50 protein-coding genes and 1 pseudogene (2 of these 51 cut by a window edge) are annotated in these 57,671 nt (G+C 69.2%); 27 read left to right on the forward strand and 24 right to left on the reverse strand.

Annotated features, from left to right (window positions below; genetic code table 11):
* Together NI2_RS15275 and NI2_RS15280 are read left to right on the forward strand one after the other, a co-directional pair.
* Nucleotides 1–966 carry the 3' portion of an acyl-CoA dehydrogenase family protein gene (locus tag NI2_RS15275; protein ID WP_067491316.1) on the forward strand. Its footprint begins 207 nt before the window's first position, so 966 of the gene's 1,173 nt are visible here — the last part of the coding sequence; its start codon lies beyond the left edge, outside the window; its stop codon occupies nt 964–966.
* Nucleotides 967–975: 9 nt separating this feature from the next.
* Nucleotides 976–2,103: an acyl-CoA dehydrogenase family protein gene (locus NI2_RS15280; RefSeq protein WP_067491318.1), complete on the forward strand. Its 1,128-nt coding sequence runs from the start codon at nt 976–978 to the stop codon at nt 2,101–2,103.
* 76 nt (nt 2,104–2,179) lie between these two features.
* On the opposite strand, the gene NI2_RS15285 is transcribed toward NI2_RS15280, so the two are convergent.
* Entirely contained in the window at nt 2,180–2,764 is a 585-nt protein-coding gene (locus NI2_RS15285) for a hypothetical protein (RefSeq protein WP_133733830.1), read from the reverse strand.
* A 255-nt stretch (nt 2,765–3,019) separates the two neighbouring features.
* Here NI2_RS15285 and NI2_RS33820 point away from each other — a divergent pair, with 255 nt between their 5' ends.
* Both NI2_RS33820 and NI2_RS15295 read left to right on the forward strand, forming a co-directional pair.
* Entirely contained in the window at nt 3,020–3,307 is a 288-nt protein-coding gene (locus tag NI2_RS33820; protein WP_067491322.1) for a hypothetical protein, read from the forward strand.
* Between the two features lie 53 nt (nt 3,308–3,360).
* Nucleotides 3,361–4,179: a GNAT family N-acetyltransferase gene (locus NI2_RS15295; protein WP_133733829.1), complete on the forward strand. Its 819-nt coding sequence runs from the start codon at nt 3,361–3,363 to the stop codon at nt 4,177–4,179.
* Here the strand turns inward: NI2_RS15295 and NI2_RS15300 are convergent.
* From NI2_RS15300 to NI2_RS15310, 3 genes are all read right to left on the reverse strand, one after another.
* Nucleotides 4,169–5,248, reverse strand: coding sequence for a serine/threonine-protein kinase (locus NI2_RS15300; RefSeq protein ID WP_084476460.1), 1,080 nt, complete (start codon nt 5,246–5,248; stop codon nt 4,169–4,171). The genes NI2_RS15295 and NI2_RS15300 overlap by 11 nt on opposite strands.
* Complete coding sequence (locus tag NI2_RS15305) at nt 5,248–7,032, reverse strand: serine/threonine-protein kinase (protein WP_067491326.1); 1,785 nt, start codon at nt 7,030–7,032, stop codon at nt 5,248–5,250. Before NI2_RS15305 ends, NI2_RS15300 begins: the two co-directional genes overlap by 1 nt.
* A 118-nt stretch (nt 7,033–7,150) precedes the next feature.
* On the reverse strand, nt 7,151–8,254 hold the full coding sequence (locus NI2_RS15310; protein WP_084476442.1) for a serine/threonine-protein kinase: 1,104 nt from the start codon (nt 8,252–8,254) through the stop codon (nt 7,151–7,153).
* Nucleotides 8,255–8,371: 117 nt separating this feature from the next.
* Here NI2_RS15310 and NI2_RS15315 point away from each other — a divergent pair, with 117 nt between their 5' ends.
* The 6 genes and pseudogenes from NI2_RS15315 (at nt 8,372) to NI2_RS15340 (ending at nt 15,476) form a co-directional block, all read left to right on the forward strand.
* On the forward strand, nt 8,372–9,142 hold the full coding sequence (locus tag NI2_RS15315; RefSeq protein WP_067491328.1) for a deoxyribonuclease IV: 771 nt from the start codon (nt 8,372–8,374) through the stop codon (nt 9,140–9,142).
* A 31-nt stretch (nt 9,143–9,173) separates the two neighbouring features.
* Nucleotides 9,174–9,689: pseudogene (locus NI2_RS15320) on the forward strand (TauD/TfdA dioxygenase family protein); the annotation flags it as partial.
* A 134-nt stretch (nt 9,690–9,823) separates the two neighbouring features.
* A complete protein-coding gene (locus tag NI2_RS15325; RefSeq protein ID WP_067491332.1) occupies nt 9,824–11,041 on the forward strand; it encodes a CaiB/BaiF CoA transferase family protein in 1,218 nt (405 codons plus the stop codon).
* A gap of 163 nt (nt 11,042–11,204) precedes the next feature.
* Entirely contained in the window at nt 11,205–12,116 is a 912-nt protein-coding gene (locus tag NI2_RS15330; protein WP_067491334.1) for a hydroxymethylglutaryl-CoA lyase-like TIM-barrel protein, read from the forward strand.
* 55 nt (nt 12,117–12,171) lie between these two features.
* Nucleotides 12,172–12,948, forward strand: coding sequence for an ABC transporter ATP-binding protein (locus tag NI2_RS15335; protein WP_243749737.1), 777 nt, complete (start codon nt 12,172–12,174; stop codon nt 12,946–12,948).
* 8 nt (nt 12,949–12,956) lie between these two features.
* Complete coding sequence (locus NI2_RS15340; protein ID WP_067491668.1) at nt 12,957–15,476, forward strand: ABC transporter permease; 2,520 nt, start codon at nt 12,957–12,959, stop codon at nt 15,474–15,476.
* A 204-nt stretch (nt 15,477–15,680) separates the two neighbouring features.
* Here the strand turns inward: NI2_RS15340 and NI2_RS33825 are convergent, their stop codons facing one another.
* The 5 genes from NI2_RS33825 to NI2_RS15365 form a co-directional block, all read right to left on the reverse strand.
* Nucleotides 15,681–17,960, reverse strand: coding sequence for an ADP-ribosylglycohydrolase family protein (locus NI2_RS33825; protein ID WP_067491338.1), 2,280 nt, complete (start codon nt 17,958–17,960; stop codon nt 15,681–15,683).
* 68 nt (nt 17,961–18,028) lie between these two features.
* On the reverse strand, nt 18,029–19,192 hold the full coding sequence (locus NI2_RS15350) for a VWA domain-containing protein (protein ID WP_067491339.1): 1,164 nt from the start codon (nt 19,190–19,192) through the stop codon (nt 18,029–18,031).
* Between the two features lie 82 nt (nt 19,193–19,274).
* A complete protein-coding gene (locus tag NI2_RS15355) occupies nt 19,275–21,749 on the reverse strand; it encodes a DUF5682 family protein (RefSeq protein WP_084476444.1) in 2,475 nt (824 codons plus the stop codon).
* Between the two features lie 49 nt (nt 21,750–21,798).
* Nucleotides 21,799–22,899, reverse strand: coding sequence for an ATP-binding protein (locus tag NI2_RS15360; protein ID WP_067491341.1), 1,101 nt, complete (start codon nt 22,897–22,899; stop codon nt 21,799–21,801).
* Complete coding sequence (locus NI2_RS15365) at nt 22,896–25,853, reverse strand: SWIM zinc finger family protein (RefSeq protein ID WP_067491342.1); 2,958 nt, start codon at nt 25,851–25,853, stop codon at nt 22,896–22,898. The genes NI2_RS15360 and NI2_RS15365 overlap by 4 nt, the downstream gene beginning before the upstream one ends.
* Nucleotides 25,854–26,245: 392 nt before the next feature.
* On the opposite strand from NI2_RS15365, the gene NI2_RS15370 reads away from it, so the two are divergent.
* The 4 genes from NI2_RS15370 to NI2_RS15385 all read left to right on the forward strand — a co-directional run bounded on the left by NI2_RS15370 (nt 26,246) and on the right by NI2_RS15385 (nt 30,067).
* Nucleotides 26,246–28,723: an AAA family ATPase gene (locus NI2_RS15370; RefSeq protein ID WP_067491343.1), complete on the forward strand. Its 2,478-nt coding sequence runs from the start codon at nt 26,246–26,248 to the stop codon at nt 28,721–28,723.
* Between the two features lie 184 nt (nt 28,724–28,907).
* A complete protein-coding gene (locus NI2_RS15375; RefSeq protein WP_243749735.1) occupies nt 28,908–29,336 on the forward strand; it encodes a hypothetical protein in 429 nt (142 codons plus the stop codon).
* 47 nt (nt 29,337–29,383) lie between these two features.
* The gene (locus NI2_RS15380; RefSeq protein WP_067491344.1) at nt 29,384–29,773 is read left to right on the forward strand and encodes a YchJ family protein; all 390 of its coding nucleotides are present in this window, start codon (nt 29,384–29,386) and stop codon (nt 29,771–29,773) included.
* Between the two features lie 18 nt (nt 29,774–29,791).
* Nucleotides 29,792–30,067: an Rdx family protein gene (locus tag NI2_RS15385; RefSeq protein WP_067491346.1), complete on the forward strand. Its 276-nt coding sequence runs from the start codon at nt 29,792–29,794 to the stop codon at nt 30,065–30,067.
* Here NI2_RS15385 and NI2_RS15390 read toward each other — a convergent pair whose 3' ends face one another.
* The gene (locus tag NI2_RS15390) at nt 30,068–30,283 is read right to left on the reverse strand and encodes an FmdB family zinc ribbon protein (protein WP_067491348.1); all 216 of its coding nucleotides are present in this window, start codon (nt 30,281–30,283) and stop codon (nt 30,068–30,070) included.
* A 334-nt stretch (nt 30,284–30,617) separates the two neighbouring features.
* Here NI2_RS15390 and NI2_RS15395 point away from each other — a divergent pair, with 334 nt between their 5' ends.
* The gene (locus tag NI2_RS15395; RefSeq protein WP_067491350.1) at nt 30,618–32,195 is read left to right on the forward strand and encodes a carboxylesterase/lipase family protein; all 1,578 of its coding nucleotides are present in this window, start codon (nt 30,618–30,620) and stop codon (nt 32,193–32,195) included.
* A gap of 6 nt (nt 32,196–32,201) precedes the next feature.
* Here the strand turns inward: NI2_RS15395 and manB are convergent, their stop codons facing one another.
* From manB to rfbD, 3 genes are read right to left on the reverse strand one after another with little or no spacing between them, the layout of a single operon-like run.
* Nucleotides 32,202–33,281: a mannose-1-phosphate guanylyltransferase gene (gene manB / locus NI2_RS15400; RefSeq protein WP_067491352.1), complete on the reverse strand. Its 1,080-nt coding sequence runs from the start codon at nt 33,279–33,281 to the stop codon at nt 32,202–32,204.
* A gap of 34 nt (nt 33,282–33,315) precedes the next feature.
* The gene (locus NI2_RS15405; protein ID WP_067491354.1) at nt 33,316–34,212 is read right to left on the reverse strand and encodes a glycosyltransferase family 2 protein; all 897 of its coding nucleotides are present in this window, start codon (nt 34,210–34,212) and stop codon (nt 33,316–33,318) included.
* An 11-nt stretch (nt 34,213–34,223) separates the two neighbouring features.
* Entirely contained in the window at nt 34,224–35,081 is an 858-nt protein-coding gene (gene rfbD / locus NI2_RS15410) for a dTDP-4-dehydrorhamnose reductase (RefSeq protein ID WP_084476445.1), read from the reverse strand.
* A gap of 192 nt (nt 35,082–35,273) precedes the next feature.
* Here rfbD and NI2_RS15415 point away from each other — a divergent pair, with 192 nt between their 5' ends.
* The 3 genes from NI2_RS15415 to NI2_RS15425 all read left to right on the forward strand — a co-directional run bounded on the left by NI2_RS15415 (nt 35,274) and on the right by NI2_RS15425 (nt 38,844).
* Nucleotides 35,274–36,686 carry an LCP family protein gene (locus NI2_RS15415; RefSeq protein WP_166655751.1) on the forward strand — a complete coding sequence of 471 codons (1,413 nt, stop codon included), beginning with the start codon at nt 35,274–35,276 and terminating at the stop codon, nt 36,684–36,686.
* Nucleotides 36,687–36,689: 3 nt separating this feature from the next.
* On the forward strand, nt 36,690–37,403 hold the full coding sequence (locus NI2_RS15420) for a TIGR03089 family protein (RefSeq protein WP_067491356.1): 714 nt from the start codon (nt 36,690–36,692) through the stop codon (nt 37,401–37,403).
* Between the two features lie 115 nt (nt 37,404–37,518).
* The gene (locus NI2_RS15425; protein ID WP_067491358.1) at nt 37,519–38,844 is read left to right on the forward strand and encodes a cytochrome P450; all 1,326 of its coding nucleotides are present in this window, start codon (nt 37,519–37,521) and stop codon (nt 38,842–38,844) included.
* A 1-nt stretch (nt 38,845) separates the two neighbouring features.
* Here the strand turns inward: NI2_RS15425 and NI2_RS15430 are convergent, their stop codons facing one another.
* A complete protein-coding gene (locus NI2_RS15430) occupies nt 38,846–39,544 on the reverse strand; it encodes a response regulator (RefSeq protein ID WP_067491360.1) in 699 nt (232 codons plus the stop codon).
* Nucleotides 39,541–41,094: an ATP-binding protein gene (locus NI2_RS15435; RefSeq protein ID WP_067491362.1), complete on the reverse strand. Its 1,554-nt coding sequence runs from the start codon at nt 41,092–41,094 to the stop codon at nt 39,541–39,543. Before NI2_RS15435 ends, NI2_RS15430 begins: the two co-directional genes overlap by 4 nt.
* A 94-nt stretch (nt 41,095–41,188) precedes the next feature.
* On the opposite strand from NI2_RS15435, the gene NI2_RS15440 reads away from it, so the two are divergent.
* Nucleotides 41,189–42,562, forward strand: a complete 1,374-nt coding sequence (locus NI2_RS15440) for a cation:dicarboxylate symporter family transporter (RefSeq protein ID WP_067491678.1) — start codon at nt 41,189–41,191, stop codon at nt 42,560–42,562.
* Between the two features lie 50 nt (nt 42,563–42,612).
* On the opposite strand, the gene NI2_RS15445 is transcribed toward NI2_RS15440, so the two are convergent.
* Nucleotides 42,613–42,828, reverse strand: a complete 216-nt coding sequence (locus NI2_RS15445; RefSeq protein ID WP_067491680.1) for a DUF4287 domain-containing protein — start codon at nt 42,826–42,828, stop codon at nt 42,613–42,615.
* A 195-nt stretch (nt 42,829–43,023) separates the two neighbouring features.
* Between NI2_RS15445 and NI2_RS15450 the strand changes: the two genes are divergently transcribed.
* Nucleotides 43,024–44,493, forward strand: coding sequence for a phytoene desaturase family protein (locus NI2_RS15450; protein ID WP_067491364.1), 1,470 nt, complete (start codon nt 43,024–43,026; stop codon nt 44,491–44,493).
* Here the strand turns inward: NI2_RS15450 and NI2_RS15455 are convergent.
* The 8 genes from NI2_RS15455 to NI2_RS33830 form a co-directional block, all read right to left on the reverse strand.
* Nucleotides 44,484–45,431 (reverse strand): cation diffusion facilitator family transporter, encoded by a 948-nt coding sequence (locus NI2_RS15455; protein WP_067491366.1) that lies wholly within the window; start codon nt 45,429–45,431, stop codon nt 44,484–44,486. The two genes, NI2_RS15450 and NI2_RS15455, sit on opposite strands and share 10 nt — an antisense overlap.
* A 54-nt stretch (nt 45,432–45,485) precedes the next feature.
* Nucleotides 45,486–46,403 (reverse strand): cation diffusion facilitator family transporter, encoded by a 918-nt coding sequence (locus NI2_RS15460; RefSeq protein WP_067491368.1) that lies wholly within the window; start codon nt 46,401–46,403, stop codon nt 45,486–45,488.
* An 82-nt stretch (nt 46,404–46,485) separates the two neighbouring features.
* Entirely contained in the window at nt 46,486–47,706 is a 1,221-nt protein-coding gene (manA, locus tag NI2_RS15465; RefSeq protein ID WP_067491370.1) for a mannose-6-phosphate isomerase, class I, read from the reverse strand.
* Nucleotides 47,706–48,926, reverse strand: a complete 1,221-nt coding sequence (locus tag NI2_RS15470; RefSeq protein WP_067491682.1) for an amino acid adenylation domain-containing protein — start codon at nt 48,924–48,926, stop codon at nt 47,706–47,708. The genes manA and NI2_RS15470 overlap by 1 nt, the downstream gene beginning before the upstream one ends.
* 169 nt (nt 48,927–49,095) lie before the next feature.
* Entirely contained in the window at nt 49,096–50,475 is a 1,380-nt protein-coding gene (locus NI2_RS15475) for a phosphomannomutase/phosphoglucomutase (protein ID WP_067491373.1), read from the reverse strand.
* Nucleotides 50,476–50,836: 361 nt separating this feature from the next.
* On the reverse strand, nt 50,837–51,211 hold the full coding sequence (locus tag NI2_RS15480) for a DUF3499 domain-containing protein (protein ID WP_067491375.1): 375 nt from the start codon (nt 51,209–51,211) through the stop codon (nt 50,837–50,839).
* A gap of 85 nt (nt 51,212–51,296) precedes the next feature.
* Nucleotides 51,297–51,779 carry a metallopeptidase family protein gene (locus NI2_RS15485; protein ID WP_201449895.1) on the reverse strand — a complete coding sequence of 161 codons (483 nt, stop codon included), beginning with the start codon at nt 51,777–51,779 and terminating at the stop codon, nt 51,297–51,299.
* A gap of 114 nt (nt 51,780–51,893) precedes the next feature.
* Nucleotides 51,894–52,127 (reverse strand): WhiB family transcriptional regulator, encoded by a 234-nt coding sequence (locus tag NI2_RS33830; protein WP_133733920.1) that lies wholly within the window; start codon nt 52,125–52,127, stop codon nt 51,894–51,896.
* Nucleotides 52,128–52,642: 515 nt separating this feature from the next.
* Between NI2_RS33830 and cofD the strand changes: the two genes are divergently transcribed.
* From cofD to NI2_RS15520, 7 genes are all read left to right on the forward strand, one after another.
* On the forward strand, nt 52,643–53,611 hold the full coding sequence (gene cofD / locus NI2_RS15495) for a 2-phospho-L-lactate transferase (protein ID WP_084476462.1): 969 nt from the start codon (nt 52,643–52,645) through the stop codon (nt 53,609–53,611).
* Nucleotides 53,608–54,954 carry a coenzyme F420-0:L-glutamate ligase gene (locus tag NI2_RS15500; protein WP_067491377.1) on the forward strand — a complete coding sequence of 449 codons (1,347 nt, stop codon included), beginning with the start codon at nt 53,608–53,610 and terminating at the stop codon, nt 54,952–54,954. The genes cofD and NI2_RS15500 overlap by 4 nt, the downstream gene beginning before the upstream one ends.
* 172 nt (nt 54,955–55,126) lie before the next feature.
* Nucleotides 55,127–55,648, forward strand: a complete 522-nt coding sequence (locus NI2_RS15505; RefSeq protein ID WP_067491379.1) for an NUDIX hydrolase — start codon at nt 55,127–55,129, stop codon at nt 55,646–55,648.
* A gap of 189 nt (nt 55,649–55,837) precedes the next feature.
* Complete coding sequence (locus NI2_RS15510; protein WP_067491688.1) at nt 55,838–57,070, forward strand: alkane 1-monooxygenase; 1,233 nt, start codon at nt 55,838–55,840, stop codon at nt 57,068–57,070.
* Nucleotides 57,067–57,240, forward strand: coding sequence for a rubredoxin (locus NI2_RS33125; protein WP_084456705.1), 174 nt, complete (start codon nt 57,067–57,069; stop codon nt 57,238–57,240). Before NI2_RS15510 ends, NI2_RS33125 begins: the two co-directional genes overlap by 4 nt.
* Complete coding sequence (locus tag NI2_RS15515) at nt 57,237–57,419, forward strand: rubredoxin (protein ID WP_067491380.1); 183 nt, start codon at nt 57,237–57,239, stop codon at nt 57,417–57,419. Before NI2_RS33125 ends, NI2_RS15515 begins: the two co-directional genes overlap by 4 nt.
* A gap of 77 nt (nt 57,420–57,496) precedes the next feature.
* Nucleotides 57,497–57,671, forward strand: the beginning of a protein-coding gene (locus NI2_RS15520) for a TetR/AcrR family transcriptional regulator (RefSeq protein WP_084476463.1). Its footprint extends 374 nt past the window's final position; 175 of the gene's 549 nt are visible here — the first part of the coding sequence; it begins with the start codon at nt 57,497–57,499; the stop codon falls past the right edge of the window.

Here is a 57,671-nt window from a genome sequence, read left to right on the forward strand (position 1 = left end):
ACGCCGATGCAGCGTCACCTGTGGCTCGACGAGATGCAGCTGGCCTCGGTGCCCGAACCGCTCACCTTCAACGCCTCCATGGTCGGCCCGGTGATCGCCCAGTTCGGTTCCCAGGAGCTCAAGCAGCGTTTCCTGCCGCCCACCGCCGCCCTCGACATCTGGTGGTGCCAGGGCTTTTCCGAGCCCGACGCCGGTTCCGACCTGGCTTCGCTGCGCACCACCGCCGTCCGCGACGGTGACTCCTACATCGTCAACGGGCAGAAGATCTGGACCACGCTCGGCCAGTACGCCGACTGGATATTCTGCCTCGTGCGCACCGATCCGTCGGCACCCAAGAAACAGGCGGGCATCTCCTTCCTGCTCTTCGACGTGAAGTCGCCCGGTGTCACCATGCGTCCGATCAAACTGATCGACGGCAGCTACGAGGTGAACGAGGTGTTCTTCGAGGACGTCCGGGTGCCCGCCGATCAGCTGGTCGGCGAGGAGAATCAGGGCTGGACCTACGCCAAGTTCCTGCTCGGCAACGAACGCACCTCCATCACCGGCGTCGGCAAGACCAAGGTCAAGATCGGACTGGCCAAAGACCACGCGCGCTCGATCCGCACCGGCCACGGCACCCTGATCGAGGACCCGGTGTTCGCCGCGCGCATCGCCGAACTCGAGAACGAACTGCTCGCCCTGGAACTCACCCAGCTGCGGGTGGTGTCCAATTCGGCCGACGGCAAACCCAACCCGGCCTCCTCGGTGCTGAAATTGCGCGGCACCGAACTGCAGCAGGCGGCCACCGAACTGCTGCTCGACATCGCGGGCGCCGACGCCCTTCCCGTCGACGCCGACGACATCGCCTCACCCGCCTGGGCCCAGCACACCGGCCCCGGCTACCTGAACTACCGCAAGGTGACCATCTACGGAGGCTCGAGCGAGGTCCAGCGCTCGATCATTTCCTCCACGATCCTCGGATTGTGAGGCGCTGACATGGATCTGGCACTGACCGAAGAACAGACGATGCTGCGTGACACCGTGCGCGAACTGCTGCACCGGTTCTACGACAGCGAGGCCCTCACCAAGGCGGGTGACACGGATCCCGGCTGGAGCCGCACGGTCTGGAAGCAACTCGCCGACCTCGGCGTCCTCGGCCTGACCATCCCCGAGGAGGACGGCGGCGTGGGCGCGGGTCCCGTCGAGGCGATGCTCGTGCAGGAGGAACTGGGCCGTGCGCTTGCCCCCGAACCGGTGCTCGACGCCGTGGTCGTTCCGGCCGAGCTGATCCGGCTCACCGGCAGTGCCGACCAGCGCCACCGGCTGCTGCCCGCGCTCGCCGAGGGTACCCTCCTGCTCGCCTTCGCCCATGCCGAACCGGGACAGCGCTGGCCGTCCACCGAGGTCACCACAACCGCCGAGCAGCAGGGTGATTCGTACACCCTGACCGGTGTGAAGAATCCGGTCCCGCGCGGCGATTGCGCCGATCAGCTGATCGTCAGCGCGGTACTTCCCGGCGGCGGTGTCGGCCTGTTCCTCGTCGACCCCACCGGCTCCGGCGTGCAGCGCCGCACCTACCGCACCTTCGACGGCCGCCGCGGCGCCCAATTCGATTTCGCCTCGGCGCCGGGCGAATTGCTCGGTGACACGGTCGACGCGGCCGAACAGATCGCGCTCGCCCAGGGCTACGCCCAAGCGGCACTGTGCGCGGAATCGGTGGGCGCCATGCAGGTAGCACTCACCTCGACCACCGACTACCTGAAGTCGCGCAAGCAGTTCGGCGTAACCCTGTCGAAGTTCCAGACCCTCACCCAGCGCGCCGCCGACTGCTACGTCTCACTGGAACTGGCCCGCAGCATGAACCTCTACATCACCGCCGCCCTCGCCGACGGCTCCAACGACCCGATCGTCGCTTCCCGTGCCCGCTTGCAGATCGGCAAATCCGCCGCCCACATCGGCCGCGAGGCCATCCAGATGCACGGCGGAATCGGCGTCACCGCCGAATACCCGGTGAGCCACTACGTCGCCCGCCTCACCGCGATCGGCCAGACTCTCGGCGGAGAACTGGAACACCGGCGGGTGCTCGCTGATCGCGTCGGCAGTTACGACTTGCCGGAGTTGTAGAAGACCACTGATGGTGCGTGCCCCGTGGGCGCGCACCATTTCTTGTCCGGGAACCCTCTGAGCGTGGCGTTTCCGGTCAGCCGTCGGCCTGGGTGGTTGTCGGTGGGGCCGTGGTGGGTTCGGGGGTGCGGGTGGTGTTGTCGTGGGCGTTGGTGGTGGGGAAGTCGGAGTCTTCGAACTCGCCCTCGTAGGTCGGGCGGGTGCGTGGCGGGCTCACCGTGCGGGTGGGGGCTGTGGTGCGCGGCGGGCGGGTGGTGGTCGGCGTCGAATCCTCGGTGGTGGTCTCGGGGGACTCGGTGGTCGTTTCCGGCGGGCGGGATTCGGTTGTCGCCTCGGTGGGGTGACCCTCGCTCGTCGGTTCGTCCGGCGCGGAGGTCTCCGAAGGGGAGGTCTCGGTGGAGCTGAGGCTGAACGGCTTTCGCGGCGACATGTACGGGGCGATACGCCAGGTCGGTGACGGCGGGATCGAGACGCGGACCGTGGTGGAGGTCGGGTCGTCGGCGACCTGGCTCGGTGCCGCGGCCAGCCCGGCCTGCAGCGGTGGCGGCGTCACGTAGACGTCCTGCTGTCCGACGCCGCACGCACCGATCACGATCAGTCCGAGCGACACCGCGCCAACAGCGATTGCCGGACCTACGAGCTTGGCCCTGCTGTCTTCCATCGCCTTGTACTCCTCGTCGGCTTCGGGTCGCCTCACAGTAGTGCAGCCCGGGAAAATCGGCTCATTGTAAACATGAATGATTCAGATATCGGATTGGTCTCGTAGGCGTGTCGTGGTGACGTGTCGCGGGCTTTCGTAGCGAGAGGGTCGTAGCGTGTGTGAGCAAAGTTACGCATGAGACGCCCGGACCGAAACCCCTGACGCGCGAGGTTTGCGCGACGCAAGAATCAGATCGGCGTCATCGAGGAGAGTCTGATGGGAGCTTATTCGACACCCCGGCTGGAAACGGCCGAGGCGAACCCCGATCCGGCCACCGAGGCCCCCGAGATCCCCGACACCGCAACCTCGCCGGGCAACGGCGCGTTCGCTGTCGTGGCCCGGGTACTCGGCTGGTTGTTCTTCGTCGGCGGACTCGTCGGCGCCGGCCTCGGCATCGCCGGGCTGCACGTGGAGATCACCGTGGCGGGCCTGATCCTGGCCTGCACCGCGGGCCTGATCCTGCTCAAGCTGCGCGCCGATCAGGAGCCGCGCGAAACCGCCTGAGCCACTGCACGATCCGATTCCACCACCGACGGGTAGGCGCTACCGTCGATGTGGTGCGAATCGATATCACCGGTGACGCCGCCCGGTTCCTGCCCGAGGCCGAGAACTTCCTGCGCCGTGATGCCCTGCGCAACACGGTGATCGCGAGCAGCGTCGTCAACCAGATCAACGGCAACTTCTCGGGCACCCGATTCGTGGCGGTGCGCGACGAGGACGTCGTCGGGCTCGCCCAGTGCACCGACGACGGCCGCGTCTACCTGGGCGACCTGCCCGCCACGAGCATCCCGGCCGTGGTCGACACCCTCGTCGAGCACATCGAGAACCTGCGCAGCGTCGAGGGTTCCAGCGCCGAAGTCGACGCATTCCTAGCCCACTGGTCGGCGGCACACCGCGGCACGCACCGCCTGGACTACACCACGCGGCTCTACCGGCTCGAAACACTGCACGTGCCCGAGGTTCCCGGCGTCGCCCGGCAGGCCACCGCGAACGACGTGGAGCTGTGTCTGGCATGGTTCGCCGACTTCGACCGCGAGATCGGTGCCGTGCGTGCCCTCGACGAAGAACGGGCGCTGCGGCTGATCGGACGCGGGTGGTGGTGGCTGTGGGAGGTCGACGGCGCCCCGCGCAGCTTCGTCGCCCGGCAGACCGGGGTGTTCGGCTGGGCGCGGATCGGACCCGTCTATACCCCCACCGCGTGGCGCGGCAACGGGTACGCCAGTGCGCTCACCGCGGCGGTGTCGGCGGCGATCCGGGCCGAAGGCGCCGACGTGTGCCTGTTCACCGATCTGGACAACCCCACCTCGAACAAGATCTACGAGGGAATCGGATTCCGGCCCGTGCGTGACTTCCTGAACTACGAGCTCAGCCGCTGAGCGCGGCGACGATCACCCAGCCGACGGCGACGAAGAGCGCGATCAGCGACAGCCAACCCATAACCGAGCCCTGCCAGCGTGAGGTCCGCTTCGGGCCGAGATAGGCCTCCGCGACGGACTTCTCCGGCTTCTTCCTCGGCGCCTGCCGAGGCGCGGCTTGCCACTGCTGTGGTGGGGGACAGCTGGGCCGATACGCCGCCGGCGCGGGCGCCTGGTGCACCGGAAAACGCGGAGCGGCAACGGGAGCGGTGAGCGCTTGGGCGGCGGCAGCGGCGAACTCCGCGCAGGTGGCGTACCGGTGTTCGCGGCGCTTGGCCATCGCGCGCGCGAGCACCGCGTCCATCGCCGGTGACAGATCGGGACGCAAGGCGCTCGCACGCGGCGGCGGCTGTTGCAGATGACCCTGGATCACCGACACCGGGTTCGGCGCGTCGAACGGGGTGGCCCCGGTGAGCAGCCGGAACAGGGTGCAGGCCAGTGAATACTGGTCGGCGCGACCGTCGAGCGCGACGCCGGTGAGCTGCTCGGGTGAGGCGAAAGCCAGGGTGGCGGTGAAGCTTCCGGTCTGGGTGAGCTTCGCGGCATTGTCGTCGTGCAGGCGGGCGATGCCGAAATCGGTGAGATACACCCGCTCGGCGCCGTGCACCGATTCGATCAGGATGTTGGCCGGTTTCACATCGCGGTGCAGCACGCCACGGCTGTGCGCGAAGTCCAGCGCCGCAGCGGTTTCGGTGACGATGTGCACCGCCCGCGCCGGGTCGACCGGATCGGGCAGCGACGCGGCGTCGGCACCGTCGATGTAGCGCATCGAGATCCACAGCTGGTCGTCCTCGACACCCCGGTCGTACACGGTGACGATATTCGGATGCTCGAGCTGGGCGACCAGGTCGGCTTCACGTTCGAACCTGGCCCGGATCTCCTTGTCGAAGAACAACTCCCGGTTCAGCAACTTCATCGCGGTGCGCCGGGGCAGGCGCGGATGCCTGGCCAGATACACCGAACCCATGCCACCACGGCCGAGCAGCCGCTCGATGGTGTACCCGGCGAAGACGTCCGTCGTCTCCCGCATCAGTTCAGCGGGGCCGAACGCCACCAGCGCAGCACGTCCTCGGGCTCGCCGTAACTGTCGGTGAACATCAGGAACTGGGCACGATCCGGGTCGCCGGTGAACACGGTGATGATCTTGTTCCCGTTGTCGGAGTACTTGTAGTTGGTGTACTGCTTGCCGCCGTTGGTGTCGGTCGACTTGGTGTTGGCGGGCAGGCCGTCGATCACCGCCTGCACGTCGGCGGCCGAGTTGTACACGTAGAAGCGGTAGAACGGGTCGTTGTCCTGCTCGTCACCGCCGCCGTAGCAGCGCCACTGCCACGCCCACGAACCGAACTGGGGATCGCCGTCGTTGTCCGTCGGGGTGTAGCTGGGATCGGTCTCCCAGCAGGTGGCGCCGTTGTAGCCGGTCTCGCTGTCGGCATCGGGCGGAACCATCCGGCTGAACTCGGCGCTGATCGCGGCGGCGTCGGGGGTGACGTGCTTGGCCGCGGTGGTCGAGGTCGTCGACGTGGTCGCCGTGGTGCTCGAATCGCCGCCGCTCGCCGCGACACCGATGCCGATCAGCAGGGCCAGCACCAGCACGACGGCGATCACGATGCCGACGATCAGCCCGGTGTTGGACTTCGACGGCGGCCGCTGCGGGTACTGGGTGTAGTTGCCACCCGTGGGCTGACGCGGCGCCGCGAACTGCGGGTGCGACTGCTGGCTGTAGGCGCCGCCGGTGTGTGGCGCGGGTGTCTGGTTGCGCATCGGCGGCGCGGTCATCGGGCCCTGGGTGTGCGCGGTACCCATCGGACCGGCCGTCATCGCGTTGCCGGTCATCCCGGCGCCCGTCATCGGGCCCTGTGCCGCAAGGGGATACGGCGAACCGGTCTGCGGGATCGCGCCGCCCGTGGTGGGTCGGGGGCCGCCGGTGATCGGCATCCCCGGTCCCGTGCTCGGTCGGGCGAGCGGCAGCGCGGGTGAGCTCGGATTGTTCAGCGCGGCGATCGCGGCGGCGGCGAAATCCGAACACGTGGCGAACCGGTCGTCGGGCCGCTTGGACATCGCCTTGGCCAGCACGCCGTCGAGCGCGGGCGGCAGACCAGGACGCACACTGCTCAGCGGCGGCGGCGGTTGCTGTAGATGACCCTGGATCACCGCGGCCGGGTTGGTCGCCGCGAACGGGCCGGACCCGGTGAAAAGCCAGAACAGGGTGCAGGCCAGCGAATACTGGTCGGAACGGTGATCGAGGGAGGCGCCGGTGAGCTGCTCGGGGGAGGCGTAGGCGAGGGTGGCGGTGAAGGTGCCGGTCTGGGTGAGATGACCGGTGTCGTCACGCAGTCGGGCGATACCGAAGTCGGTGAGATACACGCGTTCGCCACGGCCCGCGCCCGAGCGGGCGAGCAGGATGTTCGCCGGCTTCACGTCGCGGTGCAGCACACCCATGCCGTGCGCGTAGTCCAGCGCGTCGGCGGTCTCCTTCACGATCTGCAGCGCGCGCGCCGGGGGCAGCGACTGCGGTTCCACCGAGGCGGCATCGATACCGTCGATGTACTGCATGGAGATCCAGAGCTGCTCGTCGTCGAGGCCCCGGTCGTACACGGTGACGATGTTCGGGTGATCGAGGCGCGCGACCAGGTCGGCCTCGCGTTCGAAACGCGCACGCACTTCCTGGTCGAAGAACATCTCGCGGTTGAGCAGCTTCAGCGCGGTGAGCCTCGGTAGGCGTGGGTGCTTGGCGAGGTAGACCGAACCCATGCCACCGCGGCCGAGCTGCCGTTCGATGACATAACCGGCGAAGACATCTCCATTGGCCAGCATGTCTGCTCCACTTCCCGCCGTGCGCCGGGACCCACCAGCGCACGCGCGTACCGAAAATCATCGAAACCATAGCAGTCGGTGACCACACCGACGGGGCCCGCGAACAGCGGGCACACGATCACGGTGGGCGCCGGTGCTGCGGCGGCACGATGTAACCGGGATGGTTACGGCCACCGGGGAAGTCGATGGTTCCCGGCCGGGTGGCCGGTCGCCGCGGCGGGATCGGATTCCCACCCGTCGACGGGCGCTGGGTATGCGGCTGCGCGACGTGCGGATACGGCTGCGCGGGTGTCGACGGTCGCGGCGCCGGATAGGGCCGCGGGTTTTCCCTCGCGCGCAGCACCACACCGCTCGAGGTGTACTGGGGCTGGTGATGCCACGGGCCCGGCACGGCGAACAGCGCCGCCCTGGCCGCGTCGGCGAACTCGGTGCAACTGGCGTACCGGGCCGCCGGGTGCTTGGCGGTCGCCCTGGCCAGCACCGCGTCCAGCGTCGACGGCAGGTCGGGGCGCAGACTGCGCAGCGGCGGGACCGGGGTGCTCATGTGCGCCTGGATCACCGCCGCCGGGCTCGGCCCGGGGAACGGCACCGAGCCGGTGAGCATCCAGAACAGCGTGCAGGCCAGCGAGTACTGGTCGGCGCGATGGTCCATCGGGCCACCGGCCAGATGTTCGGGCGCGGCGTAGGCGAGGGTGGCGGTGATGGAGCCCGCCGAGGACAGGGTGGTCTCGCTGTCGCGCACCGCCGCGATGCCGAAGTCGGTGAGAACCACCCGCTCCGGACGGCCGATGGGCGGTTTGGCGAGCAGGATGTTCGCCGGTTTCACGTCGCGGTGCAGGACCCCGCTCGCGTGCGCGAAGTCGAGCGCGGTGGCGGTCTCGGCGGCGATCTGCACGGCGCGGCCGGGCGTCAGCACGTTCACATCGGCGGTCGCCACATCGGTACCCGCGACGAACTGCATGGAGATCCACAGCTGGTCGTCGTCGGTGCCGCGGTCGTAGACGTTGACGATATTGGGGTGCTCGAGCTGGGCGACCAGGTCGGCCTCGCGTTCGAACCGGCGGCGGATCTCCTCGTCGGCGGACAGATCGCGGCTGAGCAGCTTCAACGCGGTGAGGCGTGGCAGACGCGGATGCCGGGCCAGATACACCACGCCCATGCCACCGTGGCCGAGCACACGCCGGATCGTGTAGCCGGCGAACACGTCGCCTTTGACCAACACGCGAAGTCACCCCCTCCAGGGCAGAGCACCCGTCGAAATTCTACCGATGTATCTCCTGCCGCCTCCCACATGCAACATCTTCCGACCTTGTCGGTGCCGCGGATTAGGGTGTCAGCTATGCGCATTGGAGCACACGTTCGCGACGAGGGCGATCCGATCGGGTTCGGCGAGAAGCTCGGCGCCGAGGTCATCCAGATGTTCGTAGTCGATCCGCAGAGCTGGGACAAACCGCAGCCGCATCCGAAGGCGGCCGAGATCCTGGCCAGCCCGATCGACGTGGTCGTGCACTCGTCCTATCAGATCAATGTGGCCAGCCTGAACAACCGGCTGCGGATGCCCTCGCGCAACGCGGTCGCCCAGCAGGCGAAGGCAGCCGCCGAACTCGGCGCGTTCGGCCTGGTCGTGCACGGCGGGCACGTGCGCTCCGACGCCGAGATCGACACCGGAATCGACAACTGGCGCAAGCTGTTCGAACGCCAGCAGGACAAAGGTGGCTTCGCCGTGCCGATCCTGATCGAGAACACCGCGGGCGGCAACCACGCGATGGCACGGCACTTCGACTCGATCGCCCGGCTGTGGGACGCCGTCGGCGACTACGGTGCCGGATTCTGTCTCGACACCTGTCACGCCTGGGCCGGTGGTGAGGAACTCGTCGGGGTGGTCGAGCGGATCAAGGCCATCACCGGTCGGATCGACCTGGTGCACCTGAACTCCTCGCGTGACGAATTCGACTCCGGCGCCGACCGGCACGCCAACTTCGCCGACGGCACCATCGACCCGCAGCTGCTCGCCGAGGTCTGCCGCACCGCAGGCGCCCCCGTCATCCTCGAAACTCCCGTCGACGGTGTCGCCGACGACCTGGCCTACCTGCGGGAAACCCTGGGCTGAGGACGTTTCGGATCAACCGGAGAGAAAACCTGTCTGTTCGAGTGGGTTCGCGGTGTGCTCCATCGACTCCGAGAACGGGCGCGCCAATTCGTGGCATACCGACGTGACGTTCGTCGACCGGATCCCGAAGGCGTCGATCCTGCGGGCGGAGTATCTGCCCACCTACGGCGGTTCGACGGCCTGGGCGTCGACGGTGGCCGCCTACAACTCGCTGCCCGAGCCGCTGAAGCTGCTCGCCGACAACTCGCGTGCGGTGCACACCACTGTGTACGACTACGCGGCGAAGAATGTGGAGCCGATCCGGCCGAAGTCCGAGCAGTACTGGGCCGACGGCGACGTCGCCATCTGGGACAACCGCGCCACCCAGCACTACGCGATCGACGACTACGACGACCAGCCGCGCCGCCTCATCCGGATCACCCTGGCCGGCGACATTCCGGTCGGCGTCGACGGACAGCCCAGCAAGCCGCTGCAAGGCAACGCCGAGCACTACTCGATCATCGACACCGCCGCCGACCTGACCCACCTGAGCGAAAGTCTCGCCTGATCACGCAAGCACGTGGGTAACTCACCGGGCACGGGCCAACTCACCACGCGCCCCAAAGCTTGCCGCGTCCCCAGCCTCCCCGCACCTGAGTCTGGCCAGAGTCGCGGGGAGGCGGATGGGCTAGAGTCGGCGGGGTGGCGGATAAGTGTATTCGGCCGTTGGACGGTGTTCGGGTCCTGGAACTCGGCAACTACGTGGCCGCTCCCACCGCCGGTCGTATCCTCGGTGATTTCGGTGCCGAGGTCATCAAGGTCGAACGGCCCGGCTCCGGCGACGAACTGCGGAATTGGCGGCTCTACGGCGGCGACACCTCCATGCTGTACCGCACGGTGAACCGCAACAAGAAGTCGATCGTGCTCGACCTGCGCACCCAGGCGGGCCGCGACGTCGTGCTCGACCTGCTCGCGCACTGCGATGTGCTGCTCGAGAACTTCCGTCCCGGAATGCTGGAGAAGTGGGGGCTCGGGCCCGACGTGCTCGAGCAGGTGAATCCGAACCTGGTCATCACCCGGATCTCGGCCTACGGGCAGACCGGTCCGATGGCGTCGCGGCCGGGTTTCGCCGCCGTGGCCGAGGCCGTGGGTGGGCTGCGTGAACTCGTCGGCGATCCCGATCGGCCGCCGGTGCGCGTCGGGGTGTCCATCGGTGACTCGATCGCGGGCATCTACGCCGCGTTCGGCACCGTCATGGCCCTGTTCCAGCGCGAACGCATCGGCCGGGTGCCCCAGGCCGAGCGCATCATCGACGTGGCGCTCAACGAGTCGATCCTGTCGGTGATGGAGTCGCTGGTGCCCGACCATCTGGCCTACGGCATCAATCGGGAACGGGTCGGCGGCCGCATGGAAGGCATCGCTCCGAGCAATGCCTACCCCACCAGCGACGGCTTCAGCATCATCATCGGTGGCAACGGCGATGCCATCTTCCAGCGATACATGCAGGTCATCGACCGTCTCGACCTGGCCGCCGACCCGGAGCTGGCCGACAACGCGGGCCGCTGGCGCAATCGCGAGCGCCTCGACGCGGCCATCGCCGAATGGACGGTGCGCCACACCAGGGACGAGGCGCTGAAATTGCTCGACGCCGCGGCCATACCGTGCGGTCCCATCTACACCGCGGCCGATATCGTGGCCGACGAGCAGTATCGAGCAAGAAACATGATCCAGTCGTTCCCGGTCGAGGTGGGCGAGCCCGAACCCAAACAGGTGGGTTTCACCGGCATCGTCCCCGTGATCGGGGGTGAGTCGCTGCCGATCCGCAATGTCGGCCCCGACCTCGGCGAGCACACCAGGGAGGTGCTCGGTGGGCTGCTGGGGATGACCGACGATCAGATCGACGCGCTGGAGGCATCGTGACCAGACGAGTACACGGTCGGCGCCGCCCGCCGGCGCGCAGCAAGTGGGAACCGCGCGGGCCGGGCCATGTGCGTCCGACGGTGCACCCGACTCCGGCCAGTGTCGGTGACAAACCGTGCGGCGGGGTGATGTGCGTGCCGGCGCAGGAACCGGAGCACCGGCGATGACCGCGCTGCTGCGCGATGTCACCCTGCGTGACGGGTTGCAGCTCACCGGCAAGGTGCTGCCGGTGGAGTACAAGATCGACGTGGTGCGCCGATTGCTGGCCGCCGGTGTGCCCGCGCTCGAGATCGGTTCGATGGCCCGCCCCGATCTGGTCGCGCCGATGGCCAACTCGCTCGAGCTGATCGCCGCCCTCACCCCCGACGAGCTGGCGAAATGCTGGGTGTGGGTGGCCACGCCACGGCATGTGGAGAAGGCAGCCGAGGCGGGGGCACGCAACTTCCAATACTGCTTCTCGGTGTCGGACGCCCACAACAAGGCCAATATCGGGCGCGACACCGAGACCTCGGTGGCCGCCATGCCCGACGCGATCCGGCTGGCGCACGAGGCGAACGGCTCGATCCAGCTGTGCCTGGCCACCAGCTTCACCTGCCCGTTCGACGGACCTGTCGATCCCGAACGGGTGTTGGGCATCGCCCGCGACCCACGCACCGAAGGCGCCACCGACATCGTCCTCGCCGACACCCTCGGCCAGGCCGCACCCGGCGAAGTGAGCGCGCTGGTCGGAGCCGTACGCGACACCACCCCGCCGCGGCGCATCGTCTTCCACGGGCACGACACCTGGGGCATGGGCGTGGCCAACACCCTCGCCGCGATCGAGGCGGGCGCGGGGATGGTCGACGGCGCCCTCGGCGGCCTCGGCGGGTGCCCGTTCGCACCGGGCGCCAGCGGCAACACCGCGACCGAGGACATGCTGTTCGCCACCCGCCCGTCCTGGTTCGGTCCCGAGAAGCTGGCGCGGCTGGTCGGGCTGACCGAGGAGTTGCTCGGCGAACTGGGCGAACCCAACCGCTCGCGCACCGCCGAGGGCGCGCGGTCGAAAGCCGACGCCTTCGAGTGGGTCATCCGGTAGGTATCGGGGGGATCCCGGATGGCGCCGGTGACGGTCGGCCGCCAGACTGGACACCATGACTTCACACCCCATGGGGACCGAGGCCGTCGAGTCGGCGGCCGCTACCGAGATCGCCGCCGCAGCACAGGACCTGGTGAAGCTGTACGGCTCGGGAGATACCCAGGTCAAGGCGCTCGACGGGGTATCGGCCGACTTCGCGCGCGGCGAGTTCACGGCCATCATGGGACCGTCCGGTTCGGGCAAATCGACCCTCATGCACTGCCTGGCCGGCCTCGACAGCGCCAGCGCGGGCGAGGTCCGCATCGGTGACACCGCGCTCACCGGTCTGTCCGACAAACAGATGACCGCGCTGCGCCGCGACCGCATCGGATTCGTCTTCCAGGCGTTCAACCTGGTTCCCACGCTCACCGCGCTGGAGAACATCACCCTCCCGCTCGACATCGCCGGCCGCAAGGCCGACCAGGACTGGCTCGACACCGTGGTGAAGCGGCTCGGGCTCGCCGACCGGCTCACCCATCGGCCGAGCGAACTGTCCGGCGGTCAGCAGCAGCGCGTGGCGTGTGCCCGCGCCCTGGTCGGCAAGCCGGAGATCATCTTCGGTGACGAACCGACCGGCAACCTGGACTCGCACTCCTCCGGAGAGGTGCTCTCGATCCTGCGCGCCTCGGTCGACGAGTTCGGCCAGACCGTCGTGATCGTCACCCACGACCCGCGCGCGGCCGCCTACGCCGACCGGGTGGTGTTCCTCGCCGACGGCCGCATCGTCGACGAGCTGCGCGATCCGACGCAGGACTCGATCCTCGACCGGATGAAGGCGCTGGAGACCAAATGAACAACCCCATGCGCAAGGTCGCCTTGCGTAATCTCGCCGCGCACAAGGTGCGGTTGGCTTTGACGGTGCTGTCGGTGGTGCTGGGCACCGCGTTCATCTCCGGGTCGTTCGTGTTCACCGACACCCTGCAGCGCACCTTCGACGGGATCTTCGCGGGCCAGGCCCAGGGCGTCGACGTGCGCGTCGGCCCGAAGGACCAGCAGTCGCTCGGCGTGCCGAACAATATCGTCGCCGCGCTGGCCAAGGCCGACGGTGTCGAACGCGTCGCCCCGGCGGTGAACGGCCCGGTCGTGCTCCTGCAACCCGACGGCAAGAAGGCCGTCCAGACCGGTGGCGCACCGAGTTTCGGTCTGTCGTATCTGCCGCCGGAACAGGCCGTCGAGGAACCGGAGAAGTTCGTCGCGGGCGCGCCGCCGTCGCAGACGGGCGAGATCGCGCTCAACACCGGCGGTGCCGAGAAGGCCGGGTTGAAGGTCGGCGACAAGACCAAGGTGCTCGTCCCGTCGAAGGGCGACCCGTTCGAGGTGACGCTCACCGGCATCTACGAGATGCCGGGCGCCGAGGGCGGCGGGGTGGTCGCGGTGATGTTCACCGAACCGCAGGGCCGCAAGCTGTTCACCGACGGCAACTACGTGGCCTACGCCGATATTCGTGCCGCACCGGGTGTTTCGGCCGACGACCTGCGCGATCGGCTCGCCGTCGGCCTGCCGACCCTGAAGGTGCAGAACTCCGACGAGGTCCGCGAGGACATGAAGAAGGAGATCTCCGAGGCGCTCACCTTCATCAACTACTTCCTGCTGGCGTTCGGTGCGATCGCGCTGATCGTCGGCACGTTCATCATCTACAACACCTTCTCGATGATCGTCGCGCAGCGGTTGCGTGAGCTCGCGTTGCTGCGCGCGATCGGGGCGAGCCGTCAGCAGGTGGGCCGGTCCGTGGTCGCCGAGGCCGTGGTGATCGGGCTGATCGGCAGTGCGATCGGCTTGGCGGCGGGTATCGCGCTGGCGTTCGGGTTGTCGGCGTTGCTCAATGCCTTCGATCTCGGTCTGCCGACCGGTTCGCTGACGGTGTTGCCGCGCACCGCGATCGTCGCCCTGCTCGTCGGGTTGGTGGTGACCGTGGCCAGCGCGTACGCGCCCGCCCGCCGTGCCGCGAAGGTGCCGCCGGTGGAGGCCATGCGATCCGAATTCGCCAGCGCTGGTGAGTCGTTGCGAGTGCGTACCGTCATCGGCGCGGTGCTCGCCGTGGCGGGCGGTGTGCTGGTGTATCTCGGTGCGCAGGGTACGGGCAAGAGCGCGGCGATCACCGTCGGAGTCGGTGCGCTCGGCTTGATCCTGGCCGTACTGCTCGCCGCGCCCGCGCTGTCGCGGCCCGTGGTGGTGGTGCTCGGGGTGCTGACGCGGCCGTTCGGGCCGATGGGCCGGATGGCACGCAACAACGCGGTGCGCAATCCGCGCCGCACCGCCGCCACCGCCTTCGCACTGACGCTGGGTCTGATGCTGGTCTCGGCCATCGGCATCCTCGGTGCGTCGGCGAAAACCAGCGTGGACGTGCTGATCGACAAGGGCGTGAAGGCCGAATACGTCCTGGCGGGTCCGCCGATGATCGGTGCGGCGATCGGCGCGGTCGACGCGGTGCGCCAGCAGGTTCCGCAGGTCAGTGATGTCACCGGCATCCGCGCGGTCGGGTTCCGGCTCGGTGACGAACGGGTCGGGGCGACCACACTCGACGGACCGATCGACCCGGTGATGGACATCGAGATGCGCGAAGGCTCCAGCACCATCACGGAGAAGGGCATGCTGGTCGGCGAAACCGAAGCGGCCGACCGTGGTTGGGAGCTCGGCGAGAAGGTGACCATCACGAGCCTCGACAACGCCGAGATCGACTTGACCGTCGGCGGCATCTACGCCGACTCGCCGCTGCTGGGCACGATGGTCGTCGACCCGGGCCTCTACGAGCAGTTGATGCCGCAGAAGTTGCGCACCAACCTGATCGTGCTGGTCAAGGCGCAGCCTGGTGCCGATCTCACCGCCATGCGGGCCAACCTGGAGAAGGCCACCGAACCGTTCGCCGTGGTGCAGGTACAGGACCACGAACAGTTCAAGGGCGCACAAGGGCAGCAGATCAATACGCTGCTCGCCATCCTCTACGGTCTGCTCGCCTTGGCGGTGGTGATCGCGGTGCTCGGCATCATCAACACTCTCGCCCTGTCTGTGGTGGAACGTCGCCGGGAGATCGGCATGCTCCGCGCCGTCGGCACCCAGCGTTCGCAGATACGCCGCACGATCTACCTGGAATCCATGTTGATCGCGATCTTCGGCGCCATCGTGGGACTGCTTCTCGGCGTTGCCCTCGGCGTCGGATTCCTGCGCACCTTGCGCGACATGGGCATCGATCAGATCGATATCCCGTGGTCGCAGTTGGTGGCGATGTTGATCGCCTCGGGTGTGGTCGGTGTGCTGGCGGCGGTGTGGCCGGGTGTGCGGGCCGCGCGGACGCCACCGCTGGCGGCTATCGCGGATCTGTAGGAGCAGCAAGCATTTTCGGGCCTTCGGAGACACTTTCCGGAGGCCCGAATGCTGTGGCTGTGCGCGTCCGGCTGCGGGGTACCGGCTCAGTGGCAGACAGGTCGGCGACGCATGCTGGTCTGCACTCCGAGCGGCTGCTGGGGCCCGACCACCGCGTCCAGGCCGAGCCGACGCCGGTGCCGTGTCGTCCGCGATCGCCGGCGGTCAGGCCGGGTAGGTGGTGGACCAGTCGCGGGTGGGCTGGCCGTGTTCGTCTCGTGGTGGGGTGAGGCCGAATTCGGTGCAGTAGTCGGTGGCCAGGCGTTCGAGGACCGGCCGGGCGTCGACCGTGCGCGACCAGCGATGCGGCAGGGCGCCGCGGCCGTAGCGCGCGCCGAGCAGACTGCCCGCGATCGAGCCGGTGGCGTCGCTGTCGCCGGAGTGGTTCACCGACAGCAGCAGCCCGGTGCGGACGATCACGTGTCCGGGTCCGCCGACCGTCTCCGCCGCCAGCATCGCGTACACAGCGATCGCGAGAGCCTCGGGGCCGATCCAGCCCTCGCCCAAGGTCTCGAGGTCTTCGGGCCTCGGCACGCGCGCGGGCCGTGCGGTGCGGGCGGCCAGGGTGATCGCCGCGTCGAGGGCGGCCGTGGTCTCCTCGTGGTGCGGGTAGGTCGCGAGTTCGGCCAGTGCCCGGTCCAGCGCGGTCTTGGTGCCGATTCCCCGGCTCATCTGGTAGACCAGCGCGGCCAGCACGCCCGCGGGCAGCCACCCACTGGGGTGTCCGTGCGTGAGAGCGGCTGTGTCGCAGCCCAATTCGAAGATGGCGGTGAGGGCGGCACCGGAACGGTCGGCGGCGTAACCGAACCCGCACGGAGCGGATCGCATCAGCGCGCCGCTGCCCTTGGAATTGTTGATCGGCCGGTCGCGGGTGCCCAGCGGGTTCGTCGGCTCCCGCCGCTCGGCCACCGCACGCAGCGAGGTGTACACCGAGTTCGCGACGCCGCGCTGTTCGACCAGCTCGCGATGACCGGCCAAAGAACTGTGCAGGGCGGTCGGTTGCTCGGGCAGTTCACCCACCTGCCCGCGCAACCACACGAGCATCCCCTGCTGCAGCAGACCGAGCGTGGCACCCCCGATGCCCTTCGCCCGCGCGCGCACCGAACCCCGGATGAGGGCCTCCACGGTGAACGCGGTCAGCTGCGTCTCCTCGGAGATCCGAAGCTGGTCGGCCTCGTCGGTCACCCCGAGGTAGCCGTACTCGTCGCGGATCCTGCGCAGGGACATGGTCTCGATCGGCGCACCGAGTGCGTCCCCGATCGCGCCACCGATCAGGCAGCCGTGCACGGCGTTCAGCCATTCCGCCGGGCCCTGCGACCGAGCGGTACCGGTGCGCTGCGCGTTGCCGCTGTCCGAGTGCGGTTTTTGCTGGGCGGGGGATGCGTGCGATCGCGATGGCGAACCATCGGCGGTGCCGGGGTGGATCACCGGGATACCTGCCGACGCGGTTGGGTTCGCGGTGGGTGTGGCCGTTCCGGTGGCGGGGCGAGCGGCGGCGCCGTGGTGGACAGGCCGGCTGACGGCGGTGGGGTCGCTGCGGCGGTGTGTCTGCGGGTGGTCACCGGTGTGCGGCCGCACTGCCGGTTGCTGACCCGTGTGCGGGGGTCGGCGGAGTGCTTCGGTGAGCGCGGTCGCGAAGGCGGTGCAGGTGGGGAAGCGGTGGGCCGGGTTCTTCGCGAGGGCTTTGGCCAGGACCGCGTCGACGGCGGCGGGGAGGCTGGTACGCCGCGAGCTCGCCGACGGGGGTGAGGCGTTGAGGTGGCCGAGCATGACGGTGGCGGGGTTGGGCGCGTCGTAGGGGCCGGCGCCGGTGAGCAGCCGGAAAACGGTGCAGGCAAGGGAGTATTGGTCGCCGCGTCCGTCGAGTGGTTCGCTGCTGAGCTGCTCCGGGGAGGCGTAGGCGATGGTGGCGGTGAACTGGCCGGTGCGGGTCAGGCCGCCGGTATCGTCGAGGAGCTTGGCGATGCCGAAATCGGTGAGCACCACCCGTTCGTCGAATCCCGCGCCGACGCCCGCCGTGCGCGAGAGCAGGATATTGGCGGGCTTCACGTCCCGGTGCAGCACACCCTGGCGGTGCGCGTAGTCCAGCGCGCCCGCCGTCTGGGTGACGATCTGGGTGATGCGGTCGGTCCCGAACTCCGCCGCCGGTACCGCCGCCGCGTCTGTTCCGTCGACGAACTGCATGGCGATCCAGCATCGTTCGTCCTCGACGCCACGGTCGTAGACGGTGATGATGTTCGGGTGATCGAGCTGGGCGATCACATCGGCTTCACGCTCGAACCTGGCCCGGATCTCGGTGTCGGCGAACAACTCCCGATGCATGAGCTTGAGCGCGGTGAGGCGTGGCAGCCTGCGGTCCTTCGCCGCGTACACCGAGCCCATCCCGCCGCGCCCCAGCTCTCGTTCGATGACGAAACCGGCGAAAACCGCCCCGCGCCGCACCATCGCTCACCCCGTTCACCGAATCCGATCGTTGGCAGCCTAATCGGTCGCGTGCGCTCGCCGAGTCGTTGTCACACCGCCGGTGCGTGGGTGTGCGCCCACCGGGTGATGTCGCCGCGGTCGAGCGCGGTGGCGAGCAGGTCGGGGAATTTGTCCGGTGTACAGGCGAAAGCCGGGATGCCGAGCGCCGCGAGCGCCGCCGCGTTGTCGTGATCGTAGGCAGGCGCGCCTTCGTCGGAGAGCGCGAGCAGCACCACCACCTGCACGCCCGATTCCTTCATCGCATTGCACCGGCGCAGCATCTCCTCACGCACACCGCCCTCGTAGAGGTCGGAGATGAGCACGAACAGGCTGTCGGTGGGCCGGGTGATGAGCGATTGAGAGTAGGCGATGGCGCGATTGATGTCGGTGCCACCGCCGAGCTGGGTGCCGAACAGCACGTCGACCGGGTCGCTGAGTTGCTCGGTGAGATCCACGACCTCGGTGTCGAACACCACCAACGAGGTCTTCAGCGACCGCATCGACGCCAGCACCGCGCCGAACACCGAGGCGTAGACCACGCTGGCCGCCATCGACCCCGATTGGTCGATCGCGAGCACCACGTCGCGCTGGATCGCCTGCGACTTGCGGCCGTACCCGACCAGTCGCTCGGGCACAATGGTTCGGTGTTCGGGCAGGTAGTTCGCCAGGTTCTTGCGGATGGTCCGATCGAAGTCGATATCGCGCAGTTTCGGGCGGTGGGTGCGCGCGGCCCGGTTGACCGCGCCCGACACGGCCGCCACCGTCTTGGCCGCGATGCGTCGCTCGATCTCGCGCACGACCTTCTCCACCACCATGCGGGCGGTCGCCTTGGTGGTCTCGGGCATCACCCGGTTGAGACCGAGCAAGGTACCGACCAGGTGCACATCGGGTTCGACCGATTCCAGCAGTTCCGGTTCCAGCAACAGCTGGGTGAGGTTGAGGCGCTGCACCGCGTCGCGTTGCATCACCTCGACCACGGTGGCGGGAAAGTAGGTGCGGATGTCACCGAGCCAGCGCGCCACCCGGGGCGCCGAACCGCCCAGCCCGCCGGACCTTTTCGCCGACGTGCCGGCCTCACCGGTGTTGTACAAAGCGCTCAGTGCCTGATCCATGGCCTGATCCGCCCCCGACCCCAGTCCGCCGAGTTGTTCCTCGGCGGCCGAGCCGAGCACGAGACGCCAACGGCGCGCATGCGTTTCGTCGTTACCGGTCATGGTTGACGCTCCTGATGATCGAGCCGGGTTCGTCGGACAGGTGAGGACTCGCGCCTCGAGACGCGATGGGCGAAGACTGCGCTCATCCGGCGGCGCCGAGAATGCTCGCGGCGGCGCGTAGGGCCAGCTGTCCGCGCGCCGGGTCGACGGCCGTAGCGTTCGCGGTGGCGGCCGGTGCTGGACCGGTGTCGCGCAGGGCCTGGCCGATGGCGCGGCGTTCGCCCGATTCGAAGGAACCGAAGGTGCGGCGCAGCAGGGGCAGGGTGGCGACGAACTGGTCTTCGGGGAGCTCGCGCAGCCAGTCGTCGATGCGGCGCAACAGGTCTCGGTCGTGGACGAGCAGGAGTCCACGGCCGCCGAGGAACCCGTCGATCCAGGCAGCCTTGGCCGCGGGGGTGTTGCCCACCGACAAGGCCGCCGAGAGCCGGCGTGCCGAATCGGCGTCGTCGATGCGTTCGGCATCGCACAGCAGCCGAACGGCGCGTCCGCCGATGGCGCCGTGCACGTCGTCGCGGTCGGCGATGCGGTGCAGGGTGGCCAGCCACTCGGTGGTCGAGCGGGTGTCGTCGCGGGTGCTGACGGCGGTGTGGGCGGCATCGATCTGACGGCGCAGCGCCTCGGCGGCGTCGGTGTCCAAGCCGGTCACCGCACCGGGGAGACCGGCGCAGATGCGCACGAGCAGGCCGTCGGCCACGTGCTCGAGCGCCTTGGTGTCGGTGCCGCGCACGTCGCCGTAGCGCAGGGTGCGGGTCAGGCCGGGCAGGGCGCCGAGCAGGTGGGTGACGTCGTGGTCGAGGGCAGCTGCCGCCTCCAGGCGGGCGATCAGACCGTCGGTGGCGCCGCCGAGGTCGGCGAGCAGCGCCGTCTCGAGCGCGTCGGCGAGTTCGGTGACCGACACACCGTCGCGGCTCGCGGTGTCGAGGATCTTGGCTTCCGCCGCCGTGCGCAGGGTGGTACCCCACACGGCGGCTTCCACGATGCGCACCTCGAACTCGGGTTCCCAACGCAGCGACCAGGTTTCGCGAAAAGTGCCGGTGCTGCGCACCTCACCGACCGTCGGAGTGCCCCACTCGATGCCGAGCAGCCGCAGCCGGTGCAGCAGGTGCGAGCGTTCGACGTCGCGTTCCTTGCGTAGATCGAGGTCGACCGTGCGGATGAGGGCTTCCTGCTTGAGCCGAAGGGTTTTGATGCGCGCCCGCAGATCGGCGGCCAGCGGGACGGTCGGCGTGTTCTCCGGCACCGCACCGAGCGTTTCGCCGACGACGAGCTCGTCGACGACCAGCCGCAGCATGGTCTCGTCCCCGCCGCACATCACCGATCGCACGGCCTCGGTGACCTCCGACAACCCCGCCAGCGGCCTGCCACGCAGGGCGGCGAGCGTGTCGGCCAGGCGAACCGACTCGATGATGTGCGCGCTCGACACCGGCAGATCGTGTGCGCGCAGCACCCCCGCCACCTTCGTCAACCACCGCGCCACCGGCCGCTCGGTCTCGGTGAACAGGTGGTGATACCAGCCGGGTGAGGTGACCCCGGCCCCGTACCCCGAGCCCGATGCCAACCGGGAGTGCGTCCAGGGCACCCACGTCAGAGCGGCTTTCGTCTTCGGGAGTCCCTTCAGCAGACGCATATCCGGCGCCGCCGGACCCAGCGGCCCCACCAGTGCGGGTGCGTGCCACGCCCCGCATACCACCGCAACCCGACGAGCCCCGCCCTTGAGCACCTGCCGCATCGTCTGGCGCATGTATGCCTCGCGCCGCAAGGTGTGCTCGTCGACCACCAGCGGCCCGGCCCCCACCGCTTCGGGCAGCAGGTGCTCGAGCCCCGCACTCTCCACCGACTCCCTGTCCGACGACGTCAGCGGATCGGTCGATGTCGCCAGGTCGTCCGCTTCGGTGCGGGTCGCGGGCTGGTCCGAGCTGATCGGCGTGGCGGGTTCGGCTGTGCCAGCCGGTGCATCCGGGTCTGCCGAGCGGGCCGGTGCCTGGGGTGCGGCCGAGTTCGTGCTGGTCGGGGTGTCTTCGCGCAGGGCCGCCATGGCTTCGATGATGGCGTCGAAAGCAGCGGTGTCGGGGACGGATTCGACGACCGCGTCCCACCAGCGTTCGGCGTCGTCGAAGCCTGCGGCCGAAGCGAGGGCCGCCAGGGGGTCGGTGCGGTCGACGCGGGTGTCGTCCTCGATGGCGAGGACATTGGTGGCAGGCAGATCACAGAAGCGGACCAGGACACCGTTGTCGACGCCGTAGCGCATGGCCTGCCACTCCGGGGAGAACACCGCGAAGGGCCAGAAGGCGGCTCGGGCGGGGGAATCCGGGACGTAGGCCAGCAGGGCGACCGGTGGGCTCATCGTGTCGGCGGCGACGAAACCGACCAGCGGATCGGCGTCGGCGGGCCCCTCGATGAGAATCGTGTCCGGCCGGAACTCCTCGAGGGCCTGCGCCAGCGACCGTGCCGACCCCGGCCCGTGATGACGGATACCGAACACCCGCGTCACGGGTTCACCGGTCGCCGGCTCGTCCCGCGCCTGATCCGGCCGGGTACCGCCTGTTTGTTCGCTCATCGAAAACCCCATGTGTGCTGTGTGATCCGTCCTCCCCGTCGCGCGAGTGTCAGCCGGCGATGTCGCGGCAGGCGCGGTAGAAATCGGCCCAGTCGGGGCGTTCACGGACGACGGCCTCGAGGTATTCGGTCCAGATCACCGCATCGGCGACCGGGTCCTTGACGACCGAACCGAGTACGGCGCCGGCGATGTCGGAGGCGCGAAGCACACCGTCACCGAAGTGGGCCGAGAGGGCGAGACCGTTGGTGATCACCGAGATCGCCTCGGCGGTGGACAGCGTGCCCGACGGCGACTTCAGCTTCGTTCGCCCGTCGGCGGTGATGCCCGATCGCAGCTCACGGAACACCCGGACCACGCGCCGCACCTCCTCGGCGGCAGCCGGGACCGTCGGCAACTCCAGTGCGGCACCGAGCTGCTCGACCCGGCGGCTGACGATCGCGACCTCGGAATCCTCGTCGGCGGGCAGCGGAAGCACGACGGTGTTGAAGCGGCGGCGCAGCGCCGAGGACAGATCGTTGACACCCCGGTCGCGGTCGTTGGCGGTGGCGATCACATTGAAACCCTTGGCCGCCTGCACCTCCGCACCGAGCTCGGGGACGGGCAGCGTCTTCTCGGACAGGATGGTGATGAGCGCGTCCTGCACATCCGAGGGAATGCGGGTCAGTTCCTCGATCCGGGCGATCGCGCCGGTGCGCATGGCCGTCATCACCGGCGACGCCACCAGCGCCGCATCGCTCGGCCCCTCGGCGAGCAGCCGCGCGTAGTTCCAGCCGTATCGGATGGCTTCTTCCGCCGTCCCCGAGGTGCCCTGCACCAGCAGGGTCGACTCACCACTGATGGCCGCCGAAAGATGCTCCGACACCCAGGTTTTCGCGGTGCCGGGCACACCGAGCAACAGCAGCGCGCGGTCGGTGGCCAGCGTCGCCACGGCCACCTCCATCAGCCTGCGGGGACCGACGTACTTGGGTGTGATGACCGTGCCGTCGGCCAGCGTGCCGCCGAGCACATAGGTGACCACTGCCCACGGCGACAACTTCCACGACGGCGGACGCGGCCGGTCGTCGACGCGCGCCAGCGCGGTGAGCTCGTCGGCGAAGGCCTGCTCGGCGTGCGGGCGCAGCAGGGTGGTTGCGGATTCGGTCGTCGTCATGACAGCTCCTCGAGCATGGTGGCGCGTTCGGTGAGATCGGTGGCGAGGGTGCGGAAGGCCTGATGCCAGGCGGGGTCGTCGGTGGCCTCGGCCAGCGCGGTGACGTGGGCGGCGAGGCCGACGGGGAGGTGCACGCCTGCCGCGGTGAGCAGGGCGCGATCGGTGTAGACACCCGCACCGGAATGCGGGTGACGTGCCGTGGTGCGGGCGCGTTCGCCGAGCAGCCGCAGTACGTGGGTGGCGACCCGGTCCGGCCAGGGATGGTCGAGTCCGGGCAGGATCGCGTGCAGTTCGGTGAGCTGATGCGCGTCCAGGTCGAGAACGTGCTCGACACGGTCGGCGGGATCGAGCAGCGTGAACAGTTCGCGGCGGCGCAGCACCGCCTGTTCGGTCGGGGTCGCCCCGGCGAAAAGTTCACGCGCCCAGATGGTGTCGCGGGCGGCGAGGGTGGCGTCGACCCAACCGTCGACGATCGCCTTGGCATAGCGCACAGGCAGTGCGAGTGCGAGTGCCGTCGCGGCGGTGTTCTCGGGGGTGGTGCCCAGAATCCGCGTCCACGCCGACAGCGGTGCCGCGGCGATCACCTGGTGCAGGGTTTGCACCGATGCGTCGGAGGTATCCCAGCGCAGCTTCGGCTGTTCGGTGCCGTCGGTGATGCCGTCGCGGCGGGCTTGCGCGCCCACGTCGCCGGGGACATCCACCTCGAGCCCACCGTCGGAGCCGACCCGGATCCACGCCGTGAGCAGCGCGGTCATCCTGGCGCCGTACGCGGAATCGGGGAGCCGGGCGAGCAGACCGGCGGCCGTGCGACGTACGTCGCCGCGCCGGTCGTCGAGCGCCCGTTCCAGGAGGTCTTCGTCGGCGGCGTTCGCACAGATGCCGAGCAGGCCGAGGAGTTCGGCTTTGATCGACCCCGATTCCTTGGGCCACGCGTTGGTCAGCACCTCTAGCCCGCGCGCCGGGTCGACCCGACGCAGGTTGGCGAACCAGTCCTTGCGTTCACCCGGAGTGCCGAACAGCCACACATCGTGCGAGGCAGCGACCTCGACGGAACCGCCGTCGACCACAGGCGAATCCGCAGCGGTCGGAGCATCGGTCCCGGCCGACGATTCGTGGCGCGCCGCAGTGCTCTCCCCGGAAAGGGCCCGGTCGACGGGAAACTCGTCGACCAGCTTCGACCAGGCAGGATTACGCGCCGCCAGCCACCGCCCCCGTCGCCCGGCCAACCGCAGCAGCGGATCACGCAGCGCGGGATCCGACGCCGCCGACAAGGCCTGCACACACAGCACCTCGGGCAATCGGAAGTCGAACGGCTCGGCGGCGGCGAACCATTCGGGAAGGAACGCCGACTTCTCCCGGAGCAGGCGGCCGAGCCGATCGGCCGACCGGCGCGGCAGCAGTGGACGCGGATCATCGAGCGCGGGTTCAGGTTTCGGCGCCGTACCGGGTAGGCGCCCACCTCGCAGGTACAGATCCTGCAAGGCGGCAGTCTCGAGGAGTTTGGCCGCGGTGTCCCCACCACCACGTTGCGGCACCGCGCCCGCGACCGCCGGATCGAGATGCACGCCGTCGAGTCCACGGCGAGCGGTGCCGAGCAAGGCGATCGAAACCAGTTCGGCCAGTTCGGGGCTCGCGGCGGAACCGGTGGGGAACTCGGTTTCCAGGTCGTACACCTCACCGGCGCTGAACACCGACACCGGGTCGAAACCCTCGGCCGACCACTGACCGGTCACCGTCACCGGATGACCACCCGACACCGCGGCCAACCGCCACGGCCGGACCCCGGTGGGCAGGGGCAGCGCGGTGCCCTCGGCATCGACCAGATGCCAACCGTGCTCGTCGATGGCAGGAACCACATCGGTGAGCAGCGCCGGAACAGAACGCACCAGCGGGTCCTCGCTCAGCGCGGTGGCGTAGGCGTCGAGTACATCGCCGATCGTGGTACCGGCGGCTGGGACGGTGGTGAACGGTTCGGGCGCACCGTGGCGGGCACCCCATTGCACACGCAGCGGTACGGGGCCGGGGTAGTAGTGCAGTTCCGCGTCGACCTCGTTGCCCGGTGCGGGCACTTCGCCGGTGAAATTCGGTGTGCCGAAGGAGTGTTCGATCAGCAGCGCCCAGCGGCCGCCGGCACGGCCACGCAACCAGGTGCGTCGCGCGTAGAGCCGTTCCTCCTCGCTCACCCGCATGCCGAGCACCTGCCAACGGTCGCGCACCGCCGGTTCGGCGAGCACGGTTTCGGCCTGCACCGGGTAGCCGATGTGGGAGCGGATGCCGGCCTGCAACGGTTCCGGCAACGCGTCGAGGGTGCGGTGGGCGAGGACCAGCAGATGCAGCCGGGCGTATTCGCGCAGCAGCAGCTCGGGCCAGTGTTCGGTGGTGGCCACCGCCGTGGGCAGCCTGCGCAGTGCCTCCGCGATCCGGGGTGCCTGGGCATCGACCATGCGCGCCGCCACGGCCTCGTAGGCGGCATAGGAGCGGTCGGTCTGGGCGAGGCCGGTGCGAACCTGGTCGGTGAGCCACACCTGCAGCTCGGCCAGCCCCGCCGACACCCGGCCGCGCCGCTGCTCGACCGCCGCGGCCGACGGCGCCGACTTGGCCTTCGGTGCTGCGGTGGCCTTGGCGGCCCGGCCCGCGAGCCACTCGGCCGCGAAGTCGGCGGGCGCGTCCCGCGTCGGCACCGCGCCGCTCGACCACACCAGCAGCAACGACAGGGCGTGCTTGCAGGGAAACTTCCGGCTCGGGCACGAACACTTGTACGCGGGACCGGAGAGATCGACGATCGTCTGGTAGGGCTTGGCCCCGCTGCCCTGGCACAGCCCCCACACCGCGTTCCCCCCGGCACCGGTGTCGCGCCAGCGACTCGCCAGCTTGCGCGCGGCAGCCACCGAGCTCGCATCGGGTGCGAGCGCACGGACCTGGTCCTCGGTCCACAGCGCGGATGTGTCGGTCATCGGTTCCCCCGTTCTCTGTCGCCGAAATATCTACCCGAGCCCACCGACAACTTCGCCCGTTCACGGTGAAGGACCTGGAAAAGCCTGGTGCCGTGGAAAATTCGCGCCGCACCTCTTGCTGTGTGGGGCGAACTCTGGCATTCTGACCTGTTCGGCTCGACCGGACCGCCCGGGCCGCTCAACGCAGCGTAGCGCGGGTGAGAGCACCTCATCGAGCTGCCCGCCGGGGTGGGCGAGGGGTGGACATCGAGGGCCGGTCGCGGCGCCACGATGGCCATTCCACTCCCGCGGGCAGATTCGCTGGGGCGCAGCGCATCCCCTGGGCGAACGCCCGGCGATCGGGTAGCGTTTCGGGCACAGTTGCGCTCGGGGCGTGAAGGGGGGTGTCGCCAGTGTGCTCGGACCGCATCACCGAGGTGGTCGCGCGCGAGCTCGCCGCCGACCCGGCTGTGGAGGACCGGGTCGCCGATTGCGTGCTCGCGGCGCTCACCGAGGTCGACGATGCCGCCGACACCGCCGATGCCGGTGACACGGGCGTCTTCCTTCGCGCCGTCACCGTGCACGGCTTCCGCGGGATCGGCCCCACCGCCACCCTCCGGCTGAATCCCGGACCCGGTCTCACCCTGGTGGTCGGCCGCAACGGCAGCGGGAAATCCAGCTTCGCAGAGGCCGCCGAATTCGCGCTGACCGGCGGCAATCGCCGCTGGGACGGGCGCACCAGCGCCTGGCGCGAAGGCTGGCGCAACCTGCACGAGCCCGATCTCGCCCGGATCGAGGTCGAGCTGCTCACCGGCGGCGGTGCGGTCACCGTCGCGACGCACTGGGCGCCCGGCGCCGAGCTGACCGAGGCGCAGTGGACAGAACGGCGCGGTGACGCGCCGCCCGCCGTCGTCGACCCGGTGAGCAGGCGCCAACGCCTCGACCTGTATCGCCCGTTCCTGTCCTACAGCGAGCTCGGCGCCCTCGTCGACGGCAAACCGAGCGACCTGTTCGACGCGCTGCACCGCCTCCTCGGCCTCGACCAGCTCGCCGCGGCGGCCGAGAGCATCCGGCTACGCAAGCTGGAACTCGAACGCGCCGTGAAGAATTCGCGGCAGGACCGCGCCGACCTGCTCGACGAACTCGCCCAGGTAGCCGACGACCGCGCCGATCGCGTCGCCGACCTGCTCCGCGACCCGGACCCCGACCTCGACGCCATCGCGGCCGAGGTGGCGGGCTCGGTCCTCGGTGCCGAAGGACCCGAGGGCCTGCGCGCCGTCCTGCGCCTGTCCCTGCCCGATCCGGTGGAGGTGGCCGCCGTCGCCGACCGGCTCACCCGCGCCGCCACCGACCTGTCCGCCCACGCGACGATCGACGCCGAATCCGACCTCCGCGTCCTCGAACTGCTCACCCGCGCACGCGAACACGCCGCCACCGCGGGCGCCTGCCCCTGCCCGGTCTGCGGCCGCGGCGACCTGGACGACGACTGGCTGACCGCCGCCGACGCCGAGATAGCCAGGCGCAGTGCCGATCTCGACGCCCTACGCTCCGCCCGAACGGAATTCGAGTCGGCCCTCGCGGCAGCTCGCGCCCTTCCGACGCCGGTGCCCGAGGAATTGGCTCCGGCGATCCAGCCCACGGACCGGGCCGTGAAACCCGGCACGCCGCAGCCCGATGCGCCGATCCGATCGGAAGTACTCGGCAAGCGCCGCGACACGGTCCGGCGATGCTGGGAAGAGTGGGCCGCGCTCGCGACCGCCGACTACGACGAGCAGTCGGCCGACCGCCTCCGCACGACCTACCAGGACCTCGCCGCCGAACTCGCTGCCCTGCAACGCGATGCACGCATCGAACTCGAACGCCTGGATACGGTGTGGTCGCCGCTGGTCCCGCGCATCCTGGCCTGGCTCGAACCGGCCAGGGCCGTCGCGGCCGACGCGGGCGAGTTGCGGATCGTGCGCAAAGCCGCGGACTGGCTCAAGTCGGCGACGACGACCATCCGGGGCGAACGGATGCGGCCGCTGGAGGCGACGGCGCGGTGGGTGTGGAGCACCCTGCGTCAGCAGAGCAATGTGGAGCTCGGGGCGATCCGGTTGCAGGGCAGCGCGGGTACGGCGCGGCGGGTGCTCCTCGACGTCACCGTCGACGAGGTGGACGGCGCCGCGCTCGGCGTGATGAGCCAGGGCGAGCTGCACGCGCTCGGGCTGTCGCTGTTCCTGCCGCGAGCCACGGTGGCGCACAGTCCTTTCCGGTTCGTGATGATCGACGACCCGGTACAGGCGATGGACCCGGCCAAGGTCGACGGACTGGCCCGGGTACTCGCCGAGGTCGCCCTCACCAGGCAGGTCGTCGTCTTCACCCACGACGAGCGCCTCGTCGAAGCCGTGCGCCGCATGCAGCTCGACGCCACCGTGCTCGAAGTGCAGCGCCGCGATCGCTCCGTCGTCGAGGTCAGGGTGACCGGCGACCCGGTGCGCCGCTACCTCGACGACGCCCGATCCCTGCTGCGCACACCGCAACTACCGCCCGCGATCGCCGACGAACTCGTCGCCACCTGCTGCCGTTCGGCCATCGAGGCCGCCGGGCTGGCGAAAGCGCGCCACGAGCTGCTCGCCGCCGGGCTCGCGCACGGCGAAGTGGAGCGCCGGGTTCGCAACGCGCACACCACGCGCGCCATGATCACCCTGGCCATCATGGGTCCCCGCGCCCGCGTGGACGACCTGAACAAGCACCTCAGCGCGGTCGGTGGGCGCTGGCTCGTCGGGGTGTTGCGCGACGCCACCGCGGGCGCCCACGTGCCGATCGACCGGCCGATGCGCGAATTGATCAGCGATACCGAACGATTCATCGCCTGGCTGCGCGCCCACGAACCGGCGATGGTGCGGTCGTGAACGGGCATCCGGTCCGGTCCGGCCGCGCATTCGACCACCTCGTCGGTGTAGCGATGCACCTGAATCGTGCGCGCCGCCGGGGGCGACCCCAGCTCGGGCGCGGCGTCGCCCCCGGGCGCCGGGTGGCCGAGAGTCGTGCGGCAGGGCCGGCCGGGAGACGTTGTGCGGCAAGGCTGGTCGGGCCGTGGTGAACCGTCGTGGCAGGCCGCGGCGGGCCGAGTTCACCCCGCGTCCTTCCGTCGCCGAACGGTTGGTGGCCGCCGACGACCTGCTGAACGGGTCGGTCTCGGACGCCGGGGGAGTGTGGTCGCGGGCCGTCGCCTGGATCCTGCGGTTGGCGTTGGAGCAAGCTGTGGACGAACTGTGGGCCCAGATCGCGCCGGAACTCATGCGTTGCCCGATGCGCGCCCAGCTGCTCGCCCTTCGGGTCTATGCCGGTCCCGAAACCGCAGGTCAGGTGGGTGCGCTCTGGGCGGCGCTCTCGCGCGCGGCCCACCACCTCGACTACGAGATGGCGCCGAGCGTCACCGACCTGCGCCGCTGGCGCGACCAGACGACCGAACTGTGGCGGGCCCTGGAACTGGTCCCGTTGACGCACCAGACCTTCGGCTGAGCACGGTCGGCGATCGGCCGCCCGCACACACCCGGCAGGATGGCCCCATGGGTGAAGCGAAACCATGTCCGTGCCGGCGCGGCGAACCGTTCGATGCCTGCTGCGGCCCGATCCTGGCCGGTGCGCGCGCGGCGGCGACCGCCGAAACCCTCATGCGCTCGCGCTACACCGCCTACGTCGTCGGCGACACCGACTACCTGCTGCGGTCCTGGCATCCGGACACCCGCCCGAAGGACCTCGAACTCGATCCCGACCAGCGCTGGTTGTTCCTCGAGATAGTGCGCACCGAACGCGGTGGACCGTTCGACGACAACGGCACTGTCGAGTTCATCGCCCACTACCGGCTCGACGGCACGCGCGACGGCATGCACGAGGTGAGCACCTTCGTCCGCGTCGACGGCGCCTGGGTGTACCTCGACGGTGTGTTCGCCGCCTGAACCGGGGATACTGCACCGGTGGCCCGCATCGCGATCGAATACTGCACGCAATGCCGCTGGCTGCTGCGCGCGAGCTGGATGGCACAGGAACTGCTGAGCACCTTCGGCACCGATCTCGCCGAGGTGGCGCTCGTGCCGGGGGAGGGCGGCGTCTTCCGGATCACTCTCGACGGCGATCAGCTGTGGGAACGCAAGGCCGACGGCGGCTTTCCGGAGATCGCGGTGCTCAAGCAGCGGGTTCGCGACCGGATCGCACCCGAGCGCGACCTCGGGCACGTCGACCGGCGCGACTGATCAGCAGCAGCCGCCCCCACCACAGCATCCGCCACCCGCGGGCTGTGCCGCGGGCATCGGCGCGGCGCCGCGACCCACGGTGGCGAAGGTGGTCAGCAGTTTGACGGTGTCGTCGTGGCCCGCCGGGCAGGACGCCGGATCCGAGGACTGCGCCATCGGCCGGTTCACCTCGAATGTGTCGCCGCAGGAGCGGCACCGGAAGCTGTAGTTCGGCATGCGGCAAGTGTAAGTCGCCACGGCCGCACCGACACCTGGCCGGTCAGCACACTCGCAGCTATCGAATTTCGGTGCGGTGCGGTTCGCCGCGCACCGCGCTGACGTCGATCGAAGGCATGCTGCCCGAACGCGGCTCCGGCAGTCCAGATCGCCGGGCGATGACACCGTGAGGAGGCCGAAGCTGTACCGGCGAGTAACCGTTACCTGCGGAAATGGTGCGTTGGCGGCGTGCCAGTGGCGTGCCGACGTACTCTCGTAAGGAGTCACCAGGTGCTGCGGCCCGCGGGAGCAAACGCACAGGCACTCGTGGATCGCGCCGGCTAGGAGGTGTGCGATGAGCATTCAGCCCGATCTCGACCAAGGCACGTGGACCCACGAAGCCGAACCACTGGCGCACACCGAGTACGGCACGGTCAGCGGAATCTGGGAGGGGCCGGTCGCCGTGTGGCGCAGCGTGCCCTACGCGAAAGCGCCCTCCGGCCCGGCTCGATTCCGTCTCCCCGAGCCGCCGAAGCCCTGGGAGGGCGTGCGCGACTGCGCGGTCTTCGGTGAGATCGCACCGCAGGCGATGGGCGCGATGGTGCCCGTCGACTCGGATCTGCGGATGGGCGAGGACTGTCTGTGGGTGAACGTGTGGTCACCCCGGCCCCAGCCCAGCGACGACGAACCGCGCCCCGTGATGGTGTGGCTGCACGGCGGCGCCTACTGCCTCGGCACCGCCGCGCAGACCATCTACAACGGGCGCAGACTCGCGGAAGCGGGCGACGTGGTGGTCGTGACGGTGAATTACCGGCTCGGGGTCCTCGGTTTCCTCGACCTGTCGTCCTTCGGCGACCAGTTCACCCCGAACCTCGGCCTGCACGATCAGCTGGCCGCCCTCGCCTGGGTCCGCGACAATATCGCCGCGTTCGGCGGCGACCCCGGCAATGTGACGGTCTTCGGCGAATCCTCCGGTGCGGGCTGCGTCACCGCGCTGCTCACCGCACCGGCCGCCGACGGGTTGTTCCACAAGGCGATCGCCCAGAGTCCGCCCGCTACCACGGTTTTCGGGCAGGAACGCGCCGCCGTCGTCGCACAGCGGTACCTGGAACTGCTGGAACTCGGTGCGGGCGAAACGGATCGGTTGCTCGAGCTGCCGATCGAACAGCTCGTGGAGGTCGGTGCGGTACTGCTCGACGAGGTGCCGACCAAGGAACCGGGCAGACTGGCCGCCGCCCCGGTCGTCGACGGGGACCTGTTGCCCGCCTATCCGATCGACCGTTTCCAGCATGGCCTTTCCCGTCGGGTGCCGTTGCTGATCGGCAGCAACAAGGACGAGGCCTCCCTGTTCCGGGTGCTCAAATCCCCGATCATGCCGGTGACGCCCGACGCCGTGAACGCCATGCTGCAGGACGTCGCCGCCTCGCACCCGGAGATGTCGCCGGAACGGATCGCCGAGATCACCTCCGCGTATCCGGATCTCACCAAGATCCGTGGCGCGCTCGCCATGTCGACCGATGCCGCGTTCCGTATGCCCGCCGCGTGGGTCGCCGAAGGGCACGCCCAGCACTCACCGACCTGGAAGTACCGGTTCGACTACGCGACACCGATGTTGAAGGCGGCCCGGGTCGGTGCCGGCCACGCCACCGAATTGCCCTATGTGTTCGGCAATTTCGGCACGCTCAACCACGACCCGACCTTCTGGCTCGGCGGTCGCAAGGTCTCGCTCGCGGTCTCGGGCCGGATGCAGCGCCGCTGGCTGGCCTTCGCCGAACACGGCGTGCCCGCGGCACTGGACGGTTCCAAGCACTGGCCGCGCTATCTGCCCACCGACCGGACCACTTTGCTCATCGACACCATCGACCGGGTCGTCGACAATCCCGACGCCGAACTGCACACCGCCTGGGGCGACCACGCCGTCGGCTTCAGCTGAGCAGTGTCACACGTCGGTGGAGAAGCGGATGCCGCCGTCGGGGATCTCCACGCCCGGCCACACCCTCGCCCCGCGCAGCAGTTCGCAGCGGGCACCGACCTGGGCGCCGTCACCGATCACACCGTCACGCACCAGCGCACGCGGACCGATCCGGGCGCCGAAACCGACGATCGACCGTTCCACGGTCGCGCCCGCCTCGACGACCGCGCCGTCGAAGATCACCGCACCGTCGAGTCGGGCACCCGCGCCGATCTCGGCGCCACGCCCGACCACGGTGCCGCCGATGAGCAGCGCGCCGGGAGCCACGCCCGCACTGGGGTGCACCAGCGACTCACCGCGCTGTCCCGGCAGGGCGGGGGAGGGAGCGATGCCGCGGACCAGGTCGGCCGAACCGCGAACGAAGTCCTCCGGGGTGCCCATATCGCGCCAGTAGGAGGCATCGACGTGACCCTGCACGCGGGCACCCTCGGCCAGCAGCGCGGGGAACACCTCGCGCTCCACCGACACCGGGCGACCGGTCGGGATCTTCTCGATGTACTCGCGGCGGAACACATAGCAACCGGCGTTGATCTGGTCGGTCGGCGGATCCTGGGTCTTCTCGAGGAACGCCGTGACCCGGCCTTCCTCGTCGGTCGGCACACAGCCGAACGCGCGTGGATCGCTCACCCGGACCAGGTGCAGGGTCACATCGGCGTTGGTCGACTCGTGGGTGTCGAGGATCGCGCCGAGGTCGGTGCCGCCGAGCACGTCGCCGTTGAAGACCATCACATTGTCGGCACGCAGCTTGGGGAGCACGTTGCGGATGCCGCCGCCGGTGCCGAGCGGTTCGGTCTCGGTGACGTACTCCAGGTCGAGTCCCAGCTCCGAGCCGTCGCCGAAGTGCTCCTCGAACACCTCCGCCTTGAAGGAGGTGCCGAGCACGACGTGGGTGATCCCGGCCTCGGCGATGCGGGCCAGCAGGTGGGTCAGGAACGGCAGCCCGGCCGTCGGCAGCATCGGCTTGGGCGCCGAGAGGGTGAGCGGACGCAGCCGCGTGCCCTGTCCGCCGACGAGGATGACCGCGTCGGTGCCTGCATTGCCTGCCATCGAGTTTCCCCTGTTCACAGTGGACCGGCCCTACTCAGGCGCCGGTTCGCGCTTTCTCACGCAGCGCCGATCGAACCGCAATCCGGGAGCGAACCGCAAGTCCGGCCCGCAATGCGAGCCGCAGCGGCGCCTGCCACCAGTGCGGATGCCGGTCGGCCTGGAAACGGTAGGCGCTGGCATGGTGGGCGGGCAGCATCAATTCCGGGTGCTTGCCCGCGGCGTGACCCTTGGCGTGGGTCACCTCGGCGTCCGGGACGAACACATTGTGCCAGCCCGCCTTGCCCATGCGGTCACCGAAGTCGACGTCCTCCATGTACATGAAGTAGCGCGAGTCGAAGCCGTCGATGGTGTCGAACGCGGCGCGACGCACCAGCAGGCACGAGCCCGACAGCCAGCCGACCACCCGCTCCGACAGCTCCTCGTTCTCCTGCCGGTACCGCACCGACCAAGGGTTCTTCGGCCAGATCGCACCGAGGATCGCGTGCCCCGCACCATCGGCCAGGCCGGGCACCCGCCGTGCCGAGGGGTAGACGCTGCCGTCGGGTTCGCGCACCATCGGCCCGAAGGCGCCCGCGCGCGGCCAGCGCTGCGCGGCCTCGAGCAGCTTGTCGATGGAGTCGACACCCCAGCGGATGTCCGGGTTGGCCAGGATCACGAATTCGATCGACGGATCGATCTCGGCGACGGCCCGGTTGATGGCGCCGCCGTAGCCGATATTGCCGCCGGTACGCAGCAGCCGCACGTGCGCGTTGGCCTCGGCCACCAGCTCGGGCACGCCGTCGGTCGACCCGTTGTCGGCCAGGATCACCTGCGGCTTCTCGCTGGTCGCGTCGGCGAGGGTGGTGATGAAGTGCTCGAGATGCTCGCCCGGTGAATAGGTCACCGTGACGACGGCCAGACCGGCGGGGGCGGGGGATTCGGCTGCGTTCACGAGTGCGCAGCCTAGTCGGACAAACGGCGAAGTGTGTCGGTGAGTGCGGAACGCCAAGGCCGCATCGGGGTCAGGCCCGCGTCGTTCCAAACGCGGGGTGAGAGCACCGAATAGGGCGGGCGCGGCGCGGGTCTGGGGAACGCGCTCGAATCGCACGGCAGCACCCGGGCCGGGTCGGCGCCGAGCTCGGTGAAAACGGCGACGGCCAGGTCGAACCAGGTGGCGGTGCCGGAGTTGGTCGCGTGCAGCACCCGGGGTGCGTCGGGGCGCTCGGCGAGCTCGAGCAGGGCGGCGGCCAGGTCGATCGCGCTGGTCGGCGACCCGAGCTGGTCGTTCACCACGGTGACGGTGTCGCGTTCGCGCTCGAGCCTGCGCATGGTCGCGACGAAATCCCCCTCGACACCGGCGTACACCCAGGCCGTTCGCACGACCTGCGCGTCGGGGCAGCCGTCGAGCACGGCCCGCTCACCCGCCAGTTTCGACTGGCCGTAGACCGTCGCCGGACCGGTGGGGTCGTCCGGTTCGTACGGTGTGCTCGCGGTGCCCGGGAACACATAGTCGGTCGACACGTGGATCAGTCGTGCGCCGGTGGCGGTACAGGCGGCGGCGAGTACGGCCGGACCGGTGGCATTGGCGGCGAACGCGGCCTCGCGGTCGGTTTCGGCGGCGTCGACGGCGGTGTAGGCCGCGCAGTTGAGCACCACCGCGCCGGGTGTGAGTATCGCCTCCACCGCCGCGCGGTCGGTGATGTCGACCTGCGACCGGCCGAGGCCGCGCGCGTGCGGGGCCAGACGCAGGATTTCCCGCCCCAGCAGCCCACCGGCGCCGGTTACGATCAGGGGAGCTCGAGTGGGGAAATCGGCATTCACGCGGCCAGTCTGGCACGCCGCAACACCTGCGGGTCGGCCCGACTGTGGTAACTGTTGGTTAGCCTGTGTTCACGACAGTGGGGTTTGCGGGGAGGCGTGCAGGGCGGGGCGCCGCGAGGTCGAGAGGAAGCACGAGTGCGAGAGTCGACAGGATCACCGTCGGCCACCACGCCTGCGGGACCGGCGAAGGTGATGGTGGCGATCGCGGCGGTCCTGGTGCTCGCGATCACCGGGTTCGCCTGGCGCAGCGTCGACAATCTGATCGCCAATATCGAACGCATCGGTGGGCTCGGTCTGGGCGGCGGCCGCGACGGCGCCGTCGACATCCTGCTCGTGGGTGTCGACAGCCGCACCGACGCCCACGGCAATCCGCTCACCAGCGCCGAACGCGCCATGCTGCACGCCGGCGACGAAGTGGGCACCAACACCGACACCATCGTGCTGGTCCGCGTCCCCAACGACGGCCGCTCCGCCACCGCCATCTCCATCCCCCGCGACTCCTACGTCGATATCCCCGGTCAGGGCAAGGCCAAGATCAACTCCGCCTACGGCGCGACGAAAGAGACCGAACGCGCCAAGATGCTCGCCGACGGCGATGCCGAGGCCGACGCCGAACGCGACTCGACCAAGACGGGCAGGCAGGCGCTGATCAAGTCGGTGGCCGATCTCACCGGCGTCACCGTCGACCACTACGCCGAGGTGAGCCTGCTCGGGTTCGTGCTGCTCACCGATGCCGTCGGCGGGGTGGAGGTGTGCCTGAACAACGCGGTCGACGAATACATGTCCGGCGCGCAGTTCCCGGCGGGAAATCAGCGTCTCGACGGTGCGCAGGCATTGAGTTTCGTGCGGCAGCGCCACGATCTGCCGCGCGGCGACATCGACCGGATCGTGCGTCAGCAGGTGTTCATGGCCCAGCTGGTGGGTCAGCTGCTCAACGCCAAGACGCTGGCCGATCCCGGCAAGCTCAGCGAGATCAGCGAAGCCGTCGGGCGCACGGTCGTCCTCGACGACGACTGGGACGTGCTCGCCTTCCTGCAGCAGCTCAAGGACCTCTCCGGTGGCCAGGTCGAGTTCGACACCATTCCCGTCGCCGACCTGAACAGCATGACGGCCAACGGCGAATCGGTGGTTCGGGTGGAACCGAAGGCCGTGCAGGACTACGTGGCCGGACTGGTCGGCGAGGAGAAACCGGCCGAGGAGAAGAAGGTCGACCCGTCCACGGTGACGGTGAGCGTGTTCAACGCCGGTGGCGCGACGGGCTTGGCGGCCAAGGTCGCGGCCGCGTTGACCGGTAAGGGTTTCCGCGAGGGTCTGGTCGGGAACTATTCCGGGGGGAGTGTGAGCTCGAGCCGGGTGCTCGCCGCCGACAGCGCCGATCCCAAGGCCGTCGCGGTGGCCGAGGAACTCGGCGGCCTGACCGTGGTCGCGGATCCGTCGCTGTCGGCGGATTCGGTGAGCGTGGTGCTGGCGAGCGACTACTCTGGTCCCGGCTCGGCCGCGGCAGGCATGTTCGATTTCGACGGAACATCCTCGGCGACCGCCACGCCAGTACCGCCCGCCCCACCGATCGACGCAGGCCAGAACGGACCGAAATGCGTGAATTGACCTATGCGTGAGCCCAATTCGACACTGACCGACGCCCTCCTCGACCCGATCCTCGAACGCGATCCCGCCGGACCGCGCGTCACCTGGTACGACGACGCCACCGGCGCCCGCATCGAACTGTCCGGGCTGACGCTGGCCAACTGGGCGGCCAAGACCGCTAACCTGATCCGCGACGAGTTCGCGCTCACCCCTGGCGCGCGGGTCGCGGTGCTGCTGCCCGCGCACTGGCAGACGGCCGCGGTGCTGCTCGGCTGCTGGTGGGCCGGAACCGAAGTGGTGCTCAGCCCCGATCCGGACGCCGACCTCGCCCTGGTGACGCCCGACCGGCTCGACGACGCCGACGGCGTCGGCGAGGTCGCGGTGCTGTCGCTGGACGCCATGGGCACACCCGTGCGCGACCTGCCGGTCGGTGTCACCGATTTCGCCACCGCGGTGCGCGTGCACGGTGACCAGTTCCTGCCCGGTGGTTTCCGGGCCGCTCTCGACGGTATGTCGGTGGGCGAGGTACTCGACGCGGCGAAGAAATCGGCGGCGATGCAGGGTATTTCCGCCGGTGACCGGGTGCTGTCGAGCGCGCCGTGGGACACCGCGGCCGAGCTGATCGACGGGTATCTCGCCGTTCTCGGCGCCGGTGCGTCGCTGGTGCAGGTGGTCAATCCCGACGCGACGGCCACCGAGCACCGCGCCGAGACCGAACGGGTGACCGTGCGGCGCTGAGCCGCTCGTCTCCTACCTGGGTATAGGTCGGCCTCCGCCCGAGGAACGTGGTTTCTGTCACACCCCGTCCGTACTGTGGAAGACATCTTCGGCAGTACGGCGCAAAGGGGCGGCTATGAACGTCGGGTACTGGATCCGCTGGTCGGCACAGCACGGGATTCCCCGTGCCTTCCTGCGCTGGCGTGCGCGGCGCGGAGACACCTTCGCCACCCTGCTCGCCGGCGAGCGGGGGCTGCACGATCCGTACCCGCTCATCGAGGAACTGCGCGGCCCCGGTCTGCGACGCACGCCGTTGGCGTACGCGTGCTTCGAGCACGCGAAGGTGCGAAGCATCCTGCGCGACAACAGATTCGGTGTCTTCCCGGCATTGGGTCCCGAGGTGCCACCGACGTTGCGCAAGCTGGCCGAACGAGTGGTTCCGCCGCCGAGCCCGGTCGAGCCGCCGTCGATGCTCGTGCTCAATCCGCCCGAGCACACCAGGATGCGCAAGCCGGTGGCGTCGGCCTTCACCCCGCGTGCCATCGGCAGGCTGCGCGACCGGGTCGAAACCGTCACCACCGAACTGCTCGACGCGATGCCCGCGCACGGCTCGATCGACCTCGTCACCGATTTCGCGGCCCAGGTGCCGATCGCGATCATCGCCGAGATGCTCGGGTTCCCCGCCGCCGACCGCGAGCTGTTCCTGCGCTGGGGCGACCGCGTCACCCCGCTGCTCGACATCGGCACCTCTTGGCGCTCCTACCGGGAGGCGATGGCCGCCACCGACACCCTGGCCGACTATCTGGCCGAGCACATCGAGAAGCTGCGTGACGAACCGGGCGACGACATCCTCTCCAGCCTGGTCACCTCCGGCGACCTTACGATGCGCGAACTGCAGGCAGGCGCGGGACTGCTGATGGGCGCGGGCTTCGAGACCACGGTCAACCTCATCGGGAACGCGGTGGCCGCGCTGTCGGCCAACCCCGACCAGCTCGCCATCGCCCAGAACGACCCCGACCGCTGGCCCGACGTGGTGGAGGAGACGCTGCGGTTCGACCCACCCGTGCAGACCACGGCCCGGGTGGCGCTCGAGGACGTCGAGGTCGACGGGATGACGGTGAAGGCGGGTGCCACCGTCATCCTGTCGCTGGCCGGTGCCAACCGCGACCCCTCGGTCTTCGCCGATCCGGACCGCTTCGACATCGACCGCCCGAATGCCAAGGAGCACGTGGCCTTCAGCAGCGGCATCCACGCCTGCCTCGGCGCGAGCCTGGCCAGGATGGAAGCGGTACACGCCCTGCGCGCGCTCTACGCCCGCTACCCGGATCTGCGCTTACGCGGAGAACCGGTGCGCCGCAACCTGTTCACCCTGCACGGGTTCGAGCACATGCCGGTCGACCTCGGTCCGGTAGCGCGCACCGGGGCGCCCGACAATCTGGCGGGCGCCACCACCCAGGGGTGACCTAGGTCGAAACCCGCCAGCGGTAGCGGGTTTTCGGGCGCCCGGCCCGGCCGTAGTCGGCCCGGCGTTCGGCGAGGCCGTCGTCGGCGAGTTTCTCGAGATACCGCCACGCGGTGATCCGGGAAACGCCGACGGCCGCGGCGGCATCGGTGGCGGTGATGCCCGCCTCGGCCGCGCGCACCGCCCGCGACACTTCCTCGAGGGTGTGCTGCACAACGCCCTTCGGGGCGCCCGCGCGCTGGTCGGCGGTGCGCAGCGCACCGAGCGCGCGGTCGATGTCGTACTGCGACAGCGCCGCTTCGCCCGCGGGCAGGGCGGTGTCGAAATCCCGGTAGCGTTCCAGCTTCTCGCGAAAGGCGGCGAAGGTGAACGGCTTGAGCAGATACAGCACCACCCCGTGTGCGACGGCGCTGCGGACCATGGTCAGCTCCCGCGCCGAGGTGATCGCGATGACATCGGGACGCGGGGAGAGCCCGTTGAGCGCGGCGGCCACCTCGAGACCGTTGATGTCGGGCAGCCCGATATCCATCAGCACCAGGTGGAACGGATTGCCGTCGGCGATCGCCGACGCGGCGAGATTGAGCGCGTCATGACCGGTATGGGCGACGCCGCCGGTGACGAACCCGTCGAGCCGTTCGAGATAGGCCCGGTGTGCCTGGGCGATCAACGGTTCGTCCTCGACGATCAGGACGCGGATCATGGGTTCTCCCTCAACGGAATTCGGACGGTGACCGCGCTGTGTGGTGCGGCCGTTGTGGTGATGGCACCGCCGTGTCGATCGACGAGACGGTGCACGAGTGCCAGGCCGAGGCCGGCATGATCGGATTTGGTCGTGTAGCCGCGTTCGGCGGCGCGCTCGAACATCTGCGCCGACATACCGGGGCCGCTGTCGGAGACGCGCACACAAAGGTGCCCGTCGCGGTGACTCACCGACACCTCGACCCGCTTGTCGATGGTGCCCGCGGCCGCGTCGATGGCGTTGTCGACCAGGTTGCCGACCAGCGTCACGGTTTCCTGCGCCGAGAGCGGGTCGGTGGAATCGAGCGCGGTGTCCTCGCTGATGGCGAGACTCACGCCGCGCTCGGCGGCCTGGTCCACCTTGCCGAGCAGCAGCGCAGCCAGCGCCGCGTCACCGACGGCCGCCAGCAGCCGGTCGATCAGTACCTGCGAGAGCGCGAGCTCGTCGGTGGCGAATGCCACCGCCTCGTCAGGCCTGCCGAGCTCGACCATGGTGACCACGGTGTGCAGTTTGTTGGCCGCCTCGTGCGCCTGGGCGCGCAGCGATTCGGCGAAATTGCGCACCGTGTCGAGCTCGCCGAGCACCGCGCGCAGTTCGGTCTGGTCGCGGATGGTGAGGACGGTACCGATCTGCTCGCCCTCCCAGGTCACCACGTCCTGGTTCACCAGCAGCACGCGGTCGGTGGTCACATGCGTTTCGTCGCGCACCACGCCCGGGCGCTCCTGGCGCAACGAGACGGGCAGGTCGTCGCGATACACCGGCCCCTGCGGCAGATCGAGCAGGGTGCGCGCCTGGTCGTTGACCACCTCCGCGGGCCCCGGGCCGGTGCCGAACACCACCAGACCCTCGTGGACCGAATGCAGCACCGCGTCGTGGTGCTCGTAGAGCGCGCGCAACTCGTCGGGTGCCAGGCCGTGGGTCTGCCTGCGCAGCCGCCTGCTGAGCAGGAACGAGGAGAACGCGGCCAGCGCGAGCCCCGCCGCGCTCACCCCGAGGATCAGCGGCAGCTGCGAGGCCACCTGGGTGCCGATCCTGGCCCTGGTGACCCCGGCCGATACCAGCGCGACCACCCGGCCGCGGTCGTAGACCGGCGTCACCGCCCGGATCGACGGGCCGAGCGTGCCGGTGAACGTCTCGGTGAACGTCTGCCCGGCCAGCGCCTGGTCGATGCTGCCGGAGAACGGCTTGCCGATCATCTCCGGATTCGTGTGGGTGTAGCGGGTGCGGTCCGGCGCCATCACCACGATGAAATCCATCCCGGTATCGGCCCTGATCCGCTCGGTGGTCGGTTGCAGCAGTCCGCTCGGATACGGCGAGCTCACCGCCGCCAGCGTCGACGGCGCTCTGGCCACCGACACGGCGACATCCCTGACCTGAAGCTCCGTGGCCACATCGTGGTCGCGTCTGGCGTCGAGCACGGCGAGCACCGTACCCGTGCCGATCATCAGCGCCAGCACCACCAGCTGCCACACGAAGGCCTGTCCGGCAAGCGACAGTCGTCCTCGTCGCATCCTGCCCTCCGACCTCGAACTGAACGTTATGTACCTAAAGCACGTTATGTACCAAACGTGACGACGATCACACCAGCAGGGCATGCTCGCTGCCATGAGCACAACCACCGCGCGAAAACGAGACCATACCCACTGGCTGTACATCGCGGTGATTATCGCGGTGCTCGCGGGCATTCTCGTCGGCAGGCTGGCACCGGAGTTCGGTCAGTCACTGGCGCCGCTGGGCACCCTCTTCGTGAATCTGATCAAGATGATGATCGCGCCGGTCATCTTCTGCACCATCGTGCTCGGCATCGGTTCGGTGCGGGCGGCGGCCACCGTCGGCAAGGTCGGCGGCCTGGCCATCGCCTACTTCCTCGCCATGTCGACGGCCGCACTCGGTATCGGCCTGGTGGTCGGCAACCTGATCGAACCCGGCTCCGGACTCGGCGAGGCCAATCCCGGTGCGGGCGCCAAGTACGCCGAGCAGGCGCACGGTGCGGGTGGTACCTGGGACTTCATCCAGGACATCGTGCCGACCACGCTGGTGTCCTCGCTGACGGCAGGCAGCGTGCTGCAGGCGCTGTTCGTGGCCCTGCTCGTCGGATTCGCGGTGCAGGCGATGGGCGCGGCGGGCGAGCCGATCCTGCGGGCGGTGTCGATCGGGCAGAAGCTCGTGTTCCGTATCCTGTCGATGATCCTGTGGCTGGCGCCGATCGGTGCCTTCGGTGCGATCGCCAATGTCGTCGGGCGCACGGGCTGGTCGGCGGTCGTGGAGCTGGCGACGCTGATGGTCGCGTTCTACCTGACCTGCCTGGTGTTCGTCTTCGGTGTGCTCGGCGCGGTGCTGCGGATCGTGTCGGGTGTGTCGATCCTGAAGCTGTGCCGGTACCTGGCCCGGGAGTACCTGCTGATCGTGGCGACCTCGTCCTCGGAGTCGGCGCTGCCACGGCTGATCGCCAAAATGGAGCACGCCGGGGTGGAGAAGACCACGGTCGGTGTCGTCGTGCCGACCGGGTACTCGTTCAACCTCGACGGCACGGCCATCTACCTGACGATGGCCTCGATCTTCATCGCCGACGCCCTCGGTCAGCCGCTGAGTATCGGCGAGCAGATCGGCCTGCTGCTGTTCATGATCATCGCGTCCAAGGGTGCGGCGGGCGTCACCGGCGCGGGCCTGGCAACGCTGGCGGGCGGTCTGCAGAGCCACCGCCCCGAACTCCTCGACGGTGTCGGCCTGATCGTCGGCATCGACCGGTTCATGTCCGAAGCCCGTGCGCTGACCAACTTCTCGGGCAACGCCGTCGCCACCCTGCTCATCGGCACCTGGACCAAAACCGTCGACGCCGACCGCACCCGCCGCGTCCTCGACCGCGAACTCCCCTTCGACGAGGAGACCATGGTCGACGACGAACACGGCGCCCCCGAGCCCAAGCCCGAGACCGAGCCCAAGCCCGTGACCGAGCCTGCCACTATCGCAGTGCAGTAGAACAGTGGACCGGCCCCGTCTCGCTCGGGGCCGGTCCACTGTTCCGGTGTTCAGGCGCGGGCCCACTTTCCCGGGTTGAGGTGGAACTGCACCAGCGCGGTCGCGTGCCCGTGCCCGAGGCCGTGCTCGGACTTCAGCCAGTTCACCAGCACGCTGTGGGAGCCGTCGGTGGCGGCGAGCATCGTCAGCCATTCGTCCACGTGCCGACCGTGTTCGGTCTCGATGGTGGGAAAGTAGGACGCGGGGCCGTGCGGTGCGTTTGCCATGAATCTCTCCTCGTGCGCGTTACCGGTGAAGACGGCGCGCACCTTCCGAAATCATCGCCGTGTGCGCGGCGTCATACCGGGGACGGGACACACCGACGGGCCCCGGTCCGGCCCCGGGACGTGACGCGGCACTCGCCCGCCGGCGCGGATTCGCCGCGTAGGTTGGAGAGAAAGTCGGTCGGCGAAGGGACGGCGATGGCCGAAGTCGTAGTGGTCGGTTCGGGGCCGAACGGGCTCGCCGCGGCGGTGATCGCGGCGCGCGCCGGGCTGTCGGTGCGGGTGCTCGAGGCACAGGAGCAGCCGGGTGGTGGTTCACGTACCGCCGAGCTGACCCTGCCGGGCTTCCATCACGATGTGTGCGCGGGCGCGCATCCCATGGCCTTGGCCTCACCGTTCTTCCGTGCGTTCGACCTCGCCGCGCACGGTGTGGAACTACTCGCCCCCACCGTCTCCTACGCGCATCCGCTCGACGGCGGCGTCGCCGGACTTGCCTGGCGCAATCTGGAATCCACGGTCGCCGACCTCGGCCGCGACGGTCCGGCTTGGCGTTCGCTGTTCGCCCCGCTGGTCGAACACTGGCCCGCGGTGGTGGAGCTGGCGATGTCGGACCTGCGGCACCCGCCGCTGAACGTCCCGACGGGTGTGCGATTCGGGCTGCGGGTGCTCGAACAGGCATCACCGCTGTGGAACAACCGTTTCCACGAGGACGTGGCCCCCGCCATGCTCACCGGGGTGGCCACCCACGCCATCACCCAGCCGCGCGCCATTCCCGCCGTCGGCGCCGGACTGCTGCTCGGCACTCTCGCCCACGCGGGTGGCTGGGTGATCCCGCGCGGCGGCAGCCAGGCCATCCCCGACGCGCTGATCGCGGAGCTGGAACGCCTCGGCGGCGAGGTGGTCACCGGTCATCGCGTCGACGATTTCGCCGAACTCGCCACCGCCCGCGCCGTCCTGTTCGACACCTCACCCGCCGAACTGCTGCGCATAGCGGGTGACCGCCTGCCCGAGCGCTACCGCAACAGCCTCGGCCGTTTCCGCTACGGCGGGGCGGCATGCAAGGTCGACTTCGCCCTGTCGGGCCCGGTGCCGTGGACCGCACCCGGTGCCGACCTGGCAGGCACCCTGCACCTGATCGGCACCCGAGCCGAGGCGATGCGGGCCGAAAAGCAGATCGCCGCAGGGAGATTCGCCGATCGCCCGTATGTGCTCGCCATTCAGCCCGGCGTCGTCGACAGCACCCGCGCCCCCGAGGGCAAGCACACCTTCTACACCTACGCCCACGTCCCCAACGGATCCGATCGCGATATCACCGAGGACGTGATCGCCCAGGTGGAACGCTTCGCCCCCGGCTTCCGCGACCTCATCCTCGCCAAGCACGTGCGCCCCGCCGCGTTCATGCCCGCCCACAATGCCAACTACATCGGCGGCGATATCTCCGCGGGCGCGATGACCCTGCGCCAGACCGTGTTCCGGCCCCTGGCCCGCTGGAACCCGTACGCCACTCCGATTCCCGGCACCTACCTGTGTTCGTCGTCGACGTCCCCCGGCCCCGGCGTGCACGGCATGTCCGGACTACACGCGACACACCACATGTTGCGCACCCGGTTCGGCATCGTCACCGATCCGCTCGACCTGTTGCGCGGCGAGAAACCCGCCTATCGGTGACTGCCGGTGGCACCGGCCTTCTCGGGCCGGAACACGTCGGGCTCGAGATAGACCGTGCGCACGCTCGGCGCCGCCGCGCGGATGCGGGCGTCGGCGGCGTCGATCGCGGCACCGACGCGGCTGATGTCGAGTTCGGGCTGCATGGCGATCTTGGCGTTCACCAACAGGTCCTCCGGACCGAGGTACTGCGTCTGCAGGCGAAGCACCCGCATGATGCGCGGATCGGCGAGCAGCGCGTCGCGGATTGCCCGGTCCTCGGCGGCGGTGGAGCCCTCACCGATGATCAGGCTCTTGGTCTCCACGATCAGCACGATGGCGTTGAAGCCGAGCAGCGTGCCGATGAGCAGCGTGCCGATGCCGTCCCACACCCCGTTGCCGGTGAGCACCGTCAGGCCCACACCGGCCAGCGCGAACATCAACCCGACCAGTGCGCCCAGGTCTTCCAGCAGCACCACCGGCAGCTCGGGATTGCGGCTGTTGCGGATGAAATGCCACCAGGAGTGCTTGCCCTTCAACGGCTCCGATTCCCGGCGCGCGGTGCGGAAACTGAAGCCCTCGAGCAGCATCGACACCAGCAGAATAACGATCGCGACCTCGGGCGACTCCAGTTCGTGTGGGAACCGGATCTTGTGCACCGCCTCGTTCAGCGCGAACAGGCAGCCCATCGTGAACAGCACCAGCGCAACGACGAACGAATAGAAGTACCGGTTGCGCGTGTAACCGAAGGGGTGCAGCACGTCGGGCGCCTGCTCGGCCCGATTGCGGCCGACGAGCAGCAGCGCCTCGTTGCCGGTGTCGGCGACCGAGTGCACGGCCTCGGCGAGCATGGACGACGAGCCCGTGATGAACGCACCGATGAACTTCGCGACCATGATCCCGGCGTTCGCGCCGAGCGCGGCCAGGACCGCGGTCTTGCTGTCTCCACCTTCAGCGGCCATACCGGGGCACGCTACCGGCCGCGCAGGGCCTCCGCCCCCGACCCGGGGCCGTGTCTACTTCGCCTGTCGGTACAGGTCGGGCTCGAGGTAGATCAGGCGGGCGAACGGGACCGCGGTGCGCACGCGTGTCTCGGCGGCATCGATGGCGTCGGCGACATCGGAGATCCCGAGGCCTGGCGCGATGGCGACCTTCGCGGCGACGAGCATTTCCTCCGGACCGATGTACTCGGACTTGAGGTGGATGACGGAGGTGATCTTCTCGCCGTCGATCAGGTTGTCGCGGATGGCGCGATCCTGTTCGGGGGTGGCGCCTTCGCCGATGAGCAGGCTCTTCATCTCGATGATGAGCACCACCGCGATGATGCCGAGCAGCACGCCGATGCACAGGGTGCCGATGCCGTCGTAGACGGGATCGTCGGTGATCATGGTGAGTCCGACCGCGCCGAAGGCCAGGATCAGACCGATCAGGGCGCCGGTGTCCTCGAGCAGCACCACGGGCAGCTCCGGGCTGCGGGAGGTGCGGATGAACCGCCACCAGCTGGCGTCACCCTTGAGGGGGCGCGACTCGCGCACCGCGGTCATGAAACTGTACGTCTCGAGGCCGATCGCGATACCGAGGATGACGATCGCGACGATCGGCTGACTCAGTTCCTCGGGGTGCTGGATCTTGTGGATGCCCTCGTAGATCGCGTACACCGAGCCGAGGGTGAACAGCACCAGCGCCACGACGAACGAATAGAAGTACCGGTTGCGCCCGTAGCCGAACTGGTGCAGTTCGTCGGCGTCTTTCGCCGCGGCACGCTGACCGAACAGCAGCAGACCCTGATTGGAGGTGTCGGCCACCGAGTGCACCGCCTCGGCCAGCATCGACGCCGATCCGGTGATCGCCGCGCCGATGAACTTGGCCACCGCGATCCCCGCGTTGGCCGTCAATGCGGCGATGATCGCCTTCTTGCCGCCACCAGCCGACATCTTGTCCCCGTCCTCCCGCTTCGCCGAACACGCTTTGCTCGCAACAGCCTAAGGGGAGTGGCGCGAAAAGTTCGCCCCGACGCTAGTTCCCGTCGCCCACGCAGGCGCTGAACAGCTGCGCGGCACCGCCGAGTGCTCGCGCGCGGATGTCGGTGTCGGCCGCCGAGATCCACGCGGCGCTGCCCGGCGCCAAGGTGAGTTCGCGCCCGTCGTGACGTAATTCGATCGTTCCGTGCGTGCACAGCACGATGCCGGGTCCGGCGTCGGCGAGGGCGACGGGTTCGGCGTCGGGCGCAAGATCGAACCGGCACAGCGCGAATTCGGGAGCCGGGGTCTGGTAGCGGACGCTGCCGTCGGGACCGGGTTCGGGTTCGATCACCGGCAGGTCGATGGGTTCGAAGTCGAGCACGCGCAGCAACTCCGGCACGTCGACATGCTTGGGAGTGAGCCCGCCGCGCAGCACATTGTCGGAGTTGGCCATGATCTCCACGCCGACGCCGCGCAGGTAGGCGTGCAGATTTCCGGCGGCGAGAAAGAGGCCCTGGCCCGGTTCGAGGGTGAGCCGGTTGAGCAGCAGCGCGGCGAGCACCCCCGCGTCACCGGGGTACACCTCGGCCAGTTCCAGCGCGGTGCGAACCTCGGCGGTGAACTCGCGTGGTCCGGTGCACGACAGATACCGCACGCATCCCTCGAGCACCGTGGGCAGCAGGGTGGCGAGGGCGGCGGGCGGCAGGGTGATCCAGGTGGTGAACAGCGTGCGCAAGCCCGCCGAATCGGGCTGGGCGGCAAGCAGTTCGGCGTACACACTGAGACCGGGCACATTCAGGGCGCGCAGCAGGTCGACGGTGCGCTGCGGGTCACGGAAACCGGCCAGCGCCTCGAAACGCTCCAGCGCGACGACCAGTTCGGGTTTGTGGCTGTCGTCGCGGTAGTTGCGCAGCGGCGAGTCGAGCGGCACACCCACACGGTTCTCCCGTTGGAAACCGGCCAGCGCCTGCGCCGAACTCGGATGCGCCTGCAGCGACAGCGGTTCCTCCGCCGCGAGGATCTTCAGCAGGAACGGCAGCCGAGGACCGAAACCCTCGGCCACCGGGCCCAATTCACGCACCGGATCGGCGGCCAATACCTCGAGCAGCGAACGCGAGCTGCCGTTGGACTTCACGTGCGCGGGGTCGGCGGGGTGCGCGCCGAACCACAGTTCGGCCTCCGGATGCGCCGAGGGCACCGGCCTGCCACACAACCGAGCGAGCGCGGTGCGCGATCCCCATGCGTAAGAACGCAGCGCACCAACGAGTTCCTGCACTAGTAGCGTCCCCCGTCGTGATATCGGTCCTGGTCGCTCGCGGCCGCACCGTGCGAGCCGAGGCGGAGGTAGGCCGCGGCCATGTCGAGCCGCAGTGCGAGCACCGCCAGTTGCACGAGCTCACTGCCGTGCCCGCCCCCTGCGGCGGACGTGGCGGTCGCGCTCTCGGCGGACGGTTCGGAGCCGGGTTCGGCGAGCTGGGACTGGAGTACGTCGACATCGGCGTGCACGAGATCGGCGTCGACGAGCCCGCCGCCCGCGCCTTCGAACACGGCCAGCTTGCGGCGCGCGGCCGCCTGATCAGGGTGCACGCTGAGGGCGAGCACACGGACCCGGTCGACCGGGGCCGGACCGTCGAGCTCCTCGTCGTGGAACAGCGGATCGAAACCGGGCGCGGCGCCACCGGCTGCCTGGGCGAGCCTGCCGACGGCGGCGACCGTGTCGGCCAGATCGGCCGCCGACGCCAGCTTGCCCGCCGACTGCAACAGCACCTCGGTGCCGTGTCCGGCCAGTTCGACCGCGGCGGGGGAGTCGCCGGCCAGGACGACACCGACGCCGTGCATGCGGGTCGCGAGGGTCTTGGCCGGGTTGTGGAACACTTCGTTGTGTGGTCCGTCGCGCAGGGCCTCGGCGTCGAGCACGTCGGCGAGCGCGGTCAGATCGGGGGTGGCGGGGACACTGCGCTGGGCGTCGACACCGCGCAGCACCGCGATGCCGACGGCGAGGAAACGCAGCAGCCGGTTGTGGTCGAGCACTGGCACGCGGGGTTCCAGCACGATCGCGCGACCGGCGGCGACCGCCCGCAGCGGGCCCTCGTTGGGGGCGGCGATCACCACTTCGGCGCTGCGCCGCACGGCCCGGTCGACGGCGTCGATCAGGCGCGGGTCGCCCGCATCGTCGCCGGCGACGAGCACCACGTCCAGCGGCCCGACCCACGGCGGCAGCGCGGTGACGGGCACGATCGGCAGTCCGGCACGGTCACCGAGGGTGGCGACCAACAGTCCGGCTGCCCGCGCGGCGCGGCCCGAACCGGTGACGAGCACCAGGCTGCGCGGCTGCAATTCCGACAGCCGTTCGATCAGTGAGGTCTCGGCGACCGCGGCGGCGGTGGCCCGTACCTGGGCCCCACCCGAGGCCGCCGACCGTAAGAAGCCGCCGGTGTCGGCCGCCTCGAGCGACGCGGCATCATCGAGGTCGAAAACCGGTGTTCCAGCGATCATCGCCGAGTCCACCTCCCCTCATCGCGCTGTGTGCTCCACGGCCGTCTGGTTTCCATGTTCCCAGTCAGGCGCGGACGATGCTCAGGATCTCGGTATCGAACAGAGCCGTTGGACTCGTTCTGCCGGTCCCTGATCATGTGGTTCCGCATCCTGGTTTCCATGTTCCCAGTCAGGCGCGGACGATGCTCAGGATCTCGGTCACGAGTGCGTTTACTTCGGCCTGCGATCCGGCCTCGACGTTGAGTCGGAGCAGGGGTTCGGTGTTGGAGGCGCGCAGGTTGAACCAGGCGTGGTCGCCCAGGTCGACGGTGACGCCGTCGAGGCGGTCCACCGACACGGTGCGGTCGGCGAAGGCCGCGAGCACGGCGGCCGTGCGGTCGGCGGCGTCGGCGACGGTCGAGTTGATCTCGCCCGAGGCCGCGTACACGTCGTAGGCGGCCATCAGTTCCGACACCGGCCGGTCGCCCTCACCGAGTGCGGCGAGCACGTGCAGCGCGGCGAGCATGCCCGAGTCGGCGCCCCAGAAGTCGCGGAAGTAGTAGTGCGCGGAGTGCTCACCACCGAACACCGCGCCGGTGGCGGCCATCTCCTGCTTGATGAACGAATGACCCACCCGCGTGCGCACCGGCTTGCCACCGAGTTCCTCGACCAGCTCGGGCACCGCGCGGGAGGTGATGAGGTTGTGGATGACGGTCGACCCCGGCTCCTTGGCCAGCTCGCGCTGCGCGACCAAAGCCGTGATCGCCGACGGCGACACCGGCTCGCCCCGCTCGTCGACGACGAAGCAGCGGTCGGCGTCACCGTCGAAGGCCAGGCCGATGTCGGCGCCGCTCGAGCGCACCAGCGCCTGCAGATCGACCAGGTTCTTCGGGTCGAGGGGGTTGGCCTCGTGGTTGGGGAAGGAGCCGTCGAGCTCGAAGTACAGCGGCACGATGGTGACGGGCCCGAGCGTTCCGAGCACAGCGGGGACGGTGTGCCCGCCCATGCCGTTGCCCGCGTCGACCGCGATGGTGAGCGGACGGACCTCGTCGAGATCCACCAGTTCGCGCAGGAAGCTCGCGTAGTCGGCGAGCAGATCGACGGTCGAGGCGGAACCGGGCGCACCGTCGTAGGCGGGCACACCCGACACGACCTCGGCCGCGATGGTGGCGAGGCCGCTGTCCTGACCGACCGGCAGCGCGTTGGCCCGGCACAGCTTGATGCCGTTGTACTTGGCGGGGTTGTGGCTGGCGGTGAACATGGCGCCCGGACAGCCCAGCCTGCCCGAAGCGAAGTACAGCTGATCGGTGGAGGCGAGCCCGATGTGCACCACATCCAGGCCCTGACCCTGCACGCCCTGGGCGAACGCCTCGGCCAGCTCGGGCGAGGACTCACGCATGTCATGGCCGATGACAACGCGCTCGGCGCCCTCGGCACGCATCAACCGGGCGAACGAGGCACCGACATCGCGCACGAACCCGGCGTCGATCTGCTCGCCCACCACCCCGCGGACGTCATAAGCCTTGATCACGGCGTTCACGAGTTCGCCAGAGCGCGCGAGGGTCGTCATGCCGCAAAGCCTAGCTCACCCGCCTCCCCGGGTCTTTTGGCCAGACTCAGGCACAGGGGAGGTGTCGTTGGCGGCCAGACTTGGGTGGGGTGCCGGGTTTGCCCGTGCCCGGTGAGTTACCCATGTGCTCACCTGCTGCCTGCGGGACTTTTGTCGGACTCGGATGTGGGGGAAGGAGGCGTTGGCGGGCAACCGAGCGGCACGTGGCCCGGAGTCGCAACGCCGGATCTCGCAAGCACATGGGTGACTCCCCGGGCACGGGCTCCGGTGACCCGGCACGTGAGTCTGGCCGCCGACGCAGGTCTCTCCGCGCACGAGTCCGGCCTGAAGTCGCGGGGAGGCGGGACAGCGGCGGGTGAGCTTATGGGTCGGGGAGGACTCGTAGGTGGCCGCGGCGGCCGGTGCGGGTTTGGCGGGGGGCCGGGGTGGCGGTGTCGCGGTAGCCGGGCTGGTCGGGTTCGGCGGGGCGGCGGCGTAGGCCTGCTTCGCGAACGGCTTCGGCCAGGGCGGTCAGATCGTCGTCGTCGGGGGTGCTGGAGGAGAAGCCGCCCTCGTGGCGCACCAGTTCCCAGCCCTTGGGGGCGGTGATGCGGCAGGCGTGGGTTTCGCACAGATCCCAGGAATGCGGTTCGGCGACGGTGGCCAGGGGTCCGACGACGGCGGTCGAGTCGGAGTACACATACGTCAGCGTCGCTACAGCCGGGTTCTTGCAGCCGGGTCGGCAGCAACGACGCATAGGGATCACGACGTCGAGATTAACCCTCCCGCCCACAAAAGTGGATACGGACACGCGGTGACGAGGGCGTCGTTCTCGCGCGCCGCTACTCCGGTTCGGGGTCGATCAGGTCGGGATCGACACCCAAGTAGGTCGCGATCTGCTGCACCAGCACCTCGCGCAACAGCTCGACGAGATCGTCGGGATCGGCGGCGCGCAGCTCGAGCGGCTTGCGGAAGAGCACCACGCGCGCGCGGGTGGCGGCACCGTGACGGTCGACGCCCGCGGGGATGAGCCGGGAAAGCGGAACCGGCCCGTCGGCGACGACCTCGTCCGGCCAGGTGACCGAATCAGGATGCAGCGGACGGATTTTCGGCACATCGTCGACGGCGATGTCGAGTTTGGTCAGCCGGTCGTGCCAGCGGGTGTCCAGTGGTGCGAAGGCCTCGAGCACCAGCCGGTCGAATTTCTGCCCGCGCGTGCGCCAGGCGGGCACCGTCGGCGGGAGCATGGGGCCACGGACACCGCGACCGCGGCGGGTCACCGAACGAGCGGTCGGCGCCGGAAGATGTCGCCGGGAACGTGCCATGGGTACTTCGCCTCTCTCGCCTGACCGGTAAACGGGCGTTCGCCCGGAGACACCGACGTACTGCGCCTGCGTGGCTCCGGGCCAGGCCTGGAGAGTCTACTTTCGAACAGTCACTTATCCGATTCCGCGCTTCAGCCTGCGACGCTCTCGTTCCGAGAGACCGCCCCAGATGCCGAAACGTTCGTCATGCGCCAGCGCGTATTCCAGGCACTGGTCACGCACTTCACAGCCCAAGCAGATGCGCTTGGCCTCACGGGTCGAGCCGCCCTTCTCCGGGAAGAACGCCTCGGGGTCGGTCTGAGCGCAGAGGGCACGTTCCTGCCACTGCTCTTCGATCGACTCGAACATCTCGTCGAAGCCCGTGACGACCAGACTCAGCCGGGGGGCCGCGACTTCGCTTGCCGCGTCCGGTTCCGGCCAGCTCGTTTCAGCGCAGACAGCGTGAGCTGCGCCTGCTGTGGAATCGGTCGGCGAGACCAGGTTTTCGGTCATCGTTCCGCCTCCTCACTATGTGTTAGCGCAGAATGATTTCCGTCGGACCAACTAGAACCCCGACGGCCCAACACCGCGACGTAGTCTCGCGGGCTTCCCCGAGCCTGCCTTCCGGCGCGCCGGCACCCTCTCGCAAACGCCCCCGCGCTATGTCTTCTCGCGGTGACCGGAATGACATGTCTGTGATTAGACACGCCGCACTTGCCGGTGGTCAACCCGCCGTCACCCTTCCGTTACACTCCGGACCCGCCTTTCGTGTTGATCTTGTTATGTGCCGTGGCAAATGACCAGCAACTTTGTTCTTCGGCATGGGGAAACAACCCGGCAACCGGCACCACTTAGGCTGTGTCCCTGTGACTGCACAACACGCGGTGCGCGAGCCCAAGATCGCCGTTCTCGTCGGTGGTGTCGGGGGTGCACGGTTCCTCCTCGGCGTCAGGCAGCTGCTGCCCGACGCTGATATCTCGGCCGTCGTCAACGTCGGTGACGACGTCTGGATGCACGGCCTCCGCATCTGTCCCGACCTCGACACCTGCATGTACACCCTCGGTGGTGGCATCGATCCCGAACGTGGCTGGGGCCACGCGAACGAGACCTGGCACGCCAAGGAGGAACTGGCGAAATACAACGCCAAGCCCGATTGGTTCGGGCTCGGCGATCGCGATATCGCCACTCACCTCATTCGCACCGAGATGTTGCGCGCCGGATTTCCGCTGTCCGCGGTCACCGAAGCGCTGTGCAATCGGTGGCAGCCGGGCGTGAAACTCATTCCGGCAACCGACGACCGCTGCGAAACCCACGTGGTGGTCAGCGATCCCGACAATGCTGGCGAACGTCGCGCGATCCACTTCCAGGAATGGTGGGTGCGGTACCGCGCGGCGCTTCCGACACACGGATTTGCCTCGATCGGCGCCGAACAAGCCTCTCCCGCACCAAATGTGACCGATATCATAGCGTCGGCTGACGCCGTGTTGCTCGCCCCCTCGAACCCCGTCGTGAGCATCGGATCGATCCTCGCCGTGCCCGGTATCCGCGGCGCGTTGCGCACCACCGAAGCCAAGGTCGTCGGCCTGTCTCCGGTGATCGACGGAAAGCCGTTGCGCGGCATGGCCGATGAGTGCCTGAAGGTGATCGGGGTGGAATCGACGGCCGAGGGAGTCGGCAGGCATTACGGCGCCCGCTCGGCCACCGGCATCCTCGACGGCTGGCTCGTCCACTCCACCGACACCGCCGAGGTGCCCGGTGTGGAGGTGCGCAGCGTGCCGCTGCTCATGTCCGATCCCGAGGCGACGGCCGAAATGGCCCGTGCCGCACTCGAACTCGCGGGGGTGAAGGCGTGAGCACGCCCACCGACCACGCGGCGGGCGAACTACGGATCCTGCCGGTCACCGGACTGCCGGAGTTCCGGCCCGGCGACGACATCGCCGAACACCTTGTGGCACAGGCACCCTGGCTCGCCGACGGCGACATCCTCGTGGTGACGAGCAAGATCGTCTCCAAGGCCGAGGGCCGCATCGTCGCCGCCCCGACCGACCCCGAGGAACGCGACGCCGCCCGCCGCGAGCTGGTCGACGCCGAGGCGGTACGGGTACTCGCGCGCAAAGGCCGCACCCTCATCACCGAGAACCGGCTCGGCATCGTGCAGGCCGCCTCCGGTGTCGACGGCTCCAATGTGGCCGAGGGCGAATTGGTGCTGCTCCCGGTGGATCCCGACGCCAGCGCCAAAGCGCTGCGCGCGGCCGTCGCCCAGCGGCTCGGCGTCGACGTGGCCGTGGTCGTCACCGACACGATGGGCCGCGCCTGGCGCAACGGCCAGATCGACGCGGCCATCGGCTCGGCCGGCCTGCGCGTGCTGCACGACTACGCGGGCGCGGTCGACGGGCAGGGCAACGAACTACACGTCACCCAGGTGGCCGTCGCCGACGAACTGGCCGCCGCCGCCGACCTGGTGAAGGGCAAGCTAGGCGCGGTGCCGATCGCGGTGGTCCGCGGCCTGCCGACCGTGGACGACGGCTCCACCGCGGCGTCGCTGCTGCGCGGCGGGGTGGACGACCTGTTCTGGCTCGGCACCGCCGAGGCGATCGAACTCGGCCGCAAACAGGCTGTGCCGCTTCGTCGTTCGGTGCGCGCGTTCAGCGACGAACCGGTCGACCCGGAACGGCTCAGGGCCGCCGTCGCCGCCGGTCTCACCGCCCCGGCTCCGCACCACACCCGACCGGTGCGCTTCGTCTGGCTGCGCGATCGCGATGTGCGTGCCCGGCTGCTCGCCGCCATGGCCGACAAGTGGCGTGCCGATCTCGCGGCCGACGGCCTCGACCAGGAGCGGATCGAACGTCGCGTCGCGCGCGGGCGGATCCTGGCCGACGCGCCGGAGGTCGTGATCCCGTTCTGCGTGCCCGACGGTGCGCACGACTACCCGGACGCGCGTCGCCAGGCAGCCGAGCAGACGATGTTCACCGTCGCCGTCGGTGCCGCCGTGCAGGGTCTGCTCGTGGCGCTGGCCGCCGACGGTCTCGGCAGCTGCTGGATCGGCTCGACGATCTTCGCGCCGGAGGTGACCCGGGAAGTCCTCGGCCTCGCGGACGACTGGAATCCGTTGGGCGCCATCGCTATCGGGAATCCGCTGGAGACGCCCGAGCCGCGCACGGTCGGCGATCCCGGCCCCGGTCTGGTCGAACTGTGAACCGCACAGCGACGGCGTGCGGCCACGGTCAGCGACGCCGACCCGTATCGGGTCGAACTGTGAGCCGTTCGGGGGCGGCACGCAGCTATGGTCGGCGCGCTGTCGCCCGCCCGGCTGTGAGCAGGCCGGTGACGGCGCGCCGCCCGGTGCGGCCCGGTGCGGAGACGCCGTCATGAGCGCCGAATCGCTGCACGCCTCCGCGACCGAACTGCTCACCTCCTGGAAACCGCCCACCGACGCGGATTCCTCACTGCGTGAAGCGATGCTGGCGTTTCTCGGGTCGGCACCGCGCGGCTGTCTGCGCGAACACGCGCCCGGCCACATCACCGCCTCGGCGATCGTGTTGTCGCACGACCGTCGCGAGGTGATCCTCACGCTGCACCCGCGCGTGGGCCGCTGGATCCAGCTCGGCGGCCATTGCGAGCCCGGTGACGACACCGTCGCCGACGCCGCGCTGCGCGAGGCCGTCGAGGAATCCGGTATCCCCGACCTGTCGCTGGTGCCCGGTCTGTACGGCGCGCAGGCGCATCCGATCACCTGTTCGCTCGGTGTGCCGACTCGTCATCTGGACCTGTTGTTCGAGGTCATCGCGCCGCCCGGTGCGGTCCCGGTGCGCAGCGCCGAATCCACCGATCTGCGGTGGTGGCCGGTCGACGGGCTACCACCTGGCGCCGACGTGGCGCTGAAAGCCTGACCCCTCGCTGACCGGCGCTCGTGGCGGCCGCATCCGAACGGATGTGGCCGCCTTTTCCGTTATCTCACCGTTATCCACTTTACAAATTCACAAATTTGTCTAGACACCGACCGGAGGAGCGGCCTATCGTCTGTGACAGAGAGTTACGCACATCACAGGTGTGAGATGTGCCTCAGGATGGAGACAACGATGTCCACCGACGCCAACCCGTCCGAGCGGACGGCAGCGCCGCCGCAATGGCGCGATTCCAAGCGATATCTGTGGCTGTGGGGCCTGTTCGCACCCACCGGACTGTTCACGATCGCGATCCCCATGATCTGGGGCCTCAACCAGCTCGGCTGGCACCGCCTGGCCGAAGTGCCGTTCTGGCTCGGCCCGGTGCTGATCTACATCGTGATCCCGCTGGCCGACCTGTTGTTCGGCCCCGACGGCGACAATCCGCCCGACGAGGTCATGGAACAGCTGGAGAACGACAAGTACTACCGCTACCTGACCTACCTGTACCTGCCGTTCCAGTACGCCTCGCTGATCTTCGCCTGCTACATCATCACCGCCGACAACCTGCACTGGCTCGGCTTCCCCGGCGGCGCCAATGTGGTCGACAAGATCGGCATCGCGATCAGCGTCGGCATGATCGGCGGCATCGGGATCAACACCGCGCACGAACTGGGCCACAAGAAGGTCGAATTGGAGCGCTGGCTCTCGCGTATCGCGCTGGCCCAGTCGTTCTACGGGCACTTCTACATCGAGCACAACCGTGGTCACCACGTGCGGGTCGCCACCCCGGAGGACCCGGCCAGTTCCCGTCTCGGCGAGACCTTCTGGGCCTTCTGGCCGCGCACCGTCTGGGGCAGCCTGCGCTCGGCCTGGCACCTCGAGAAGGAACGGCTCGCCCGCCTGGACAAGGGCCCGTGGACGTTGCGCAACGACGTGCTCAACGCCTGGGCGATGTCGGTGGTGCTGTGGCTCGGGCTGATCCTGGCCTTCGGTATCGAGGTGCTGCCGTACCTGATCCTGCAGGCGGTGATCGGATTCAGCCTGCTCGAGTCGGTGAACTACCTCGAGCACTACGGCCTGGTCCGGCAGAAGACACCGAGCGGGCGCTACGAGCGGCCCGCCCCCGAACACAGCTGGAACAGCGACCACCTGGTCACCAACATCTTCCTCTACCACCTGCAGCGCCACAGCGACCATCACGCCTACCCGACCCGTCGCTATCAGACGCTGCGCAGCTGGGACGGCGCACCGAACCTGCCGAGCGGTTACGCCAGCATGATCCTGCTGAGCTACTTCCCGCCGATCTGGCGCAAGGTGATGGACAAGCGGTTGCTCGCGCACTACGGCGGCGATGTCACCTTGGCCAATATCGAGCCCAAGCGCCGCGAGCAGGTGCTGGCGAAGTATGGAACGGAGGCGCCGTGAGTGCGTACAAATGCCCCGTCTGTGATTATGTCTACGACGAAGCCGAAGGCGCTCCGCGCGAAGGTTTTCCGGCGGGTACCCCGTGGTCGGCGGTGCCGGACGACTGGTGCTGTCCGGACTGCGGAGTGCGGGAGAAAATCGATTTCGAGGCGGTAGGAGTAGCGCGATGACCGAATACAAGCTCTACCAGTGCGCCCAGTGCGGATTCGAATACGACGAAGCGCAGGGCTGGCCCGACGACGGCATCGCCCCCGGCACCCGCTGGGACGACATCCCCGACGACTGGACCTGCCCGGACTGCGGTGCCCGCAAATCCGATTTCTTCATGGTCGAGATCGAACGTTCGTGAGCGCGACGCGCCAGGGTGCGCGTCCGCCGTACCAGGAGGCCGCGCGCCAACTACTGCGCACTTCGGTCCTGGACTCCATGTGCGAGCTGCTCACCGAACGGGACTGGTCCAAGATCACCCTCGGTGACGTGGCCGCCAGGGCCGGGGTGAGCAGGCAGACGCTCTACAACGAGTTCGGGTCGCGCGCGGGCCTTTCCCAGTCCTACGCGCTTCGCCTGGCCGACTCCCTCGTCGACCAGGTGCGCGACGCGA

Origin of the sequence: Nocardia ignorata NBRC 108230 (genome assembly GCF_001612905.1) — a bacterium.
GTDB classification, from domain to species: Bacteria; Actinomycetota; Actinomycetes; order Mycobacteriales; family Mycobacteriaceae; genus Nocardia; species Nocardia ignorata.

Excerpts from the sequence above, each read along its gene's own strand:
- NI2_RS15395 (WP_067491350.1), top strand. The coding sequence starts at position 30,618 with ATGAGCATTCAGCCCGATCTCGACCAAGGCACGTGGACCCACGAAGCC.
- NI2_RS15350 (WP_067491339.1), bottom strand. The coding sequence starts at position 19,192 with ATGACCGGTAACGACGAAACGCATGCGCGCCGTTGGCGTCTCGTGCTC.
- NI2_RS15380 (WP_067491344.1), top strand. The coding sequence starts at position 29,384 with ATGGGTGAAGCGAAACCATGTCCGTGCCGGCGCGGCGAACCGTTCGAT.
- manB (WP_067491352.1), bottom strand. The coding sequence starts at position 33,281 with ATGGCAGGCAATGCAGGCACCGACGCGGTCATCCTCGTCGGCGGACAG.
- NI2_RS15335 (WP_243749737.1), top strand. The coding sequence starts at position 12,172 with ATGACTTCACACCCCATGGGGACCGAGGCCGTCGAGTCGGCGGCCGCT.
- NI2_RS15455 (WP_067491366.1), bottom strand. The coding sequence starts at position 45,431 with ATGGCCGCTGAAGGTGGAGACAGCAAGACCGCGGTCCTGGCCGCGCTC.
- NI2_RS15480 (WP_067491375.1), bottom strand. The coding sequence starts at position 51,211 with ATGCGTCGTTGCTGCCGACCCGGCTGCAAGAACCCGGCTGTAGCGACG.
- NI2_RS15445 (WP_067491680.1), bottom strand. The coding sequence starts at position 42,828 with ATGGCAAACGCACCGCACGGCCCCGCGTCCTACTTTCCCACCATCGAG.
- NI2_RS15470 (WP_067491682.1), bottom strand. The coding sequence starts at position 48,926 with ATGATCGCTGGAACACCGGTTTTCGACCTCGATGATGCCGCGTCGCTC.
- NI2_RS15330 (WP_067491334.1), top strand. The coding sequence starts at position 11,205 with ATGACCGCGCTGCTGCGCGATGTCACCCTGCGTGACGGGTTGCAGCTC.
- NI2_RS15425 (WP_067491358.1), top strand. The coding sequence starts at position 37,519 with ATGAACGTCGGGTACTGGATCCGCTGGTCGGCACAGCACGGGATTCCC.
- NI2_RS15280 (WP_067491318.1), top strand. The coding sequence starts at position 976 with ATGGATCTGGCACTGACCGAAGAACAGACGATGCTGCGTGACACCGTG.
- NI2_RS15415 (WP_166655751.1), top strand. The coding sequence starts at position 35,274 with ATGGTGGCGATCGCGGCGGTCCTGGTGCTCGCGATCACCGGGTTCGCC.
- NI2_RS33825 (WP_067491338.1), bottom strand. The coding sequence starts at position 17,960 with ATGGTGCGGCGCGGGGCGGTTTTCGCCGGTTTCGTCATCGAACGAGAG.
- NI2_RS15485 (WP_201449895.1), bottom strand. The coding sequence starts at position 51,779 with ATGGCACGTTCCCGGCGACATCTTCCGGCGCCGACCGCTCGTTCGGTG.
- NI2_RS33820 (WP_067491322.1), top strand. The coding sequence starts at position 3,020 with ATGGGAGCTTATTCGACACCCCGGCTGGAAACGGCCGAGGCGAACCCC.
- NI2_RS15440 (WP_067491678.1), top strand. The coding sequence starts at position 41,189 with ATGAGCACAACCACCGCGCGAAAACGAGACCATACCCACTGGCTGTAC.
- NI2_RS15355 (WP_084476444.1), bottom strand. The coding sequence starts at position 21,749 with ATGAGCGAACAAACAGGCGGTACCCGGCCGGATCAGGCGCGGGACGAG.
- NI2_RS15305 (WP_067491326.1), bottom strand. The coding sequence starts at position 7,032 with ATGCTGGCCAATGGAGATGTCTTCGCCGGTTATGTCATCGAACGGCAG.
- NI2_RS15510 (WP_067491688.1), top strand. The coding sequence starts at position 55,838 with ATGTCCACCGACGCCAACCCGTCCGAGCGGACGGCAGCGCCGCCGCAA.
- NI2_RS15505 (WP_067491379.1), top strand. The coding sequence starts at position 55,127 with ATGAGCGCCGAATCGCTGCACGCCTCCGCGACCGAACTGCTCACCTCC.
- NI2_RS15285 (WP_133733830.1), bottom strand. The coding sequence starts at position 2,764 with ATGGAAGACAGCAGGGCCAAGCTCGTAGGTCCGGCAATCGCTGTTGGC.
- NI2_RS15450 (WP_067491364.1), top strand. The coding sequence starts at position 43,024 with ATGGCCGAAGTCGTAGTGGTCGGTTCGGGGCCGAACGGGCTCGCCGCG.
- NI2_RS15515 (WP_067491380.1), top strand. The coding sequence starts at position 57,237 with ATGACCGAATACAAGCTCTACCAGTGCGCCCAGTGCGGATTCGAATAC.
- NI2_RS15475 (WP_067491373.1), bottom strand. The coding sequence starts at position 50,475 with ATGACGACCCTCGCGCGCTCTGGCGAACTCGTGAACGCCGTGATCAAG.
- NI2_RS15300 (WP_084476460.1), bottom strand. The coding sequence starts at position 5,248 with ATGCGGGAGACGACGGACGTCTTCGCCGGGTACACCATCGAGCGGCTG.
- NI2_RS15390 (WP_067491348.1), bottom strand. The coding sequence starts at position 30,283 with ATGCCGAACTACAGCTTCCGGTGCCGCTCCTGCGGCGACACATTCGAG.
- NI2_RS15430 (WP_067491360.1), bottom strand. The coding sequence starts at position 39,544 with ATGATCCGCGTCCTGATCGTCGAGGACGAACCGTTGATCGCCCAGGCA.
- NI2_RS33830 (WP_133733920.1), bottom strand. The coding sequence starts at position 52,127 with ATGTTCGAGTCGATCGAAGAGCAGTGGCAGGAACGTGCCCTCTGCGCT.
- NI2_RS15460 (WP_067491368.1), bottom strand. The coding sequence starts at position 46,403 with ATGTCGGCTGGTGGCGGCAAGAAGGCGATCATCGCCGCATTGACGGCC.
- NI2_RS15340 (WP_067491668.1), top strand. The coding sequence starts at position 12,957 with ATGCGCAAGGTCGCCTTGCGTAATCTCGCCGCGCACAAGGTGCGGTTG.
- NI2_RS15365 (WP_067491342.1), bottom strand. The coding sequence starts at position 25,853 with ATGACCGACACATCCGCGCTGTGGACCGAGGACCAGGTCCGTGCGCTC.
- NI2_RS15420 (WP_067491356.1), top strand. The coding sequence starts at position 36,690 with ATGCGTGAGCCCAATTCGACACTGACCGACGCCCTCCTCGACCCGATC.
- NI2_RS15360 (WP_067491341.1), bottom strand. The coding sequence starts at position 22,899 with ATGACGACGACCGAATCCGCAACCACCCTGCTGCGCCCGCACGCCGAG.
- NI2_RS15315 (WP_067491328.1), top strand. The coding sequence starts at position 8,372 with ATGCGCATTGGAGCACACGTTCGCGACGAGGGCGATCCGATCGGGTTC.
- NI2_RS15435 (WP_067491362.1), bottom strand. The coding sequence starts at position 41,094 with ATGCGACGAGGACGACTGTCGCTTGCCGGACAGGCCTTCGTGTGGCAG.